Genomic DNA, 57,671 nt, shown 5'->3' with positions numbered 1-57,671 from the left:
GGAAGAAAATAAACCGTTGAAAGCTATCGCATTAGCATTAAAAGAGGCGGACACTGCTATGTATAACGCGAAAAGGAACGGAAAGAGTACTTTTATTTGTGGTATTGAATAAATACATTATACTACCCGAATTTCATCGAGATTACGATGTGTTTGGGTAGTTTCTTTTTTAGGGGGATTATATCGACAGTTTTCTCGGAAATCATCAGTAATAAATTAGTATTTTTGGACAATTTGTAAAAAGTATCGTATTTATTCAAAATAGAACAATTTTACTTTTTTTATAGAAGAAAACGATGAAATCACGTGAGGTTTTCTAATTTTTTACGGCCATGAAATAAGTTCGGCTATGTGATATTTTGTTGTGTTTCCTATACGCTGTAGTCACCGGTAATACTTGATAAGTGCTTATCACATAGGAGTAAACCAATGAATTTTGAAGAAGTATTAACAAGCTATGAGCGTATGATTCACCACTTAATTCACAAGTATCAGATTCGGGATGTGGAAGGAGAATTCTTTCAAGAAGGATTAATTGCGGTATGGGAAGCGTTTAAAAGCTATGATAAAACCAAATCAAAGTTTTCTACCTATGTATACAGTTGTATCGCTCGTCGTTTTATTAACTAGATCCGGAAAGAGAATCGGGAACGTGAAAAGCATCAGAAATGGCTGGATCAAGTGACCATTGAGGATTTGATGATAGAAGACGAACTGGATTTAGATACACGTATGTTGATGGATATTCAGGAAGAACTGTCAGACAAGCAATGGTGTTGGTTTGTAGAGTTTATATTGCGGGATCAATCAGTCCGAACGATTGCCGAGAAGCAAGGTGTCACAGAAAACGCAGTAAAAAATTGGGGGAAACTAGCAAGGAAGAAAATCCGCCATACGTTAGAACAGAAAGAGTATCTCTAGTTGTTTAAATCATATCGATAAAGTAATGTGGATATAGTAGAAATCATTCGAGCTTCCGTTTTGTGAGGCTCGAATGGATTCAAATATTATAATAGAAAGGTTGGCGTAATATTGAGAGAAAAGCCAAATGAGTTACAAATTTACGAAGCACTCCTCTATCGTAAAGCACTCTCATCAGAAGAAAAGAGAAAATATAGTCTATTATAGAAAGGATACGAGGAAGAACTTCAGTTTGACCGCTATGTCGAAAATATCTCCGGTGAATATTTAATCCTCCAAGACCTCTGGTTGCCCCATCGCAATAAACTTTTCCAAATAGATTATGGATTAGTTCTCAACAATACTTTTTTCTTATATGAATTGAAAAATTACAAAGGTGAATTTTTCTATGAAAAAGATAAGTTATATCTCACATCAGGCAAAGAAATTGATGATCCCCTTACACAATTAGCAAGAGCAGACTCACTATTACATCAGTTACTCCAAGAATTAGACCTTCACATCCCATCCAGCCAGCACTTGTTTTCGTTTATCCTGAATTCACACTGTTTGAAGCTCCAAGAAAGTCCAACATTATTCTACCAAGTCAATTAAATCAATACTTTCAACAATTTCCCCTTTTCAACAACTACTAGACTTTTCGTTTGCAGAGCTAAAAAAAGGTCTCCGCTGTCAATCATGTAGACGATTAGAAACAAATATTGATGGTAAGATGTGTGTTTGTGATCGCTGTGGCGAGAAAGAACTATCGCAAAGTGCCATTTTACGTAATATTGAAGAATTACAATTTTTATTTCCTCAATTGAAACTTACAACAGCTGTAGCCCAGTCCTGGCTGGGGATTGAATCTAACAGAAGAATTCAATATGTACTAAACGATTTAGATACACGTATTGTTAATGGATATTCAGGAAGAACTTTCAGACAAATAATGGTGCTGGTTCTTAGAATTTGTATTACGGTACCAAACAGTCTCAACAATTGCCGAGAAACAAGAGGTCACAGAAAACGCAGTGAAAAACTGGGGGAACTAGGACGAAGGAAGTCCTTCATAATGAGCGAGGTAGGTGAAATGTCCTGATGGGCCCCCTTGGCTACTCTTTATGAGTGCTCAGGGGTTTTTAGCCCATTTCACTAGTTTGAAAACGACTAATTGAATTAAATATAACATGTACAATTATAACCCAAAAGATAGAAATATACATTTAACTCCTTTTAGAAATGCCACTTCTTCCATTTTTACAAATATAAAATAATAATCCATCTTTTAATAATAATTCTCCATTCAATAAATTAAGGTTGGCTTATAAGATGGAGATACCCTAAAAGCTGTTAAGACATTAGATTCCCATTTCATTACTTTGTATGCGTTTTCTCTTTTGTGGTGCTACATAAAAATTTATTCGGAAAGATGATCCAATCTAATTAAGGAGCGGAACAAAATGGAAAAGATGAGCAAATATCTTACCCAATTAATGAGGAAAAGAAGAAAAGCATTTCTAACGATGTGTTTATTTATAACTGCTACTGGGATTACTCTATTTCTTTATTTTATTTCTTCAGAAGCTAAAAATAATGAAGTAATTGCAACTGTTAATGATATGTCGATTGTCGAAAAGGAATTTAGATTGCAACTTAACAATTTTAAGCCTGATGTTCAGAACTATTTTAAAAATTCATTTGGAGCAGAAATTACTGATGATTTTTGGGAAGAACAATTTGATAGAGAAAATCCTATGAAATTGCTTAAGGAACAAGCACTAGCAGAGGCTGTTAAAGCTAAGATAGAATTATCACTAGCTCGAGATCATGAATTAATAAATTTTGTTTCATATGATGAGTTATTGGAACACTTGCAAAAAGAAAACGAAAAACGACAGAAAGCTATTTCTAAAGGGGAAGTTGTATATGGATTAGCTTCATTTAGTGAAAATCAATATTATAGGCACGTTATCAAAAATATTCGCCTTAACCTTAAAGAAATATTGAGTAGAAATGAAAGCGACCCCTTATATCCAACAGAAAAAGAGCTTCAGAGTAGTTTTAATCAAAATCTTGATGAATGGTCTGATAAGAAATATGCCTATACCATACATAAAATATCTATACCTTATCATGATTCAGCTAGTATGAAAAATGCAGAGGTGAAAGCAAAAAAAGCCCTGTCTCATTTAGAAAATGGAAAGAGTTTTGAGGAAGTTTCAAGAGAGTATAACGAAGACAATAAAATTTTGTCTCAAACTATGAGTGATGAAACTTCACGGGGTGAAAAGCGTTCCACCGTCAATTTGCGTACAGCAGTAGAGTCATTAGAGGTGGGGGATTTTAGTAATACAATTATACATGAGAATGGAAGCTATAACATTATCAAGTTAGTAAATAAAGAGTCTGGAGATACAGAAGTCTACCAAGAAAACAAAGACTTAATCAGAAACATGGTTGTAGATGAAAAATATGATAAGTATATTCAAGAGTTGACAGATAATGCAGAAATAACCATCAATCAGAGTAATTATGACAAGGTGAACCCAAAATAGGTGGGAAATTGGAACAACTACAGAAAAACATAGACGTGGAGATTTGGTATAACCATATGTTGTATCTAAATCAAAGGAGGTGTGCGATTTTATTAACAACATATGATCATATGTTTATACAATATATTATGGGAGTGATAGAATGAGAAAGCATTTTACTTTTATCTTACCGGTCTTTATACTTTTGATTTTTAGTATGGTAAGTATATTAACTAGTGAATCTTTAGTTCGAGCAAATACTAGCGGTACAGATTACTATGTGGACGCTACAAATGGTATGGATACCAATGACGGTCAATCTCCTGAAACAGCATGGAAAACATTTACTCCTGTTAACAACAAGACTTTCAAACCTGGAGATCGAATTCTGTTAAAGGCAGGAGAAGTCTGGGAGGACCAACAGCTTTGGCCAAAGGGAAGTGGTGCTGAAGGTGATCCAATTATTATCGATATGTATGGGGACGAAAGTTTAGGAAAACCATACATCGCTATCAATGGCAATGTGCCGACGCCAGTTTATTTAGAAGGGAACACATGGAAGAAAGATATGGATTTGGTTGGTAAAACTGGTGCTGTTATCTTGATGAATCAACAATACTGGGAGATTCATAATCTGGAAATTTCGAATGATAATAATTTCGATGAGGATATAGATGTTCCAGGTACAGAAAGACAAGTGGTAAGAGATGGTATTAGCATTTCCATTAATGCAGACCAATTTGAAGATGACGAAGATACTATTATGGATTATTTTAGAATAACAAATAATGAGATTCATGATATTGATGGTGTAACAACATGGCAACGGATCCATTATGGAGGTATTAATTTCCAAGTGTTTGGTGAAAAACCTTACAAAGAATATGCAGATAATGAGAATTATTTTAAAGATGTAAAAATTGAGCATAATAATATCATTAATACAGAACTGCATGCCATTCAATTTGGCTTTAACTGGTTCAATGACCTTGGAAATTGGGAGCAAGATTGGATTAGAGAGAAAGACATATTTAGTAGAGATGTTTACATTGGACACAACTATGCTGAGAACATCGGGCAAGGTGCGATACAACTGGCAAATACGAAAGACATGTTAGTGGAATATAACGAAGTGAATGGTTTTTTAAAAAGGTATGATTCTGTATCAGCCGGGTTATACTCGTGGGCAAGTGAAAACGTGACACAGCAATTTAATGAAGTGTATGATGGTGTATCAGCCTTTTATGATGGAACACCTTTCGATTTCGAGTTTTCCGGGAAAAACATTGTCTATCAATATAATTATACTCACGATAACCCAGCAGGTTGGATGTCTTATATGGGTAGAGCAGAGAATAATATTGCTAGATATAATCTAAGTGTAAATGATAATGGGGTTTTAATTAAAAACCAATTACATGTCAATTGGTCTCCAGCATACTTTGTCAATAATACTTTTGTTTATGATGGAGCAAAGATGGAAATTCATGACGAAGAAATAAAATCACCAATGTATCTTTATAATAATATTTTCTATAATTATAATCAAACTACTCCAACGACATGGGCTAGACGCGTTTCTGATGGAAAACCAGGAATTCATAATATGATTTTCCAAAACAATGCTATTTATGAAGCAAGTGGTTTACGTGGGGAACATGAACCGATTGACCTATATAAAATTACGGATGACCCTCAGTTTGTAGGTGATCCAACTGACTATACCAATGGATTAATTGAAGGAACTCAGAACTATAAACTAAAAGAGACTTCTCCGCTAATTAATGCAGGTAGATACGTAGAACAAGCAGGAACAAAAGATTATTTTGGAAACCCTTTATATAGGGATGGAGGTCTTGATATAGGTATCCATGAGGTGCAAATTGGGGAACTCACTGCACCAGAGGATTATCAAATTTATGACTATCAACCTCAGTTAAGCTATGCTAGAGAAGAGAATCTGTTATTAGATTTGAATGAAGCAAATATTAATGTGTCTCATGAAAATACTAACCAAAATATTAATCATCTAGTTGATGGTGACTTAGATACTCGCTGGCAAACCGCAAATGTTAATCCATCAGAGAAAGATCCAATTAGAATTACATTTGATTTAGGTGAGAAGAAAACGTTTGGTCGTTTTGTTATTAATCAACAAGAGGCAAGAATTGGTGACTACTATTTAGATTACTCTGTCGATGGTGAGAATTGGAGTACATTAAAAAGTGGGACATTGGCAAATATGCGGGATTATACGCTCGACTTTGAAAATGTTGAGGGACGATATTTTAGATTGAATGTTACATCAAGAAGAGCACCATATGATCTTGCATTTAATGATGTATCCTTATATGATCGAACACCAATGGAGCCATCATTGGAGAAAGAGATATTACACTATGATAAGGATGCGCTAGATCGACATATATCCACTTATGTATTCCTTGAACCAAATGGCAATCAATTTGAAGGCATAAGTCATAATGGTGAAACGCTTGCTGAAGGAGAGGATTATACGTTAGATACGGTACGTGTTGATTTTACAAGAGAATATCTTGATTCATTGCCAGTTGGTGAACAGATTTTCAATATAGAGTTTACTGTTGGAGAGAATTTAACGAGCATACCATTTTCTGTCGTAATCTATGATGATCCTGTTACAGTAATTAATGAACTTGAACAAATGATACATTCCTATTCATCTAATCAAATTAAAAATCCGATTGAAAAAAATCTATTAAAACGCCTAAATAATGCTGAAAAGTTCTTAGAAAATGAAAATCAAGAGCAAGCAATGAAACAATTGACGGCTGCACAAACTCACCTGAATAAGCCTTCATTAAGTAAATTTATCACAAATGAAGCTAAAGATCAGATAAATGAGTTACTAACTAATATGTTGAATTCCCCTAAAAAATAATAGATGACCCGAAGCCTCCTATAATAGTCTAGGAGGCTTCTAGTTCATTTCTGGATAGGAGGGATGGTTCACTACGGCGATTCAGTGTTAAAATGAAGAAAATATACACTCTGTTTTCTATTGAATATTAAGTAAGCGCATTCACAAAAGTTGATAGAGTAAAAGAAGGAGCTATGTGTATGAAGTGATGTTAGTTTCCCTCATTATTGAAACACAACCATAACTTAGAAAGGGTTTGGAACTATAGTGGTAAGAAAAGCTATTCTGTTTCTATCAAAAAGAACACGAGTGTTAACGATAAGGCGAAGACTTTTTTTTGCGTTTTTAATCACTTCGATTATTCCAGTATTATTAATAAGCTATTATTCCAAAACGAAATATGAAGGTTCTTTAGAAGTGAAACTTAGCTCTTATTCGAATCAAGTAGTCAATGAAGTAACCAAAAATCTTAATGATAAACTAATGCAGTATGAAACGTTAAGCGAAGACATCATTATCAATGATGAGGTACAAACAGGGTTGAAAAATTTTGATGATATGTCTGATTTGCATAAGTCGAGTTTTTTAGGTGAATTGAGTAATATTGTTGTGTCTGAAATTTATAATTTAAAGGATTTGCAGAATATACATATTCGATTACCTGATGGGAGAACTTTTTATGACTTACGATATGAGAATTATGACGATTCTCAAATAGAACATATTATTAACGAGGCTGAAAAGTCTTCCAAGAATCAATTTTGGACATATATTGATACAAAACGTGGAATGGAAGGGCTTATACTAGGTAGACAGATTAATAATAAGGAAAATTTGAACGAAAACTTAGGTTATTTATTAATTGTTATTGATGAGCCAGTTTTTGCTAAAACAGTGTATGGAAATATTGATTTAGGAAGTGGCAGTCAATTATTTATTGCAGATGACGAAGGATTAGTAGTATCTGATTGGAAAAGCGAGTATGAAAAAGGAACCGATTTCTTAGATCGAAACCTAACTTCAAAGATCACAACGAATAGCCAATCTGATACATTTGAAGCAACATTCGATGGAGAGAAATACCTTGTTACTCGCGCACATATTAGAACACCCAATTGGTACTTTGTAGGCATGATACCTTTTGAATATATTAATTCAGAATCAAGGGAAGTATTTAAAGGACTTTTAATCGCTATTTCAATTACTATTGCTATTTCTGTTTCGATATCATTGTTAATTTTCTTAAGTATTATTAAACCGATGCAGCAATTGGTATTATTTGCACAGAGAGTGAGTATAGGTGACTTTAAAGCAAATTTATCAGACAATTCGAAAGATGAAATGGGAAAGCTTTCCGTTAGTATAAACCGGATGGTATCGCAGTTAAAGAAATTGATTCTAAAAACGGAAGAGGACCAAAAGATAAAACGTAACACTGAATTAAAGATGTTACAGGCGCAAATTAATCCGCATTTTTTATTTAATACCTTAAATTCATTTAAGTGGGTAGCAATGCTAAGTAGAAATAAGACCCTACAAAATGGTTTAGAGGCACTATCGGTATTGCTGAGAAATACGATTATTCATAAAGATAACTTGTTAACTATTAAGGAGGAAGTGGATAACCTTTACCATTACGGGACAATTCAGAAAGTAAGATATGGTGATTCTTTTAGTTTACATATAGATATGGAAAAAGATTTAGAGCAATATTATATCTTAAAATTTATTTTGCAACCAATTGTGGAAAATTCAATTATTCATGGGACGGAAGAAGATATAAATAAGACGGAAATAAACGTTCAAATGAAAATAATCAATGAGAAATTGCACATTGTAGTCAATGATAATGGACAAGGATTTGATATGGGTGCATTAAAACAAGAAAAAGAAGATACAAAAAAGTTATCTGGTATAGGGATCGACAATGTCAATGAAAGGATAAAAATGAATTACGGAACAGAATATGGTCTAACGGTTCACAGTGAAGTGGGAAAAGGCACAACAACTACTATTGTTTTACCTGTTTTACGTCAGAAGGAGAGATAATCCATGTATAAAGCAATTATTGTTGATGATGAAATTATTGTTCGAAATGCAATTAAAACAATGATTCCATGGGATAAGTGTGGTGTAGAATTAGTAGGCACGGCAAGTAATGGAATCAAAGCCCTAGAACTTGTAGATCAAAAAAACCCCGATATCATTATTACAGACATAAAAATGCCAATGATGGATGGCATTGAAATGATCCATCAATTAAAGGAACAAGGGTTTAATGGAGAGATTTTAGTATTAAGTAATTATGATGATCTTGAATTAGTGAAAAAAGCGTTAAAAAGTGGTGTGTATGATTATGTATTGAAATTAACCGTCCAATCAAAAGATTTTGAACGACTATTTTCTGACATCATCCAAAAGTTATATCAAAAAACTAATAAGGAAAATACTATATCAAATCATACCATCTCTAATTTTGAACAACGTCGTGAGGAACTAATTAGTAACTTATATGTAAGTCCACACCATTATGGTCATTTAATGGAGGAGTTAAATAACCTAGAAGTTAAAGAAAACGATCGTTCCTTCTTTTCCATTATTGTTTCACCGGTTAGATTAGAGAGAAATAATAATGTGCAGTTAAAAGAAATCTTAAGAAGTATAAGTAATGAAATTTTCTTAGGTAGTAACTGGAATGTGGTAGTTGAACCTGAACCATCAACATTCTTAGTCACTGTTAGCTTTAATCGTTTATTACACATGGATGACCCTTTCAATCTTTCAGAAAGAATTTCTAATTTACTTTACATGTATTATGACATAAGGGTGATTATTGTTTACTCCCGTGTTTTTACTAATCTAAGGATATTAACGCAAGAAGTGGAAAAAGGGAAAAAAAAGGTTGGACTAGCCTTCTATCAATTTGAAGAAAGCGTATGTTTATCTGGCAATGTGAAAACGGTAGAAAAAACGAAAAAGATTAATGATTTGACAGAGTCTTTTTTTGATGGTAATTGGAAAGAACATTTTCAAAGGGGCGAAAATTATTTAATCCAATGGTTGAAGCGTTTAATAGAGCTAGCAAAAGAAGAACGTTTGGAACCGATTCATTTAAAAAAAATTATTATTCGGATTGTCTGGCATGTAGAAAGAAAGTTGCATGTTGTGGATTGGTTTGACAATCAGGCTGATGAATATAAATTTTTGAAAGAACAAGAAATTTTAGATGCAACTAACGAGCATGAGCTTATAAATTTACTTTCTGAATTCAGTTCAAAAATAAATGGTTTAGCAATTGAACGAACTGATATTGATCGTAAAGAGGTTATTCAAGCGATGAACTATATTAAAGAAAACCTTTCTACCAAATTGACCATTTCAGATATTGCAAGCTATGTTAATTTATCAGAAGCATATGTCTCAAAAGTTTTTAAAGCAGAAACAGGAAAAAGCATTATAGCTTATGTAAACGAACTGCGCATGCAAAAGGCATACCATCTTCTTGAACAAGGAGAATATTTGGTTAAAGAAGTTTCATGGCAGGTAGGTATTGATGACCCATTCTATTTTAATCGACTATTTAAAAAAGAGTTTGGTATTTCTCCTAATCAAGTAAAGAAGGAAAAAGATAAAAGCACATTTAATTAAAGTGTGCTTTTTATTTATTAGGTAGGTAAGCATAAACAGAGATGTATAGCTCGAGCACCCAGAAACTAGGCTACTTCTCGAATCGCCCTCCGATAAGTCATCATCGAGTCACTTAGCTCACCGTGATTCTTTTACTCGATTGATTCAGTCCAGTCCTACGTTTCTAAGCGGACACTCTGTGCTTTCTTATTGGTTAACACTATTTGATGTAAAACCTATATTATTCTGAGAAATTAAACATGATTTTCTAGTTCTTTTTATGTGATTTCACGAACAGCTTTCATAAGCAGACATAATCCATTTTTACCAAGGGATTATTCATTCTATAGATAGGAACTACTTGATAAGATGAAAAAAAGGAGGAATGATTAGTGAAACTTATAAATGAAAGCGAGAACAAAATGATGAGGAAGGTAATAGGGGGATTAGTTTTATTGCTGTTAGGTCTAATTTTGTTTGGCTGCAGTAGCGATGATAGTAGCGGAAGTAGTAAAGACCAAGGAGAAGAAAATGATTCCGAGAGTAATGGAGAATCAGAAGTATTAGATATTGCCGTTTTTGAGGGTGCTTATGGTAGTGACTACTGGACTGCTGTTGCAGATAAATTCATGGAAGAGAATCCCGGAACCCAAATCAATATCGAGTCAAACCCTAAAATTGGTGATTTGATTCGACCTAAAATTGTTTCAGGTAATCCACCTGATTTAATTTACCTTAATGCAGCAGATCCGTCGGGTGTAACACAAGCACTTATTGATGAAAAGGGCATTGAAGAAATTACAGACTTATTTGATAGAACAGTACCTGGTGAAGATGTAACCATAAAAGAAAAACTCATTGATGGTGCATTGGAATCAAAGTTCATGGCTCCATATGGAGATGGCAAAGTGTATCTCGCACCTTATAATTATAATTTAATGGGCTTATGGTATAACAAAGAATTATTTGAAAATGAAAGTATTAGTATTCCGGAAACATGGGATGAATTCTTTGATTATACAGAGGTAGCTACAGAACATGACCGTGCCTTATTTACTTATCAAGGGATTCACCCAGGATACTTAGAAGAAATCTTGGTGCCAGCGATTTATGACCGTGGCGGTCAAGAGGCATTAGATCAGTTTTTAAATTATGATCCTGAATTTTGGAAATCAGACGTTGCCTTAGATGTCTTAAGTATTTTTGAGCAAATCGGTTCTACAGATAATGCACTAATGGAAGGAACTATTGCATTGAATCATACACAGTCCCAGACTTCGTTTATGCAAGGGGATGCAATGTTTATTCCAAATGGTAACTGGTTTGAAACAGAAATGGAAGATGCGCCTACGGAGGATCCTTTTGGATTTGGTTTTATGGGTGTTCCAGCTTTTGAAAGTGGTGATACATTAACTGCTCAAACATCTATTGAACAAATTTATATTCCAAAAGATTCGGACAACAAAGAGCTTGCAAAAGATTTCCTTACTTATCTTTATACAGATGAAAGTGTGCTGTTGAATGGAGAAAAAGCACACGGTGCTATGGCTGTAAAGGGAGCGGTTGAGCTAGTGAAAGATTATATTACCACTTCGTCTTATAATGCTTACAAACAGGTTGAAAAAGGAGAAATATACCCAGTCAGTTCTTCATTTGCTGCACTACCGAGTGGAACTAATATTAATATAAGTGATGAAGTCTATAAGCCTGCTGTTGAAGTATTAAGCGGTGATTCTACCGCTCAAGAATGGGCAGATAGACTGTATAATGTTTATGTGCAAATCCAAGAAGATATGGGAAATGAGTAATATATAAGTAAGGGAAACGGGCTTAAGAAGCCTGTTTCCCTTATGAAATAGTCAATGAATCACATGTTAATGTTAGTGAAACTATAATTTGGGACGTGATGTTTAATGAATAAGAAGAGACGGACTGGGTTTATAGTATTTTGTATTTTACCCACATTACTATTATTCAGTTTGTTTGTAATTTACCCAACGATCCAAGTGTTTTCAAAATCTATGTACAATTGGTCAGGTCTGGGAGATGGAATGACATTTGTCGGTTTTGAAAATTTTATTGATGTTTTAAATGACGAGGTATTTTTAACTTCATTAAAAAATACCTCCTTTCTTATGATTGTTGTTCCATTCATCACCTTATTTTTAGCATTGGTTTTGGCATCGATTTTGTCAAAGGGTAATTTAAAAGAGAAATCCTTGTATAGAATTGTGTTTTTCTTCCCTAGTATTCTATCATTTGTTGTAATAGGGATACTTTGGTCGTTTATATACCACCCTACTATGGGTATTGTCAATTCCATGCTAGAAATTATAGGACTGGAGGATATACAAAAAGCTTGGCTAGGAGATAAAGATACCGTTATGTGGGTAATTGCCCTTACAATGGTTTGGCAGGCAGTCGGTTACTACATGGTCATGTATTTAGCAGGGATGGATAATATTCCTGAAGAATTATATGAAGCTGCAAGTATCGATGGAGCAAGTGCAGTCCAACAATTTTTCAAAATAACGATTCCAATGGTTTGGGAAATTGTTCGAATCACCATAATTTTTAGTATTAATGGAGTGTTAGTTATTAGCTTTATTCTTGTTCAAGTTATGACTTCAGGTGGGCCAAGTGACTCCTCACAAGTAGTATTACATTACATGTATCAACAGGCTTTTAGGAATGCGAATTTCGGATATGCAATGGCGATAGCTGTTTTTGTCTTTGTTATTTCGATTGGCCTCTCCATGTTAAGTAATAAACTGTCCGAGCGAGAGAATTAATCATATTGGAGGAGAAAAGCACAATGAATAAAAAGGTAAAGCTGAGTAGTAAGATTACTAGAATTGTATTGAGGATCATATTGTTATGTTTAACTATCATTATGATCTATCCACTTGTTTGGAATATTATTGCATCCTTAAAGTCTAACGAAGAGATTCTAGAAAGTCCATGGACTCTTCCAATGGAACTGCATTTTGAAAATTTCGTTCGCGCCTTTACAGAGGCAAATATCGGTGGCTATGTGTTCAATTCTATTTTCGTAACCGTATTGTCGCTAATTATTATGCTCATATTAGCCATTCCCGCATCTTATGTTATAGCACGCTTTCATTTTCCTGGCAGAAAGTTTTTGCATAATTTTTTCTTAGCGGGATTATTTATTCAACCTATTCTGATTATGGTTCCACTTTTTTTGCTTGTAAATGACTTGAAGATGACGGATAATATCTTTTCTTTGAGTATCATTTATGCAATTACTAATATTTCATTCTCTATCTATTTACTAATTGGTTTTATGAAAACCATACCTAAGGAGTATGAAGAAGCTGCTAGGATAGATGGATGTGGTTATATATCAACCCTTATCAGGATTATTATACCTTTGGCAAAGCCAGGTATCATAACTGTCTCCATTTTCAACTTTTTTACGTTTTGGAACGAGTACGCACTGGCGCTAGTCTTAATTACAAGTGATGAAAAGAAAACGATTCCGGTTGGACTTGTGAATTTAATGGAGGTGCAGCGCTATGCAACAGATTGGAGTGCACTATTTGCCGGACTTGTTATCGTACTGATTCCTACTGTTGTTATTTACGTCCTTGTACATAGAAAGCTAACAGAAGGTATGATGATGGGTGGTATTAAAGGATAAGGCACAATAACATAATGGAAATAAGGAGGTCGCACATATGGGAAATAACGATTTAGCTTTACCAAGTAAACAACAAGTTACTTGGCAAAATTTTGAGCTTGGTTTTTACGTGCATTTTGGCATGAATACATTTTGTGATCAGGAGTGGGGAGACGGAACAGATTCTCCAAACAAGTTTAATCCAACGGCACTAGACACAAGACAGTGGGTTAGATTAGCGAAAAAGGCAGGATTTCAATATTTAGTTTTGACGGCAAAGCATCATGATGGTTTCTGTTTATGGCAGACAGAAACGACCGAGTATTCAGTGAAGAGTAGCCCTTGGAAACGAGGAAAAGGGGATGTTGTTCAAGAATGTGCAGATTCTTGCGCAGAGTTTGACATTCCATTTGGCATTTATTTATCCCCATGGGATCGCCACGAACCATGTTACAACAATAAAGAAGCATATGATGATTTTTATTGCCAACAGTTAACAGAGTTACTCACTAACTATGGCCCAATAGTTGAGGTGTGGTTTGATGGAGCAGGTTCTGAAAATCGAGAATATGATTGGGAACGAATTATTGGAATTGTAAAAAAGTATCAGCCAGATGCAATGATTTTTAATATGGGGCAACCAACTATCCGTTGGGTTGGTAATGAAGATGGAGTTGCTCCATATCCTTGTTGGAATACTAGAGAAACAGATTCGAAGATTAGCATGTTCACAGATCAAGAGGCTAGTTGGTTGTCAGGAACACCGAAGTGGCTACCAGCTGAGTGTGATGTCCCTTTAAGAGGTGAACATTGGTTTTGGCATCCAAACGACGAGCATAATATACGGTCCATTGAGAATCTACTGGATATTTATTATCGTTCTGTCGGTCATGGTGCAAATCTATTGTTAAATGTAACCCCAGATATGAGAGGACTTATACCAGAAGCCGATTCGAAAAGCTTGCTAAAGTTTGCAAAAATAATTCAGGACCGTTTTACTAATCCTATTGCCCAGACAGAGGGAGAGACATCTGAACTTATTTTGAACTTAGTAGACGAAAAAGAAGTAGACACTGTTATTTTAAAAGAGGATATAGAGCATGGTGAAAGAGTGAGGCAATACATTATTGAAAGTTGGAAAGATAACAAATGGGAACAGATTTGTGAAGGTACTGCAATTGGTCATAAACGAATACAACAAATAGAACCTGTAAAAACAAAAATGTTACGTCTTAGAGTGGTAGAATATAACTATGAACCGAAGATTATTGAATTTTCCTGTTTTAACACTAAATCATCATAATTTTAAATAGCTGAGGTGTCTTTATGGCGAAATTAGAAACTAGAAATAATCAATTTATTTTAAATGGGGAGCCTATTCAGATATTGTCTGGAGCTATACATTATTTTAGGGTTGTTCCCGAATATTGGGAAGATCGTTTACTCAAGTTGAGAGCATGTGGTTTTAATACGGTAGAGACTTATGTACCATGGAACCTTCATGAACCAGAAGAAGGTCAATTCAATTTTGAAGGGTTGGCAAACTTAACAAGCTTTCTTGAGATTGCAAATGAATTAGGTTTATACGCAATTGTAAGACCCAGTCCCTATATATGTGCAGAATGGGAATTTGGTGGATTACCATATTGGTTGCTAAATGATGATAATATGCGTTTGCGTTGTACACATGAACCTTATTTAAAGAAAGTCAGTAATTATTATGATGTACTACTTCCAATGTTAAAGACATATCTGTGCACGAACGGCGGGCCGATTATTGCAATGCAAATTGAAAATGAGTATGGAAGTTACGGAAACGATAAAAATTATATGCAAGAAAACAAGACTATGCTTGAGGAACATGATATTGATGTTTTGTTATTTACATCAGATGGTCCAGAGGATTCGATGCTTCAAGGTGGCATGCTTCAAGGAGTGTTGGAAACAGTCAATTTTGGTTCTAATGCCCAGGGTGCTTTTAATCAATTGAAAAAATACCAGCCCAACAGTCCATTAATGTGTATGGAGTTTTGGAATGGTTGGTTTGATCATTGGTTTGAGGAACACCACGAAAGGAATCCTAAAGAAGTAGCTAATGAATTAGAAACTATGTTAAAGCTAGGTGCATCGGTCAATTTTTACATGTTCCATGGTGGTACGAATTTTGGTTTCTATAATGGTGCAAATCACATTCATAACTATGAGCCAACTGTTACGAGTTATGATTATGATGCTCCATTAAATGAATATGGAGAACCAACAGAAAAGTACTTCCTCATTAGAGATGTAATTCAGAACCACTTCGGAAAGGTAACGCATAAAGTACCTGAACAAATGGAGAGGAAAACATTTGGGTCCGTGAAAATGAAACAACGTACGAATTTACTAGAATCACTAGATAAATTAAGTGAGCGTATTCATTCATACGATATAAAAAATATGGAAAAAATGGGACAGGATTATGGTTTTATTTTATATGAAACTAACATTTCAGGTCCAAGAGATAAAGGACGATTATACTTTCAGGATGTCCACGATCGAGCTTTAGTTTTTGTGGATGAAAGGTATATGGGTACTGTTGAGCGATGGAGTGACAATAATCATGTTGAATTATCTATTCCCGAAAATGGAGTGAAACTTTCCATTTTGATTGAAAATATGGGGAGGATCAACTACGGACCTTTACTAAAGGATAGAAAAGGCATAACAGAAGGTGTTCGATTCGAGAATCAATTTTTATATGATTGGTTTATTTATCCGCTTAAATTGAATGATGTATCACAACTGGATTTTATTGAAATAGGACAAAGTGAAGCATCTCAAGAGAATACGCCAGCCTTCTATCAAGGACATATTATGATCGAGGAACCCGCTGATACAATGGTTCATCTTAATGGATGGACAAAAGGCGTAATATTTGTAAATGGGTTTAATTTAGGCCGCTACTGGGAAGTTGGACCTCAGAGATCATTATATCTCCCGGGACCCTTATTAAAAAAAGGTTTGAATCAGTTTATAATCTTTGAGCAGCATGGAACGAAAAATACAGAAATATGGTTAAAAAAAGATAGTTGAGAGGAAAGATTATATATACCAATCACAATTGTTGACAAAATTTGAGGATACACATAAGCGACAAACTTATTATGTAGAATTAGATATCATTGAAAAGTTGGGAAAAGGAAAGGAGTAAAAAACTCAAATCGTTAATAAGGCTTTAAGAGAATATTTAGAAAGATTAGATTAAAAACAAAAACATTTATGTAAACGTTTGCCCATGAACAGTATCTCTAACCGGTCTAAATTGTTTTGGTATATAAATTGTAAGAATGGGTAGTTGTTACCGTTTACATTACCGTTTAATCTGGAATAGAAACCTCTAACCAATCTAATAAACAGAGAGGAGGAACTACTTTCATTAACAATAGCTCCAAAACCATATATCGATAGAAGCTGCTGCCAATAGTGTCAATTTAAATAATGGAGGTATAATATGAGGCGATTTATCCATTTCATGCTATGTTTTGTTATCTGTTTTTCCATTCTGCCTTTGTTTAGTCCGATTGTCAATGCCGCTGCCGAAGAGATCACAGCATCCGAACAACAGGTTCCGGCATTTCCTGGTGCGGAAGGGTTCGGTAAATATACCACCGGCGGACGCGGCGGCGAGGTTTATATCGTAACGAATGTAAATGATTCCGGTCCCGGATCTCTGCGGGATGCCGTGAGCGAGAGCAATCGCATTGTCGTATTTGAGGTGTCGGGCAATATTTTGTTGGATTCTCCCCTTTATATTCAAGGAGACAATATTACGATTGCTGGACAGACCGCACCGGGTGATGGTATCACCGTAACCAATCACTCCACCTATATCGAAGGGAACAACATCGTCATCCGTTATATGCGTTTTCGTATGGGTGACCGCACGGAGTCGACAGCAGACGCATTTTCCGCACGCAATCGCAGTGACTTGATCGTAGACCACAGCTCCCTGTCTTGGGGGGTGGACGAGATCGCATCGGTTTACGATATGCGGAATGTCACGATTCAGAATTCCATCATCGCTGAAGCGCTACATATGACGGATCATGACAAAGGTCGCCATGGCTTCGGTGGGATATGGGGAAGCCATTCGTCTTATCTTAATAATATTATTGCACATAATTCCAGCCGTAACCCTCGTTTCAAAGGTACATTGGACAATGACAAGGGGTATGATTTCCGCAACAATGTTATTTACAACTGGAACTACTATACAGGTTACGGCGGAAACGAAGCCGATGTGAACGTTGTGAATAACTATTACAAATATGGTCCGGATACGATAATGGATAAGCGCGCGCAAATGGTTGAGCTTCCGGAAGGCAACAGCAACTGGTACATTGACGGAAACTTCGTATATGGTTTCCCTGAAGTGACAGAGGATAACATGCTAGGTATCGTGGAACATCCGACGGCCAATGTTTTGAACGAACCAGTGGATGTACCGGAAGCTACAACCCGTACCGCATTGAAAGCGTTTGATTATGTATTGCAAAATGCCGGTGCCACGCTGCCGAGACGCGATTCGATTGATGCACGCATCGTGGACTCTATTCGCAACGGCACAGGCCGACAGATCAACTCGATCGATGAAGTAGGAGGCTGGGCGGATTTCCGTAGTGCAGAAGCGCCTGCAGACTCGAATCGCGACGGGATACCGGATGAATGGGCGGAGCAGCAGGGAGTCGATCCGATGGACGATACTTGGGCGAACGAAGTCACTGAGGAGGGCTACACCAATCTGGAAGTATATTTGAATTCCATCGTTTCCGATGGGCATCACAACCCGGAGATTGCCATCACCTCTCCTTCCATCAATGATATTTATGAGGCCGGGGAAACGGTAACCATCAACGCAGAAGCCAGTGTGGAGAACGCCGAGATTGATAAGGTTGTGTTTTATAACGGAACGGAAGTGCTGGGCGAGGTTGCTTCCGCCCCCTATGAGTGGAATTGGAGCGATGTGCCCGAAGGTACGCACTTTGTATTCGCCAAAGCATATAGCAGCGAGGGCAGACAAACAGACTCCCAGGTCATTCCGATTTATGCCAATATCACGAATGATATTGCTCCATGGTCATCCGCAGACATCGGGGAAACGGGAATCCCTGGTCATTCCGCGATTGTAGACGGTACCTATGTGGTCAAAGGCGACGGGGACGTGACGGCTGATCAGGATTCCCACCACTATATGTATCAGAAGGTAAGCGGAGATATTGAAATCACAGCGCAAATCCTAAGCGATACGAAAGTTGCCCCTCACAATCGCGAGGGTGTAATGATTCGCGAGTCGCTGGATGTCGGTTCACCGCTGGCCATGAGCGGGATCTCGGTGCGCGGTGAGGATCGTGTCGGAGTATTTTACCATAGGGAGGAAGAAGGCAGCGCCGTCGATGAAACCGATCCGATTGTGGGTCCGACCACTCCTTACTGGGTGCGTTTGACGAAAATCGGCGACGTAGTTACGGGATATATTTCTGAAGACGGGACGCAATGGCAGCTCGTCTCCTCTATGAAGTTCCCGGATGTGGACGAAGTGTATGTAGGTCTTGCTGTTGATGCAGCGAACGAAGAAAATCTGATTTCGAATTTGAACCGGGTAGCCTTCGACAACGTCACTATTGAGCAGCTTCCGCCGGTTCCGCTCTATCCGAAAGAGTTTAGCATGGCCCGAGGCGAAGAAGCATTGTATCTGGAATGGTCGGAAGCAGAAAGGGCGACGGAATATCTCGTGCAGCGAAGCACCGTCAAGAACGGTCCTTATGAAACGATCGCAACCGTTGCGGATGCCGTTTACTACACCGATACAAACCTGGAAGAGGGCGTGAATTATTTTTACGTCATCCGAGCGGCGAATGAATACGGGGACAGTTCTCTGACTTCAGAGGAAAGAAACGGCGCGTTGTTAAGTGACGAGCCTCTATATACAAGACTATTGGATGCCGACTTCGAAGACCAGGCTGTGGGAACACGGCCGCCGGATGGTTTCAAAGGCCGTCCCGACACAGACAACAATTATGCTGCTGTAGTAGACGTTCCGACGAGCTCCTCCGGCAATTCATCGGAACAGGCCGTCATGCTTTACGATGAAAGCAGCTCGCATACTTATCTCACCCGCAACTTCGAACCGCAAACCGGAAAGATGGTAGTGGAAACCGAATATATGCAGGAAAAGATGAGCACCTTCGGCAGAGCCATCCGCGTCATGGACGGCGGCAGAAATAATGTGGAGATATTCACCGGCAATGGAAGAGGATGTGAATATGAATATTGCTGGTATTTCCGTTATCAGGGGGATGCCGAGCTTATTCCGGAGAACAACCGGTTCTCGCTCAATGAGTGGTACCACGTCCGCATCGAGATTGATGTGCCGGCGCAAGAATTCTCCCTTTATATTAACGGCGAGCATTCGGGCACTCTTCCCTTTCAGGGCTCAGCATCGCAATTGAATCAGTTTGAGTCTCACACTTGGGGCACTTCCGAACAATATCTGGATGATATTCAAATCAGCTCCGCTTCCCTGGAGGCACCGCAAGCCGTTCAAGCGGTGAAGGAGAAAAAATCGACGGTGGCCATTCGCTGGGATGCAGTTGAAAATGCGGAACACTATAATGTTTATCGCCGATGGAATGGAGACCGATACCATTTAATTGCTTCGGAAGTATCATCGCTTGAACTCACTGATGAAGTGGAAGGGGATGGAGCGTACATCTATGCCGTGGCAGCCTACAACTCCGGAAGCGGGGAGGGAAGCTATTCCGATCCGGTTGAAGTGACCGTGGACGAAAGAGCCCCGACGATCACGATTACCAATGAATCGGATCACCCCGGCAACGAGTTCGACGACATGGCGTCGGCAGGAGAATATACGATCACCGGCTCCCTCGATGAGGCAGGAACCGTTTGGATTGAAGGGCAGGAATGGACAGTGGAAGAGGATCAGACTTTCTCCGCTGTGATATCGCTTCGGCACGGCAGAAATCGGATTGAAATTAACGCAGCCGACCTTGCCGGCAATGAAGCCGAGTCGGTCGTCTGGGAAGTGGTTGCCGTTAGTGACAATGCTCCCGCTGAAGGGTAAGGCTGGGTTATAATCATTCTTTATCTGATTTTAAATGGGGTCCCCCGAATCGAGCATTCGCTTCCTTTTGGGGGATCTTTCTTTGTCTTCTGCCATCGCCGTACCCGTGGATTACAAGTGAAGCAGAACGAACACTTTTTTATACCGCTTGTACGAGAGCGATGCATGAGTTGGTAATGTTAACAGATAGAAAACACAGCCCATTTATATTAGAAGGACCGAAAGATAAATATGTGGTGATAACTGGTTAAGGTTTGGAAATCCGTTCAACATAGTGTTGAACGGATTTCTTGTGTCTCTGAAAGTTAAATAATAATAGTCAAAAAAATAAGCACCGTGCCAGCTGTGATTTACTTACTGGTAAAGGTGCTTTTAATTTTCAGTATTAGATGCATTAGTCTTTTTTGACCTGGTAATGTCGCTGGTAAAAACATAACAGGAGTGGTAACCACAGAAGAGAGCTATTTTCACGAATAAAATATTAATAGAGTCATATGTTATCTAGTACCTAGCATATGGCAAAATATATTGGGTTATATTTTTGTGATAATTTGACAGTGTTGATAAAAAGTTAATAGGAGGAATACCTGATGAATTTAGAGAGTGGATTTACTAAAGTAATACAGTTTTTTACAGAATGGATTACTAGATTGTTTTCCGCCAATCTTATGTGGCTGCTTTTCAATCTACCTGTGATCTTGCTTAGTGTTAATGTAACATTTGCAGATAATAGACAAGAAATTACTAGTATCATTGTGTTATTGCTTATGATAGCACCTTTTATTACGTTTCCTGCTACTATTGCTTTATTTGCTGTAGTAAGAAGATGGGCAATGGATGATATAACCATTCCTGTGTTCAAATCTTATATAGCATATTTTAAGGAACACTATAAAGCTAGTATAGTCGCTGGATTTATCATCGAAATTTTTTGGATTATATACGCAGTTGATTACTACTATTTCACTTCGAATATTAGCGCTTCATTATCTCTATTTTTTATCATTCTCGGAGTAGTATTTCTAATGATCACACTCTTTTTTATTTGCTCGCTTGTTCATTATGATTTAAAAATAATAAATTTGATCAAAAATGCAATTATTATGATCATAACAAATCCTTTTTTAACTGTATCTATAGGGGTCTTTAATCTATCTATTATATATATAAGCTTTTTATATGCACCGTACTTACTCCTGTTTTTCTTAGGGTCCTCCATTGCTTTTGTCACTTTCAGTGGTTTTTATAAAATTTTTAGAAAAGTGGAATTAATGAAAAATCGATAAATATAATGGAAATATAACCTTAAAAAACTTTAAGGAATTTCAAAATAACATGGGGCTAACAAATATCGTTTGCTGTGTTCTTTTGGAAATCGATTTCCAAATAACAAACTAAAACATCACAGAAGAGCTTACTTCTCATTTTTATTTGTAGGTATTGAATTATTTTACTATTTCCCTTATTTATCAAGGATTGGTGGGATTATACTTGCTTATGTTTTTTTCAGAATGAAGAGGTAAGCTTTTCTATACCTAGAAATATAAGAGCTTTTGGAAATCGTTTTAGTAAATAAAAAAGGAGCGGATATAAGATGAGTGAATTTAATCGAGAAGAAGTATTGGAGTTGTACAAAGATTTACGTGTAACAGATGTACGTGATGGGATGGACTGGGTAGGTTTACACGGTTATGGAACGGTTGATCATAGCATTCGACCGTTATTCCGGACAAAAGTGGTAGGTATTGCAAGAACAGCACGCTATTTACCTTTTGAAGGACCCGTTCCTAATCTAACAGGAGATGCTTATACGAAGTGGGTGAAATGGTATTACGGTGAAGTTTGTACAGATGAATGGGCGAAGGACATCGAAGAAGGGGACTTTATTGTCATGGATGTCGCGGGTGTAGATGTAGGGATATTAGGCTCGAATAATACCTTAGATCATCTGCATAAAGGAGTGAGAGGATACCTAACCAATGGTGGCGGTATTCGCGACACCGATGAAGTGATCATGCAGAAGATCCCGGTATGGTCAAAGTTTGTCTCACAAGGAATGGACCAAACGAGAATCCGCTATTATGAGAAAGATATTCCAGTTGCTATCGGAGGAGTAGCGATCTATCCAAATGATGTTGTGGTAGCGGATGGTGATGGCGTAGTAGTGGTACCGAGTAAGTACGCTAAAGAAGTAGCGAAATATGCACACCAAGAGTTAACAGGTGATAAAGCAGGACGCCGAAAATTATATGAAAAATTGGGTTGGGAGTTGGATGATACCGTTAAGTAATCTAGTCTAAATTGTTAGGTGAACAAGTAGACAAAAGAGGTGAGGGAAGGTTGGAGAATTTAGGGTTTAGAATCTTAAAAAGGAATGCAAAAGTTGGTCCAGAAGTGATCAAGAGGTTCGAAAACGTTGTGACACCACATGTGAGCGATAATATGAACAGGATGTTTTCTGGTGGGTCAGACCTGAAGCCTTTTTATAAGAGTGGAAAGCTCCTAGGGGCTGCACTAACAGTAAAAACAAGGCCGGGAGATAATTTAATGGTTCACAAAGCTATCGACATAGCAGAACCCGGTGATGTTTTAGTGATCGATGCTGGTGGTGATACAACAAATGCGATTGTTGGCGAAATCATGTTGGAATTATCGAAAAAAAAAGAGATTAAAGGTTTTGTTATCAATGGAGCCATTCGGGATTCAGCAGCCTTTTTGAATGGTGATTTCCCGGTTTATGCCAAAGGTGTAACACATAGAGGACCATACAAAGATGGACCTGGAGAAATAAACGTCCCTCTATCCATAGATGGTATGGTGATCAATCCGGGAGATTTGATCTTAGGTGATGAGGATGGGGTTGTTTCCATTCCGCAAGAACTAACAGAAGACGTACTCAAACTAGTTAAAACCCAAGAAAAAAAAGAATTAGAAACATTTCAAGCTATAGAAAATGACCTTGTAGATAGAAGTTGGGTAGATGCAGCTTTAAAAAATAAAGGGTGTGAATGGAGATGACCTCCCTAAATAAATATAGCTACAAAAGGTTGCAAGATTTTTGTGCGACTGTATTTGTCCATGCAGGAGTGATGAAGAAACAAGCGGATATTGTAGCAGCCTCTCTAGTTCAAGCTGATCTACGTGGTGTAGATTCACACGGAGTAGTTAGAACAGCTATTTATTTAAAAAGAGTAGAACAAAATATGATCAATCCTTCTGCAAATATCCGTATCGAAAAGGAAAATGATTCTACAGCTTTATTAGATGGAGGCAATCATTTTGGAGCTGTCGTAGGAGATCAGGCACTAAAACTAGCAATGGAAAAGGCAAAAACTAATGGTGTTGGAGTAGTAGGAGTAAAAAACTCAAATCATTTTGGAACAGGAGCATATTACGCTTTACAAGCCTTAAAGGAAGATTTAGTAACTATTATTATGTCAAATGCATCACAAACAATGCCACCAACGGGAGGTGTTCGACCTTTCATAGGGACGAATCCTTTAGCTGTGGGAATTCCATGTGGTGCATATGAGCCCTTTATATTAGACATGGCTACAAGTGTTGTGGCAAGAGGGAAAATTATTGTTGCGGCACAAAAAGGTGAAAGAATTCCAATTGGATGGGCAGTTGATAAAAACGGAAAGCCAACAACAAATGCAGAGGAAGCGCTAGAAGGTTCTGTATTACCATTAGGTGGGCCAAAAGGATACGGTATTTCCATGTTTATCGACATATTATCAGGCGTCCTTACGGGTGCTGGCTTCGGTAAATATGTCCATAATATGTATGAAAATTGGGAGAAACCACAAAATGTTGGTCATTTTTTTATAACGATTGATATTAATCAATTTATGAATATTGCGGAGTTTAAGCAAAGAATGGACTTATATATTAGTGAAATTAAAGCAGAACCAATGGCAGAAGATGTCGATGAGATTTTAATTCCAGGTGAAATCGAAAGAAGAATCTCTGAACAAAGGAAAAAGAATGGAATCATTTTACCGTTAAAAGTAGAAAAGGAATTGACAGAAATAGGAATAAAGTATGGCGTATCTTTAAGTGATGCATTAATAACGAATCATACAGAAAGTGAAGGTGTCTAGTCATGCTCGTTAGGGATGAATTTCGATATGAAATGCCAACGAAAATTGAGTTCGGTTCTGGTTATATTCAAAATCTAGCAAAATATGTGGAAGAGATTAATGGAACAAAAGTACTTATAGTAGGTGATCCAGGTGTTTTAAAAGCAGGAATTATCGAAAAAATCGAGAGCCCGATAAAAAAAGCAAATATACCTTATCACATATTTAGTGATATTGGCACAGAGGCAACGATAGAGTCTGTTGATAAAGCCTTTCATCAAGCTAGAGAAAATCAATGTGATGCCGTGATTGGTGTTGGTGGTGGAAGCTCACTTGATATTGCCAAATCAGTTGGAATTTTACTTGGAAATGGTGGAGACATTCGAGATTATGTTGGTTTAGACAAAGTTCCTTCTCAAGGTAAGCCAGTTATAGCGATTCCAACAACAGCAGGAACTGGTAGTGAAATTACGAGATTCTCCGTTTTGTCAGATAAAAAGGCAAAAGCAAAATTAAGTGTTGGTAGTATGTTTAATTGTCCCACCATCGCACTAGTTGATCCAGAATTAACTCTTACATTACCCCCTCATATTACAGCTGCAACAGGTATGGATGCCTTAACTCATGCGTTAGAATCTTTTGTGAATAAAGAAACGCAACCTATATCTGAAGCATTATCAGTAGAATCAATGAAACTAATATCCAGAAGTTTAAGGCTAGCTGTTGTGCAAGGTGAGAATTTGACGGCTAGAAAAGATATGTTATTGGCAAGTACTATGGCGGCTATGGCATTCAATACAACGCGACTAGGTTTAGCGCACTCTTTAGCAATTCCGCTTGGTGCGAAATTTAATATTCCACATGGGGTAGTGAATGCAATATTGTTGCCAGAAGTCATGCAATTCAACTTGGTTGGTAATACTCAAAAATTCATTGAAATTGCAAAGATATTCGGAGAGAAAGTAGATGGACTCTCCGATTTGGAAGCTGCTCGAAAAGCCGTAGATGCTATCAGGAGATTAAAGGAAGACATCGGTATAAAGCAAAACCTATCTGATTTTAATGTAACAGAAGAAGATCTTGAAGAAGTAGCTGAAGAAGCTATGTTATCGGGAAATACTCCTATCAACCCTGTCAAACCAACTATAGAAGACTTTAAGAATATTTGTAGATCTGTCATGGATGAAGTAAGGAGTGAAAAGTGTAATGAATAATGGAGAAAAAATGTTACATTTTCTCGAAAATCACCAAGCTAAAACTTACGGAAACTATATTAATGGCAATTGGATAAACAGTGTAAGCGGCGAAACCTATACCATATATAATGCTGCCAATAATAGGCAACCTTTAGCTCAATTTCCTAAATCAACTCCAGAAGACGTTAATCAAGCTGTATCAGCGGCAAAAGATGCATTTGAAACATGGTCTGTATTACCAGGCCCGGAACGAGGTGCTATTTTATATAAAGTAGCAGACCTGTTAGAAGAAAATCTTCAAGAACTCGCTTTTATTGTTTCTGCAGAGCAAGGAAAAGTATTAAATGAATCGATGGGTGAAGTATTACGTGCTGCCAAGGAAACACGCTTTTGTGCTGGAGAAGCATTTAGAATGGAAGGAAAAACACTTCCTGCAGAAAGACAAAATGTCTGGAATTCCACTGTCAGAAAACCTGTTGGTGTTATCGCCGAGATCGCCCCTTGGAATTTTCCGATGGTTACGCCAATAAGAAAGATAGCACCTGCATTAGCGTATGGATGCACAGTCGTTTACAAGCCTGCAACAGCCACTCCGTGGACTTCAGCTAGAATTATGGAGTTACTTACGGAAGCAGGTGTACCAGATGGTGTAGTGAATTTAATTGTTGGCAGTGGATCAACTGTTGGCGATTCACTAGTTACTCATCCAGATGTGAAGGGGATTAGTTTTACTGGTTCTACGGATTTAGGGCAGCAAATTAATCAATTTGCCTCGAAGAAATTTGCAAAAACACAATTAGAATTAGGTGGAAAAAACCCTGCTGTTGTACTGGACTATTCCAACGTAAATCACGTAGCCCAACAAATTATCAGTGCTGCTTGTACTTGTAGTGGGCAACGTTGCACGTCGATCAGTAGAGTGATTGTATTAAGAGACAAAAAAGATGAGCTTGTTAAAGCGTTAATCAATGAATTAGAAAAAATAAAAATCGGTCCAGCCTGGAACGACAATGCTAATATGGGGCCACTAGTTAATAAAGGGCATTTGGATAGTGTCCAAAACTATATTGCAATTGGTGTCCAAGAAGGGGCGAATCTAATTTATGGTGGCGATCTTTTAGAGGATGAGCAATATAGTCAAGGTGCATATATGAAGCCGGCGTTGTTAGATAACGTAAAAGCCTCCATGAGAATAGCAAAAGAGGAGATATTTGGTCCTGTCATTACCATTACAGAGGTAGACAGTGTAGAAGAAGCACTATCTGTTGCAAATGATGTGGATTACGGGTTGGCGGCATCTGTATTCACCAATGATCTTTCCTTTGCACATCAATGTGCTGAAAAAATTGAATCAGGAATGGTGCATATCAATCATGGAACAGCAAGTGCAGCACACTTACCGTTTGGAGGTACAAAAAGTTCAGGGTTCGGTGCCTTCTCTATTGGGAGTTCAAATATGGATTTTTTTACAGAATTAAAAACAGTATATATTGAGTATTAAGAATAATGCCATAGGGGAGCTCTACATGAAACCGAAAATTTATATTACGAGAAAAATGGAAAATAGCGTCATTGAAAGGTTAGAGAAGTACTGTGACATTTCAATGTGGGATAAAGAAGATATACCTGTTCCAAGAGATGTATTGATCGAAGAAGTGAGTAAGGCTGAAGGTCTTTATTGTTTACTCACTGAAACAATTGATCAAGAAATAATAGCCTCAGCACCTCATTTAAAAGTGATTAGTAATATGGCTGTTGGTTTTAACAATATAGACATTGAAGAGGCTAAGAAACATAACATTATTGTCACCAACACCCCAGAAATACTGACTGAAACGACTGCTGATTTAACATTTGCTTTGTTAATGGCCACTGCACGCCGTCTTGTCGAAGCGGTTGATTATGTAGAAAACAATAAATGGGTAACTTGGTCACCCATGCAATTAACAGGAAGAGATGTTTTTGGAGCAACGCTTGGGATTATTGGAATGGGCCGAATTGGATCTGCATTAGCTAGACGTGCAAAAGGGTTTAATATGAAAATCCTCTACCATAATCGCAGTCGGTCTCTGGAACACGAAAGAGAATTAGGTGTTCAGTATGTAGAATTTGAAGAATTACTGAAAACTTCAGATTTTATATGTGTGATGGTTCCGTACAGTGAAGAAACAAAAAACCTAATTGCAGAAAGACAATTTCAATTAATGAAAGATACCTGCATTTTAGTTAATACGTCAAGAGGTGGAATTGTAAACGAAGATGCTCTCTATTATGCTTTAACCAATCACCAAATATGGGCAGCCGGTCTTGATGTTTTTGAAGAAGAGCCGATTGACAAATCAAATCGATTTGTTTCGTTACCTAATGTTATCACTCTACCACATATAGGGAGTGCAAGTATTGCAACACGTTTAAAAATGGAGGAAGTCGCAGCGGAAAATCTTTTAAGAGTACTACAGAATAAGCCCCCTATGTATAGAGTGATCTAAGATATTTCTGTTTGTTTGTGTAACGATTTCCAAAAACGGTTTGGAAGACAAAGTTGTAACTGATAAGTTCTCTTTTACAACTGGTGATGGGTAGAAAAGTTCTTAAGTACCTAGTTGAGTTTTGGAAATCGTTTTATCACGGTGTTAACCGTCCGTAGACCCCCATTTGAAGTTTTAAGCATTTTCAATGACGGAAGCTAACACCCGGATAAGTTTCAATATTTATCAATGGGCGTCAAGTCCCCCCATTGATGGAAGTCTCACTTTAGTAAATAAAAAAGGAGCGGATATAAGATGAGTGAATTTAATCGAGAAGAAATATTGGAGCTGTACAAAGATTTACGTGTGACAGATGTACGTGATGGGATGGACTGGGTAGGTTTACATGGTTATGGAACGGTTGACCATAGTATCCGACCGTTATTCCGGACGAAAGTAGTAGGTATTGCAAGGACAGCACGGTATTTGCCTTTTGAAGGCCCCGTTCCCAATCTAACAGGAGATGCCTATACGAAGTGGGTGAAATGGTATTACGGTGAAGTTTGTACTGATGAATGGGCGAACGACATCGAAGAAGGAGATTTTATTGTCATGGATGTCGCAGGTGTAGATGTAGGGATATTAGGATCGAATAATACGTTAGATCATCTGCATAAAGGAGTGAGAGGATACCTAACTAATGGTGGCGGTATTCGTGACACTGACGAAGTAATCATGCAGAAGATTCCGGTATGGTCAAAGTTTGTCTCGCAAGGAATGGACCAAACGAGAATCCGCTATTATGAAAAAGATATTCCAGTTGCTATCGGAGGAGTAGCGATCTATCCAAATGATGTGGTGGTAGCGGATGGTGATGGCGTAGTAGTGGTACCGAGTAAGTACGCTAAAGAAGTCGCGAAATATGCACACCAAGAACTAACAGGTGATAAAGCAGGCCGAAGAAAATTATATGAAAAATTGGGTTGGGAATTAGACGATACCGTTCAGTGATAGTTTAATAGTTTAAATTGTTTGGAGGTATTAATGATGAAAAAAGTAGGATTTGTTGGATTAGGAGCTATGGGATTACCGATGGCTGAGAACATATTAAAGCAAGGATTTGAGTTACATGTTGCGCAACATCGGAATCCGGAGCCTATAAGGGCTCTTGAAAGTCAAGGTGCGCAGGTTCACTCCAGTGTAGAAGGAGTAATACGAAACAGTGAAGTGGTTATTTCGATTCTACCAACAGACAAAGAAATGAATGATGTACTACTTTCAGATGATGTCATAGATTCATTCCAAAAGAATGCTATTTTAATAGAAATGACCTCTGGATCACCTGATGCCATCAAAAAGCTTCATGCGGTCTATCAAGAACACGGAATACGAGTATTAGATGCACCTGTTAGTGGTGGCACAGTTGGTGCAGAAAATGGTGCGCTAACGGTGATGGCCGGAGGTGAAACATTGACATTAAATGAAGTAGAAGATGTCATAGATGCAATGGCAAAGAACGTGTATTTAGTAGGAGAAGTTGGTGCGGGTAATGCGATTAAAGCAATTAATCAAATGCTTGCAAGTATTCATATGATTGCCACTTCCGAAGCTGTTAGTTTAGCAAGAGAACTAGAAGTTGATTCTGCCATGTTGAAAGAAGTAATTGGCAATAGCTCTGGAGCTTCGTGGATGTTGATGAATAAACTGGATTCCATTGTAAATAAACAATTTGAGCCTGGTTTTAAGCTGAACTTAATGAAAAAGGACGTACAGATAGCTGTAGATGAAGGTAGAACATCCGTATTACCGTTAGCATCTCTAGCATTACAATTGTATAAATCAGCCCAAAAAGAAAATGGTGAATTAGACTTTGCCGCAATTAGTAAGAGCATTATAAGATAATTCGTATCCTTCCAAGCATGTTTAGTTCATCACGGTGCTAATCGTCCGTAAAATCCCCACTTCAAGGTTCGAGTAATTCAAAGAAGCTAATTGGGGGATAACGGACGCTAACACCCTGATAAGTCTCACTTTATAAAGGAGGTGATGGGAAAGCCTACCATTATTTTGATTTGTAAGTGTTGTACTGTTAATGGCTATTAATAAAAAGGGGAGATAAAACAATGAAGAGAAGTTTATTGTTGTTATCAGTGATAGCGTTTGCTCTTATATTGCTGTTTGGTTGTTCTAGTAATGAGGATGCGGGAGAAACGAATGAAGGTGAATCTAGTGACAATAGCTCTGAAAATGCAAGTGAAAATGATTCTGGTGAGCAAGTCGAGATAAGTTTTTCTTGGTGGGGAGATACTGGACGTCATGAAAAATATAATGAAATCATTGATTTATTCGAAGCAGAGTATCCAAATATTAAAGTAGATCGACAATTTGGAGGCTGGGAAGATTACTGGGATCGATTAACTACACAGGTTTCAGGTGGAAATGCTCCAGATGTTGTTAGTATGCATCAATTTTATGTATCCGATTATGCTCGGCGAGGGGCGTTGCATGTTTTGAATGATATGGTGGAAAGCGGGGAACTAGATTTATCTGATTTTCCTGAAGCAGCGCTGAATAGTGGTAAAGTTGGAGAAGACATTGTCATGGTAGCTAAAGGTATTACCATGCCAGGATTTGTTTATAACACAGCAGTATTTGATGAACTAGGTGTCGATTATCCTGAATCTGATTGGACTTGGGATGACTTTGTGGATAAAGCATATGAAATTAAAGAAGCAATCGGTGAGGATGGTTGGGCTGTAGAAGATGGAAGTGGTGGACAGTTACAACCATTATTTAGATACTTCGCACGTCAAAGTGGTCAAGACCTTTTTACCGAAGATGGCAAATTAGGGTTTGATGAACAAGTATTAACAGATTGGTGGACGATGTGGGATGAAATGAGGCAAGATGGTGTAATTCCAGATGCGGCTACTAGTAATGAGTACGAAGGTTTACCATTGGAGGCGAATATGTTCGCAACCAAAAAAGTAGCTTTACTTGGATTACCAGCAAACCAGATGTATTTATATGAAGAACAAATGGGAGAAGGGCAAATTAACATTGTGCGCCATCCTCATATTGAAGGTGGTCCTAATGGTGAATATATCGAAGGTGCTTATCTAAGTATTACGGAAGCTTCACCTCATAAAGAAGCAGCAGCAAAATTCATTGAGTTTTTTGTAAGTAATGAAGAAGCAGTTAAAATATTCAAAACAGAACAAGGACCTCCAGCGGGTAAAGAGGCATCTAACTTAGTTATGGAAGAACTAACGCCACCTGAGCAAAGGGCAGTGGAACATATTCAAAAGACTGTAGAATTATCAGAACCTGCACCTTATGCTCCAGAAGGTGTAAATGAAGTAGAAACGCTTTTTGCTGATAATGCCGAAGCCATTGCATTTGGGCAAAAGTCGGTAGAGCAAGCTGTAACAGACTTCATGAATGGAGCAAAAAGCATACTAGGGGAATAACTCCAGTCGAAACGGAATCAAGTTTAATAGATAAAAATCAGATTCAATTAAGACATGGAGTCAATACATTTCAACAGGCTTAATTGAATCTGATTCCTTTAAGTAAATAATATTCTATTATAATTTTGGAATAAGGAGTATCCACTATGGAAAAATTTAAATTATTTTGGAAAGATAATGGGATAGGTTATCTGTTCTTAACTCCTTGGATGATAGGTATATTAACCTTAACTGCCATTCCAATGGGAGCATCTCTTTATTTTTCATTCACTAGTTACGATATGTTTAATGCTCCAACTTGGGTGGGGTTTGATAATTACATGTCGCTCTTCTCAGATTCAAAGTGGCTGCAAAGTGTAAAAGTAACAGTCATTTATGTGTTTTTCGGTGTCCCTTTACAGTTGGCATTTGCCTTATTTATAGCGGTTCTATTAAATAAAGGAATTGGTGGATTGAGAGTGTATCGAGCGGTTTACTATGTCCCATCCTTATTTGGTGGAAGTGTGGCTATTGCGATACTTTGGAGGCAAATTTTTGGAGGTAATGGTTTAGTTAATAATATTTTAGGCAAAATCGGTTTGGAAGGATTAAACTGGATATCCACTCCGAGCACAGCACTTTACACATTGATTATATTAATGGTTTGGCAATTTGGGGCTTCAATGGTGATATTCCTTGCAGGGCTTAAACAAGTACCTATAGAGCTTTATGAGTCTGCCAAGATTGACGGTGCAGGACCAATGAAGCAATTCTTTAAGATAACCCTGCCTTTGATCACTCCTGTCGTCTTTTTTAACTTAGTGATGGGGATGATTGGAGCATTTCAAGCATTTACGCCAGCATATATTGTTAGCGGTGGAACCGGTGGCCCATTAAACTCAACATTATTTTATACTTTATATCTTTACCAGAAAGGGTTTACTCAGTTTGCGATGGGATATGCATCTGCTATGGCTTGGGTGTTATTAATAGTGATTTCCATTGCAACTGCAATAGTTTTTGCTACATCTAAAAAGTGGGTATATTATCAAGGATAGAGGTGATGAGAAATGGAAATTAGTGCAAAAGATGCACTAAATACCAATAATCAGTCCAAGCAAAAAAGGAAAATGAGTAAAATAGTCATTCATTGTTTTGTTATCATATTGGGGATGGTGATGCTGTACCCTTTGCTTTGGATGGTAAGCAGTTCTTTTAAGCATCCCTCTGAGATTTTCAGCTCGGTATCTTTTCTTCCTGCAGAATGGACACTCGATAATTACACACAAGGTTGGGCAGGAGTATCTGGATACACATTTGGATTATTTTTTGGTAATACATTATTAATTGTTGTTTTAGCGATTATTGGTAATGTAGTGGCTTGTTCTATGGCAGCCTATGCTTTTGCGAAATTACAATTTAAATTTAAGCCGTTATTATTTGCGTTAATGCTCGTAACTCTAATGCTACCTTTCCATGTTACTGTCATCCCTCAGTATATTATGTTTAATTATTTAGATTGGATCAATACCTATTATCCACTTATATTACCAAAATTCTTTGCAGTGGAAGGTTTCTTTGTTTTTCTCATGGTTCAATTTATGCGAGGAATTCCAAGTGAGCTAGTTCAAGCAGCAGAGATAGATGGTTGCGGTAAGATTAAGACTTATTGGTACTTAATTCTACCATTATCGATTCCAGCTTTAGTAACCACCATGATCTTTACGTTTATCTGGACATGGAATGATTTCTTTGGACAATTGCTATATATTAGCGATATAAAATTGTATACTGTAGCACTTGGACTTAGAATGTTCCTAGATTCCGCTGGTGAGAGTGCTTGGGGACCGATGTTTGCCATGTCCACCTTATCGTTAATTCCTTTGTTTGGAGTGTTTATATTTTTTCAAAAGTATTTAATCGAAGGGATTACTACCGGAGGTCTAAAAGGATAATTTAAAGAATAAACATTATGGTATTATATAGAAAAAAGTAATAGAATTTATAAATTTTGGGAAATGGTGATAGCTATGAAAGTAACAATAGCTGATGTTGCAGAACAAGCTGGAGTATCCAAAACTACTGTTTCTAGGATTTTAAACGGTAATTATGGTCATAACACTCCTGAAACAATTAAAACTGTGTTAAAAGTTGTGGAAGAATTAGAGTATCGCCCCAATGCATTAGCGAAAGGCTTAAAATCAATGAAAACGAATGTGATTGGTATCGTTTTATCTAATTTTCGAAATGAATTTTGGTTTAATGTTTTAGAGGGGGTTGAAGATACTTGTAAAGATGAAGGATACAACTTGATGATATGCAACTCAGATGGTGATCCAGAACTTGAAGAGCAATATATCAAAGAGTTTCAGATGAGACAAGTAGATGGCATCGTAATCAACCCAACTGTTAGAAACCAAGCATTGTATGAAAAATTAGTTACTGATAAATATCCTATGGTTGTCATTAATCGAAAAATAGATGGCCTCCATGCCAATAATGTAGTAGTTGATAATATAAAAGGTGGTTATATAGCAGTAAATCATTTGCTAGAAAACGGCCGTCAACATATATTAGCAATTACCTATAAGAATGAAAATATTAGCACCTGGCAAGAAAGAATTAAAGGTTATAAAGAGGCTCTTTTCTCTAATGGTTTAACGGAAGATTCTTTATATATATTAGAGATTGAAAATTTAAGAAGAGCAAACAAACAAATTAAGAAATATTTGTTAGAGAATCCAGTTATAGATGGGGTCTTTTCTACTAACAATATGTTAACCCTTGAATTAATAGAGGCTTTAAAAAAACTGGATAAAAAAGTACCCGCTGAGATAGGGATTGTAGGATATGATGATACGATTTGGGCAAAGCATATTAATCCTCCATTAACTACTATTAAGCAACCTTCATATGATATTGGTAAAGAATCAGCCAGACTTCTCATTAAAGAGATAAAATCAAAAGAATTACCGACTGTTAAAAATATTATCTTTCAACCTGAGCTTGTAGTAAGAGAATCATCCAAAGAAATAGAATAATAAGTTTACTTTTAGGTGGTGACGATAAGGTGAAGATTGTTATCGGAAGTGATCATTGTGGTTTTTATCTAAAAAAACAGATGATTCCCTTTTTAGAAGGTCTAGGCTGTGAAATGGTTGATATGGGATGTTACACAGAGGAGAAAGTGGATTTTCCTGATATAGTCAAAAGTATAGGAGAAAAAATAGTTACAAAAGAATGTGAACGAGGTATTGTTTTTTGTGGTACTGGGATTGGAGCAGCTATAGCTGGTAATAAGATAAAAGGAATTCGAGCGGCTGTTTGTCACGATACTTATTCTGCACATCAATCCGTTGAACACGATAATGTAAATATGATGTGTGTTGGAGGGAAGATAGTATCAGAATGGTTAGCAGAAGATCTAATCCAATCATTTATAAAGGCAAAATTTAGTACTGATGAAGATTTTAGAAGAAGGGTAGCAAAATTGGATGAAATGGAATCCTATTAAGGAGCCTTCATCACGGTGCTAACCGTCTGTAAGACCTCCACTGATCATAGTCTCACTTTATCGTATACTCTATTAGTACTCCATTTTATTTAAAGCGACGAATAACTGAAGAATGAAACAGACCTCAAGCCATAGTAATTGAGACTATTGTGATGGCTGGGGTTTTATTTTTTTTGATGATCAATAACGTTGCATATCGTGCCATCATAATGATTAGTCATTTTGAATTTTTGATTATATGGTAAAGGTTTCCGACAACGTTTTAAGTGTTCCTCCAATCACCAGAAACCCTATTTCATTTTGTTAGAAATTAAGTGACAGAAGTATTTATGCTTATTTGTCTATCGAACATTTCCATTTCTAATAATCTAATAAATTCTTCGTTAACTTTTTGTTCTTTAGCAGCATAATATAGTTCGACTAAATTTTCGTTTGTAAGAAGATTCATACTCATGTTAAGTCCCCCTGTGTTAATTCATATTCTGTAAATTGAAAGATAAAGTATTAAACTACTTTTTAATTAGATTGCACCCAACTCAAAACCAAATTCGTATTTGAAGTGTCGAAACTATAATATAAAAGTACTAAAAAAGTTTTATTTGTTTAAAATATACTCGATTTTTTGTAGAAATAAACATACTAAAAGTAGAAATTTCAATTTATATTAAAATATTAAAAAAAATGTTAAAAAAATAAAACTAACTAAATGATTATCCCTTTAATATTTAGGTATGGGATAAAATAAATCAAGGGAATGAGGTGAAATATACTTGGGAAATTTAGATTAATCTAGATGGGTGGGAGAGATAGTGATAAAGGTACAGTTGTTATCAGTTATTTAAGCAAATGCTCTAATACATTTTTTATGGTTAGTACATATAGGTATTAATATTTTGACATTATATGACTAATTATCATAAAATTATACATACCTACTGTTTTATTGTATTAAATTACGCTTTATAGATTTAAAAAGAAAGAATAGAATTTAATGTATACGTTAACTTATCAAACGCAGGATGAGAACGTGCTGAAGTAGAATAGCCTATTGAAGAAGGTGTATTGTTTTGAATAGTTTAGAGAGATACATTCCACACATAATCGATGCAAGAGACAAACTTTTCTCCCACGCAGAAGAAGCAGCAAAAAGCAATACTTCTGTATTTGGTCGAAACATGAAATATGTGCTATTTTTGTCCGTTTCTGATGGTAATACACAAGCTTTGGTTTCAACAGGTATTGGAAATTCTATAGAAACATCATGGAGGAATGCAGAAAAAAAGTCTTTATCATATATCAGTAAAAATAGAATAAGACCAAAGTGGATCAAAATAGATCTAGCAATAAATATGTGTGCCCTCTCAAAACAAGCATTCTTCAAAGAATATAACAACACGAAGCAAAATTACTTTCGCAAAGGAGTATCTTTTGATAGACAATTCTTCTTTGCCTTCTTAGAACAAGAATTCCTCGCAAATGCATTTATAAAAAACGGTTCATTTTCCATGAAAAATATTAATTATTATCTAAATACTTATAGAGATTTAAAATATCCAATTCTTGAATCAAGTATCGAGGAGATCATCTTGTTTGATACAATAAGTTATTTTTGTGATAAACACAATGTTTATCCATTACATTCAGGTGGATCGGATAATGGCAGACGGATAGTAGAGGAAGTAGACAAGGCAATGGTTTATCAAATGATAGATAGTGCTTCCGAATTCTTAGCAAAACAAGTTAAAGCTACTGGAGAATTTAACTACGGGTATTCTGGTGATGTTTACCGAAGTATTAGTTTGGGTAATATGTTACTCCATGCTGGTACCTTATATTCAATGATAGAAGCTTTTTCTTTAACTAGAAATCCAACGCTCGAAATTTCCATTAAACGAGCATTAAATTATCTAATCAATCAAACTATCGTTACTAGAAAACACCCTGAATACGGTAAAGTGTCATATGTCATTGAGAAAAATGAGGATGAAATTAAACTGGGAACACTTGGTGTAGCAATTCTTGCAATCACGAAGTACACAGAAATATTCCATGATGATTCTTATCTGCAAATAGCTAACTCATTAGGAAACGGTATTCTTACTATGCAACATCGTAATGGGCGTTTTACACATGTGTTGAATGCCAAGGATTTAAGAATAAAAGAAATACATAGAATGGTAGATTATGATGGTCAGGCCATTTTTTCATTACTACGACTATATGGTTGGGAGAATGATGATAAATGGTTGGAAGCAGCATCTCTATCTGTTAATTATTTTATTAAAAATACATATTGGAAGAATAGTGACCATTGGTTCAGCTATTGTGCTAATGAATTAACCAAGTATCAATTAGAAGATACATTTTTTGAGTTTGGATTAAAAAATGCAACATATAAATTAGATGTTATTTTTAACAGTGAGACAGTCCGTCCAGCATTTTTAGAGTTACTAATGGCAACGGATCAAATGATTCAACGGATTAGAGAAGTAGGGAAGGAATATTTATTAGATAAATATCCAGTAGAATCCATTTTGAAAACAATAAATAAGCGGGCAGAGTATCAATTAAATGGGTATTTCTTTCCAGAAGTAGCTATGTATATGAAAAATCCAAGCAAAATAAATGGTAGCTTTTTTATACGACATCACTCCTTCCGTACGAGAATTGATGATGTAGAGCATTATCTTTTAGGTTACCACTATTATTATCAAAAAGTTTCTCAAATAGAACGATTTAAGTAGCTTCACATTTGTATTTCATCTTACATCAAATAGAAGGGACTGCTTAAATGAAAAGTGATATTTCTAATTTGGGGTATTCACCAGAAAGTAATAACGTGAAACATGAGTATTTATTATCAGATAATAGGAATGATAGTTTTGAGACAGAAGCTGAATTTTTATGGTTATTTAGAAATGGAGATATGCGTTCATTAGAACTTCTAAAAAATGATCGGGAGAGCTTTGTTCATACATTAGCAACATCCAAAAGCAGAAGTCTGAAAAATAATTTAATTGTTTTAGTAACAAATTTAACTAGTTCAGCAATAGAGGTAGGCTGTAATCCTAAAGAAATGTTCCTGTTAAGGGAAAATACTGTAAAAGAGTTGGAAAGTCGAACAACACCTATCGATAAAGAAATATTTTTTGAATTAGTGACAAAGGTGTTATTGGTCTATATAAGGAAAATAAAGCAGAATAAAGTCAAAGGATTGAGTAAAACATCCTTGGAAATTGTTCATTATGTACAAGAACATTTAGCTCAAAACATTACATTGGAGGATTTGGCAGAATATTGTGGTCGACATCCAAACTATTTATCAGCTTTGTTTAAACGCGAAACAAACAAAAATATTAAAAGCTATATTTTAGAAGAACGTATAAAAAAAGCGAAACATCTTATCAAACATTCAGATTTGTTATTTGTTGAAATTGCTCATTTATGTGGGTTTGAAAGCCAAAGTTATTTTACTGTACAATTTAAAAAAATGGTTGGGTCTACACCAAAAGAATACCGAAATAAGTATATACCTGAAACATCTTAAGAGAAAAGAAGTAACCATTCGTCTCACAAGTGAATGGTTACTTTTATGAGTTACTTTTTATTACTTTAAGAAACTCTGTTAATTTTACTCTTTCTTCAGGTGTTAATTGTTTACTCAACTCAATAAGTTGAGCCAAATCATCGGGAATTTCTTTACTTTGTTCAACTTGAGAAAAAAAGGTTGCCATGTCTGTACCAAGTGCGTTTAAAATTTTGGACATCATATTAACATCAGGAATGGCACGATTATTTTCAAATCGACTGATATACGATTGAGAGATGTCAACTCGGTTTGCAACTTCCTGACTAGTCAAATTTAATGATTTTCTTAATGATTTTAATTGTTCTCCTATATTCAATTCATCCATAGTTAATCCCTTCTTTTACTTTGTAAAAAAATGAAGAAAAAAGCAAATTATTACAAATGATCATAAAATATCTTTACTGTTCTGAATCCGTTACCATCCCTTAATTTATATTCCGGTTTACTTATATAATATGGAAATACGAAAGAGTGTTAGCTGGAACTGTTATAAAACACCTATACTAAAGGTCTTTTATCCTATATTATATATGCGGATAGATCTTTTGACTAGTACTTCGGATGATTTAGGTAGGTATTATAGCTTATAAAATGTAACGGATTGTTATATCCATGGACTGGATCGTATAAAATGGAGACGGAATTTACACCTTTGGACTGGGTTTTGTTTGTGACTTTTATTATAACAAATGGAGTAAGTCTTTTCTTTTTCAATTCTGTTACATACAACATTATTATTTGTAACATTTAATTCTTTATTCCCACCGTATTGAAAAATTCTTAACTGTTATTTGGAAATGGATTTATTGTATAAAAATCTGTGTTTTTTTAAAAGCTATGATTGTTCCTAAATTTTAAGAAAAGGAATGATAATGATGGGCGTAATGAACAGGTTATTAGCGGCAGGTGCAGCTGGTGCAGCCATTTATGGTATTACTAAAGGAGTTCAAAACGGAACTTTTCAGCGATTGCCTGAAACCGTAAATAATGCATTAAACAACAATGGGAGAATGCAACAATTTATGCAGCCGATACAAAACATGGTTAACCAAAACCAAAATCAAAATATGGTGCAACCAACTAATACAGTACAAAATGCTGTACAGACAATAGCTCAAGAAGACAACAACAACTCTGTTATGTATGAACAGTAATTCTTATTAGTGGTATTACCCCTTATGGAAACAATTCTATAAGGGGTTTTTAGTATTGTGTTTTTTTAATGGTTCTAATAACTAGCATTATTTTATGAATTAATCTATTATGTTCTATAAACATACTTTAGGAAGTGTTTCATAATGAACAAAACGGAAGCGATTTCACAAGATGGTCAAGTTTCATTTCGTACTCTTCTTTATTTTTTTATTCCATTAGGTGTATCAGCAAGCTTAGTGACCATTTCGCACGTTATTATAAACAGTACGCTGGCCCGTGCTCCTGAACCAGCTATTGTCATTGCAAGTTACTCTGTAGCAATGAGTTTGTTTGGTTTATTGGAACGTTGCGCAGTAATATTACGGCAAACTTGTTCCACATTAGTACGAGATAAGATCTCCTATAAATTAATGAAAAATGCTACATTTTATGTATTGTCAGCTATTTTTTTACTTAGTCTAATCCTAGCATATTCTCCTTTAGGTAAAGGGTTTTTTTCGGTATTGCTTGGTGTCAGTGATCGAATGCTCGAACCAACGATAGATGCCTATCGCGTACTGATGTTCGTGACGATTTTTTCAGGAATTCGTTGTTTATATCAAGGTGTGATAATATCTAATTTAAAAACGAAATGGCTGACAATTGGAATGGCCATACGGCTCATCGTTATGGCTTTTTTAGCCTGGCTCTTACTTAAGAACGATTGGGTGAACCACGGGTATATAGGTGCCTATATCTTTTTATCTGGGATGGCCATTGAAGCACTTGTCAGTGTGCTGGAAGGAAGACTGATTGTAAGGAAATTACCACAAAGAAAGGAAAAACATAGGGTTGTTCAGCAATCACAGATCTTTCGTTTTTATAGTCCTTTAATGGTGGCATCCTTAATTGCTGTTAGTGTCACACCAACGATAAACGCGGTTCTTGGTTGGAGTACGAAAGCAGAAATTGCGATTGCTTCTTATGCTGTTGCTTTATCTGTTGTACATTTGTTAAATAGTATTGCTTCTTATATTCATCAAATTGTTATCAATTTTTATCACCAAGACCAACGATCTGTTATCCGCTTTACTGTTCTCATGAGCTTGATACCTAGCTTAATGTTAATGCTTATTGCTTATTCTCCTGTCGGTGTATGGATTTTTCAACATATTATCGGAGTTTCAGGAGAGTTACTTGATCATAGTATTCTAGCATTACGCTTTTTTGTACTTTTCACGCTCTGTTTTCCATGGATTGATTTTGCCAATGGAATACTCATGATTAGAAATAAAACAAAGGTCATGTCATTTTCACAAACTGGTAATGTGGTAGCGGCAGTGACGGCATTGTTTATCCTTATTTTCGTTTTCCCAAGTGGAGGCGGGTCGATTGGAGCGTTGGCGCAATCCATTGGCTTTTTTGCAGAACTGATCATTTTGTTAATTTTTTTAAATGCTACTTCGAAAAAACCGAAGCGGTTCAAATTTTCAAAAGTGGTGCCTAGAAGGAAAAAGGCGTATACAAATCAGTAATATAACGATTTTTACCAAGGTTACTGCATGTATCCATGACAACGCAAAGGAGTAAAAAGCCTAATTTCGTATCTTTAGTGAGAAATTAGGCTTCAAGTAAGAGGTGACGATTTGAATCAGGCAGCCAATAATTTTCTGAAAAACATTAAACAATTAAGTATGGAAGGGAAATACCAGGGTGCAGCTCAAGAAATAGCAGATGGAATAAATCCGAAGTCCTTTCCGAAGGTTGATGATCTTCGAATATCAGGTGTAGTTGTTTCCGGGACACCTAAGGAATTGGGGAGATTTCAAAATATGGATTTTATACGCTCGTCAACAATTGGAGCAACTATAGATCTTTACTAACGATATAATGTATGGTTAAGTCAAACATAGATCTTTAATAATTGACTAGTTTTTTTATTACAATCTAAGATTCAAGTGTTCAAAAAGGCGATCATCAACTGATCGCCTTTTTCCATGGCTTAAAAAGTTGGAATATTATGTTAAAATGATATTGGAATATTAGGCGTGATTAGGTAATTGAAAATGACGATTGAGCCAATAGGAGGTCAAGCTATGGACAGTCAACGAGTAGATAAACTTAAGACAATGATTGAAGAATTTGGAAGTAGTGTTGATGAACAAGTTGCCAGGAAACTTGAATTAGAAAAGTGTAATCGTATCATTCAAAAGTTGGGTACCTTTTCATCCGATTGTAAAGAATGTTCTCAAAGCTTCGTTGATTTGGAGAACCATATTAAAGAACTAATAAATAAAAGAGAACAACTTGTAGAAAATGATTTTAAACATCATAAACAAAAAATAAATCATATCAGTTCGCATCTTATGAAACAGCACAAAATAGTGACAAGTGGGTATTATTTGAGTATATTTATGTCCATTGGCACAGGGGTAGGTGCGGTTTTTGGATTACTTATATTTGATAATATTGGACTGGGATTACCGCTTGGAGTTGGAATTGGTGTAGCAATAGGAGCAAGCTTAGATGCAGATGCAAAGAAAAAGGGGCTGATCTTGTAAATTACGGCCTGATATGGCGTACCACTAGAAGACACACACTAAATGATGGAAGCTATAAGAGAGTATAGTTAAAAATAAAGGAGACGATTTAATGTCACTATTTTTTGTGTTTCTAGGAGTTATTATATTAGTCTTTATATTGTCTGTATGTTTGAGTCCAATAATAGAAAATAAAACTGGTACAGAAATCACGTTACTTGCAATACTTTTAGTTTTAATTGGATTTTACCTGAATTATTTTGATTATATACCAGATTTAATTGGATTTTGTTTAGTGTTATTTGGATTGATAATTGGCGTTTCAAGTTTTCTATTTAAAAGAAATTAATATGATGAATAAATAAGTAAAGGTAATCAATTTGATATTAACCTTTTTTACTAATGAAGTTAGTTCCGAAACTTAAATAATCGAGGAGGGAAAGATTTAAATGTTAGAATGAAATAAACTTTACCAAATCAAAAAAGGCTGACAGAAAACCTGCCAACCTCTCTGACATCACAGCCCTAACAAATGCGGGAGAAATAAACTTATTTCTGGTATGTAGGTCACAACCATCAATAATACAAACATGGCAACGTAGAAGGGCATTAATGGTTTGATCAAGTTTTCGACTTTTTCTTTTCCAACCATGGATCCGACAAATAACCCAGTTCCAACAGGTGGCGTAATAGTACCGACACACAAGTTTAAAATAAAGAATATGCCAAAGTGTACTGGATCGATTCCAATGCCTTCAGCGATAGGCAAGAAAATGGGTGTAAATATTAGAATCGCTGGGGCAATATCCATGAACATTCCTATAATCAATAGGAAAATGTTTATTAATAATAAGATAATTAAAGGATTAGATGATAAACCTAGAATGAATTGGCTCAATGCATCTGGAATACCGGTAAAGGCCATCGCAAATGACATCAAGGAAGATGCTGCGATAAGCAACATGACAATACCAGACATTTCAACCGCTTTGATTAATACTTCCGGTAATTGCTTAATGGTAAGCGTTCGATAATACACAAGTGCTAGAAATAAAGCATAAACCACACATACCGCAGATGCTTCAATTGCAGTGAATACCCCCGTTAAAATTCCACCAATAATGATGAAGATTAAGAGAATACTAGGAACTGCATCTAAAATGATTTTCTTTTTGTTGATGTTTGCGATTTCAGACTTTTGCATAATTGGGTAATTTCGTTTTCTAGCAATAATAAATGCAACGGTCATAATTGTTATCGCCCATAGAATGCCAATTAAGTACCCACCGACAAACAAGGCTGCGATGGATGTTCCGCCACTAATCAAAGAAAAGATAATAAACGCTGTACTTGGTGGGATCACCATACCTGATGGAGCAGAAGCGATATTGACAGCTGCTGCAAATCTCCTATCATAGCCTTCTTCTTTCTGTAATGGGACCATAACCCCGCCAATTGCGGTCGAAGCTGCAATGGCAGAACTTGAAATCGAACCAAATAAGGCGTTTCCTACTACATTTGTATGTGCTAGAGATCCAGGTACTCTACCGACTAATAATTTCGCAAATTCTACTAATTTATGAGCGATCCCACCGTTATTCATAATAATGCCTGATAGAATAAAGAAGGGGACGGCAATTAATGAAAAGCTATTGAGACTTGCCACCATTTTCTGTCCAGCAGTAAAGACGGCAATATCCAGTGGTAGCATCAAAAGAACAGTTGCTAATGATGCCACGGCGATACATATTACAATCGGAATTCCGACTGCAAGTAATATAGCGAAAACAAGAACTAACATGATACTAGCTTCTGCAACCATATGAATGTCACCTACTTCTTAAGAATTTTCTTGTGCATGTAATGACTTTGAACTGAGTAGATCCAATACGTTAAGCAAACAATATAAAAAGATGACTACTCCTGCAACAGGAAGGGATAAATAAACATAACCCATCGGTAAGTTGAGTGATGGTGAAATTTGTGCCATTGTCAGTGATACTGCCTTGGCACCTCCCATGACCATAATGGTAGCAAGGAGGGCAAAGCTCGCTTGTACAATCACTTCAAATCCTCTTTTTTTCTGTTCACTTTTGATTCGGTTACTTAGAAAGGTTATAGCGATATGACTTTTCTTGCCGACAACGTAGGCACCTGCTAATAATGAGAACCAGATTAAACTGAATCGAAGAAATTCACCTGTTAATGAGCTTGGATTATTTAATATATATCGACTGATCACTTGCCAACTTGTCACAATAACCATGACCATTAAAAGTGAACAAGTAATGATTTCCATTGAACGGTCAATATATTTACGAAAAGTTTTGTTCATATCCTTACTCCTCTCTATTATTTCTTTCATCTTGAATCTTATTGTAAAGATCACCTAATTCATCATCTTGTTTAAATTTTTCATGAATAGGCTGTACTTTCTCTAAAAATGCCTTTTTATTTACATCTTCGTTGAATTTAACACCGTATTCTTCAACAGCCTCTTTTTTTTCTGCTTCTACTGCTTCTTTCCAAACTTCTTTTTCATATTCAGTAGATTCTTTCGCTGCTTCTTGTACAGCTTGTCGTTGGTCTTCACTTAGTTGTTTTAACGTATCATTATTCATAACGACGATATCCGGTACTCGTGTATGTTCATCATAAGAATAATAGGAAGCTACATCACCATGTCCAGCTGTTACAAGGGCAAATTCATTATTTTCTGCACCATCAATAATTCCTTGTTGTAAGGATGTATATACTTCATCACTTCCAAGTGGTACTGCTGTTCCACCTAATAATTCGATCATTTGGATAGCGGTTTCACTTTCCATTACACGAATCTTCTTCCCTTTAATATCTTCTGGTGTTTGTACAGGTCCGTCTGTTAAATAGAAACTTCGTTGTCCAGAGTTATAATAGGTGAGACCAACAAATCCTAAATCTTTGGTAGATTGATAGATTGGCTGCATGATTTCCTCATTGTCCATCACACGGAAAAAATGATCAATATTATCAAAGAGATAAGGGATACCGAAAATGGAATAATTATTGGAGAAACTTTCGAGTGCTGAACCGCTTACTTTTGTAATATCAATTGCACCTGTTTGTGTTAATTCAATTAGTTCACGTTCACCACCGATTTGTCCATCAGGGAAATATTTCACACTTACTTGTCCATTTGTCTTTTCTTCTACTAATTCTCCGAACTTTGCCATGGCATCTTTCACTGGCTGAGCATTACTGGCATAAGCAAATCGTAAGATAACACGTTCATCTGCATGTGTCTGTTGATTGCATCCGGTTACAAAAATAATGATACAGACACTTATCAGAGACCATAAAATTGTTCTTTTCATCGTTTTACCCCCAAGAGTCTAGTTTCTTTGTTGTTAAAGCCCTTACATTTCGTGGTAAATATACATAATTCGACTCCGATTATACTAACGAATAAAAAGAAAGTCAAAAAATAATGTTTATATGTTTTTGTTTTGGTTGGTTTATTTGTGTTTTGTGCTAAATGCAATGCTTTTAATGGCTTATTAAGTAAAATATAAAAAATACCAACGTGTAACAAAAAGTATTGACAAAACATAGTTTAATGCTTAGACTAAAAAACAAGTTATGTGAAAACGTTTTTAAACAAAAATGATGAACGTTCATCATTTTTAAATAATATTGCAGATGAAGGAAATTGGTGAGAGAAATGAAGGTAACGGCAAAGACTATTGCAGAACAACTAAATATGTCAACAGCTACCGTTGATAGAGTTTTACATAATAGAGGTGGTGTTAGTCCAAAAACAGTAAAGAAAGTATTGGAGAAAGCGAAAGAACTTAATTATAGGCCAAATAAGTCGGCAAGTTTTTTGGCGAAAAAGAAATCGATTCAAGTGGCTTGTGTTTTTCCTGAGTATCCAAAATACTTTTGGGAGGAAATAGAAGAAGGTATTATCACAACACTAGAAGATATTAAAGACTATGGGTTTCATGTAGACATTTTAAAAACACCTCATACTATTGATAAACAAATGGAAGTTGTTGATAACATTATAAAGTCTCAAAAATATGACGGTCTTGTTATTTGCCCGAGAGATGGTGTCCCGCTTGCTAGTATCATTGAATCAGGAATTAAAAATGATTTTCCGATTTTTACATTTAACAATGATTCACCATCAAGTAAGCGAATTTCGTATGTTGGTGCAGACTATTATGATGCAGGAAGATTAGCTGGCGAATTATCTGTTAAGCTGACCGGACCATCCAAAAAATTCGCGATTATTACTGATGAAGCTGACACCTTTCAGATGAAACAAAAACGACGAGGCTTCGAAGCTTTTGCTCTTGAAAACAAACAAGTTGACTTTGTCAAAATGCTCAAATTGGATAATCAACATATGGATGAATCATTACAAAAATTAAAAGAAAACATAATGGATGTGGATGGAATCTATGTTGCATGTGGTGCTTTAGCAGAAGTTGCAACAATTTTAAAAGATATTGAGACAAATAGACCTGTTCTGATCGGTCATGATATGAGTGAAACAATATATCATCAATTACAGAATGATATTGTGACAGCTACCATTTGTCAGGATCCTTTGTATCAGGGAAGTTTAGCAATACGATTAGCATTTAATTATTTGATGTTGGAGAAATATCCTGATAAGGAAGATAACATTGTGAAGCTTGAAATTGTCACAAAAGGTAATGCCAAATATTATTTGAAATAATATTTGGTTGCTTAATGTGAGGTGCGTACATCATTTATTGGAACGAATTCTCCTTAAGAAATCGTTAATTTTTCATCACAAAAATGATGAACGTGCATCATATTGAAAGGAGGGATGTTAATGGCAAATTCGTGAAAATCGTAATGTCTTTGTTGGAAGCGCAATCAATTAAAAGGGGTGTAAATAATGAAGAATAAAATAATTGTTGCTTTAACGATGTTTTTGTTAATTGTGTTAACAGCATGTGGAAATGGCGAAGAGAATACGCAGCAGGAAGAGACTAGTGAAAAACAAGAAATCTTATTATGGCATTATTATACTGGATCTGAAGAAGCGTTAAACGAAATTTTAGCAGATTATAATGAGTCGCAAGATGAAGTAGAGGTAAAAGCTGAATATGTACCATTTGATGAAATGAATAGACAATTATCTGTGGGAACAGCAGGTGATACGTTGCCTGACATTGTAATTGCGGATACAGTCAACAATGCTTCCATGGCATCGATGGGGATTTTAGCTGATATCACAGATAATGTAGAAGAATGGGGAAAAGCGGATCAATTTTTAGAAGGACCCTACAATTCTACTTTCTACAAAGGGAAACAATATGGGCTTCCTCTCACAACAAACTCTTTAGGTTTATTCTACAATAAAAAGATGTTAGCAGATGCTGGAATTGAAGAGCCTCCAACGACATGGGAGGAATTAGAAAAGACGGCAGATGCTTTAACTACCGACGAGGTTAAAGGATTTGGTTTATCTGCTGTTAGATCGGAAGAAGCAACCTTTCAATTCTATCCTTTCATCTATTCGGCAGGAGGCTCCTACAAAGAATTGGATTCTCCAGAAGCGGCAGAAGCCTTTAATTTCTTAAAGAACATGTTTGATCAAGGCTATATGAGCCAGGACATTCTAACGGCAACCCAGGATGACCTGACACGTATGTTTATCGAAGAAAAATTAGCAATGATGATCAATGGTCCATGGATGATTGACCAACTCACAGAAAATGAAAATCTGGATTTTGGTATTACATATATACCAAAAGATAAAGAATTTGCTTCTGTTACCGGTGGGGATAATATCTCGATTACAGAGTCCGGCAATAAAGAAGCGGCTTGGGATTTTATATCATGGCTGTTTGAGCCTGAACAAAATGAGCGGTTTGCAAAAGAAACGGGATATTATCCAACCAGATCAGACGTCTTAAATGAGGCAGACTATTGGAAGAATGAAGAGCTTGTGAAGGAATTTATTCCAATTATGGAAGTGGCTGAACCTCGTGGTCCTTCACCTAAATGGCCAAGTGTCTCAGAGGAAATTCAGCTAGCAATTCAAAAAATCTTAACCGATGAACAGCCGGTAGAGGACGCGCTAAGTGAAGCAGCTGATAATATAGCTGAAATTGAAGCATCAGAGTGATAAACAGGAGGCAGTTAGATTAACTGCCTTCTAAACATAAGAAACAGGAGTGGTGAGAAGTGATGGACAGTGTATTTACAGTAGAAGGAAATCGACTTATACGAGAATTTGATGGTGAGAAATTATGGGTTGAACCATGGGGACAAGATAGTTTAAGAGTCCGATCTACCTATTTAGCTTCTATGACAGAAGAAGATTGGGCGTTATTGCCACAGTCAGATACAAAAACAAATATTACAGTAGAAGACGATCGGGCCATAATAGAAAACGGCAAAATTCGTGCAGTGATTTCTGCTGGAGGGGCCGGTAAAACGACCTTTTATAATCAAAAAGGTGAGATTTTGCTACAAGAATATGTACGGAATCGTAAAAATTTAAAAGAATTTACAAGTGCATTGAAAATAGATGCCAGAGAATTTAAAGCTAATCTTGGTGGGGATTTTCAGCTAACACAAAGATTTGAATCAGATCCAAATGAAAAACTCTATGGCATGGGGCAATATCAGCAACCATTTTTAGATTTAAAAAACTGTACATTAGAGTTGGCGCACCGTAATTCACAAGCAAGTGTACCTTTTGCCCTTTCCAGTTTAGGGTATGGTTTCCTCTGGAATAATCCTGCAATTGGTCAGGTTATCTTTGGCAAAAATGTCACGGAATGGGTGGCTAATTCCACTAAACAACTTGATTTTTGGATTACTGCAGGCGACTCACCCGCAGAAATTGAGGAAGCTTATGCAAGAGCAACCGGTACCGTTCCAATGATGCCTGACTATGGTCTCGGCTTCTGGCAATGTAAACTCCGTTATCAAACACAAGAGGAGTTATTGGAAGTTGCTCGTGAGTATAAAAGAAGAAATTTACCGATTGATGTGATTGTCATCGATTATTTCCACTGGCCGACACAAGGTGATTGGAAGTTTGATGCCGATTATTGGCCAGATCCGGAAGAAATGGTCCGAGAGTTAAAGGAAATGGGTATTGAGTTAATGGTTTCGATCTGGCCAACGGTTGATAAAAAAAGTGAAAACTATCAGGAAATGTTGCAGAAAGGTTATTTGACGAGAACGGAGAAAGGTATTCGGATTACTCATGATTTCTTAGGAAACACTGTTTATTTTGATACCACTCATCCTGGTGCTAGAGATTTTGTTTGGGAAAAGGCAAAGAAAAATTATTATGACAAAGGGATTAAGATATTTTGGTTAGATGAGGCAGAACCGGAGTATAACGTGTATGACTTTGAGAATTATCGTTACCATATTGGTCCTAATGCACAGGTTGGCAACATCTATCCGATGATGTTTTCAAAAGCATTTTATGATGGAATGGCAGAGGAAGGGCAAGAAAATATCGTAAATCTTGTACGTTGTGCTTGGGCAGGTAGTCAGCGTTACGGTGCTTTAGTGTGGTCAGGCGATATTGATTCCAGTTTTGAATCATTAAGGAACCAATTTAACACGGGATTAAATATGGGGTTAGCTGGCATCCCGTGGTGGACTACTGACATTGGTGGATTTCAGGGGGCGTATACAGAGGATCCTGATTTTAGAGAATGTATGATTAGATGGTTTCAATATGGTGCATTTTGTCCAGTATTCCGACTCCATGGAGATAGGGAACCTCATTCTGAGCCTCTCGGATCAAGTGGTGGTGGTCTGTGCCCAAGTGGTGCAGATAATGAAGTGTGGAGTTATGGAGAGGAAGCCTACCACATTTTTAAGAAATATATGTTAATGAGAGAACGGCTTAGACCTTATATCAAAGAATTGATGAAAGAGGCACATGAAAAAGGAACACCAGTGATGAGACCACTATTTTACGATTTTTATAATGATCGCCAAGCCTGGAACATAGAAGATGCATATATGTTTGGGCCAGACTTACTTGTGGCACCGGTTCTTCATGAAGGACAGCGAACTAGAAGTGTTTATTTACCAAATGGTGCATCCTGGACAAATGCACACACAGGTGAAGTATTCGATGGGGGTCAACATATAGAATGTGATGCATCGCTTGATACGATTCCATTATTTTTGAAAGATGATGCTACATTACCTATACAAAAATAAGTCATGATGAAAATGATTTAGGAGAAAGGAATGAGGTGCTCCAAGTGTGGAAGAAACTTAGTAAGCAAGCGGGAGGCTATTTGTTTGTGCTTCCTGCTGTGATATTTATGTTGCTATTGATTGGCTATCCGTTACTTTATAATATTATTCTTAGCTTTCAAAATGTTGATTTAAGTAACTTAGCTTCAGGTGACAGACAATTTGTAGGTTTTGACAACTATCGAACGGTTGCAGAAGAAAAAGTGTTTGGAATATCGATTAAAAATACATTGATCTACACGGTAGGTAGTGTATTTTTTCAAGTAATTATAGGTTTTTGTCTTGCATCTTTTTTTAGTATGAAATTTAAAATAGCTGGTTTTCTCAGAGGTATTATGATGATAAGCTGGCTAATTCCGATGACGGTTACGGCTCTCTTGTTTAAATTTATGATGGGCTCCAGCGAAGGGATACTGAATCAGATGTTACTTACATTTCAATTTATCGACGAACCAATTGGCTGGTTATCTAGTCCTGATATAGCATTGTGGAGTGTGATCATAGCTAATATCTGGGTCGGTATTCCATTTAACATGTTATTATTATCAACTGGATTAAGTAGTCTACCACAGGATGTATATGAAAGTGCCAGCTTGGATGGAGCGAATTGGTGGCAGAAGCTTGTTCATATTACATTACCATTATTAAAGCCAGTAATCATGGTTGTATTAATGCTAGGCTTTATTTATACATTTAAGGTTTTTGATGTTGTCTATGTAATGACTGGAGGAGGTCCAATTAATTCAACAGAGGTACTCTCGACATTGGCCTTTAGATATTCTTTTAGTGATTTTGATTTTAGTTTAGGTGCAGCCGTCGCTAATGTATTATTTATGATATTATTCGTGATTAGTTTAGTTTATTTGCGGATGATCAAGAAAGATGAGGCGATTTAAATGAGTGAAAGGAAAAATTGGATATTTAGTATTATAGGTATTTTAATTGTTGCCTTGTTTCTCTTTCCAGTGTACTGGATGGTCATTACTGCTTTTAAAACACAAACTGAAATATTTCAGTCGCCACCAACATTATTCCCACAAAACTTTCAAATCGATAGTTTTATAGCGATTATGCAAGGGAATGTTGGACAATATTTTCTTAATAGTGTCATTATTGCGAGTCTGGCAACCTTAGTTGTTCTGTTATTAGCAGTTCCCTCAGCGTACGGTTTGGCAAGATTTAAAATTAAGGGAGTTTCATCCATGATGCTTATTTTTCTTGTCACTCAAATGTTACCTGCAACGGTTGTATTAACTCCATTATTCATCGTGTTTAATAATTTAGGATTATTGAATACGTACGTCGCACCCGTACTGGCAACTGCTACACTTGGAGTACCTTTTTCTGTCTTACTGTTGAGAACCTTCTTTATCGGTATACCAAAAGAGTTAGAAGAAGCAGCTAATATCGATGGTTGTAGTCGTTTAAGAGCATTCCTGCAAGTAATAATCCCGATCTCACTACCAAGTATAATGGTATGTGGAGCAATTTCTTTCTTTTTCGCTTGGGGAGATTTAATTTTTAGTATTACGTTTAATAGGGATCAAGAATTATGGCCACTTACAGCAGGTATTTTTAATGCGGTCGGGCGGTATGGGATCGAATGGAATAACTTAATGGCATTTGCCACTATTTCCGTCACGCCAGTAATTATTATCTTTGTTCTGCTGCAGAAACATTTAGTGGAAGGATTAGTGAGCGGATCTGTTAAATAGGTTAAGAAAGGTAATGACCATGATGGTTATTACCTTTCTTTTATTCCTTCGAATACGGTTATGCAATGATACTTTGGTGAGTCTACATAATTTTTCTTTTTCACGATAGCTAAGCATTATCTTTGAATCTACCTCTTCTTTTTGATATCGTTTTCACGAATAGTGTATTAAAGGGAGGAGTTTTTTTATGGCTTTCACGTTGGGATTAGGACAAAAGGCACCAGATTTTAAGCTTCCTGCTACAGATGGTAAGACGTATCGCTTATCGGATTTTGATGATGCAAATGTTTTGGTGGTTTTCTTTACGTGCAATCATTGCCCGTTTGTTGTTGGATCGAATGAAGTGACACGGGCGACAGCTGAAAAATTTGCGGATCAAGGTGTAAAGTTTGTTGGGATCAATTCTAATAGTGTAAATACAAAACCGGACGATTCATTTGAAGTAATGGTGGAACAAATGAAAGAGCAGAAATATCCGTGGGTGTATTTACATGATGAGTCACAAGATGTGGCCAAGGCATATGGTGCTTTGCGTACACCACACTTTTACGTATTCGATCAAAATCGTGAGTTAGTTTATACTGGTCGTGGCCTTGACAATCCACGTGAGTCTGAAAAAGCAACAGTAAATGATTTGGAAAATGCGCTTTCTGAACATTTGGCTGGTAAGGAAATTACAACACCATTAACTAATCCGCTCGGTTGTAACGTGAAATGGCATGGTCAAGATGAACATTGGATGCCTGCAGAAGCGTGTGATCTAGTATAGAATAGCAGTCATTAGTTAGTGTCTAGTAGATTAATGGATATTTAAAATGATAAGTGCTATAGCCCACATTCTAAATACTATGTGGGCTATAATTATAATCTTTTTCAAAACAAATAAAACCTCATTTGTTTGTTTTGTTTTTATTTGTATTGACTTTTTTGTATTTTTGTACTATTTTAGTCGTAACATTTCCATTTTTATAGCGAGATAAAAAACTTTTTGTAAACGGATTCATAAATAATTTCTAAAATGGAGGAATGATTCATGAAGAAGCAAAAAGTGACAACAGGGTGGAAGGCTACTGTTGCGATAGCGATGGCAAATTATATTGAGGCTGGTGCGATTATCGCAGCTGCCAGTAGCCTTACACTTTGGCAAACCTATTTGGGAATTGACAGTGTTGGTGTTGGCTTGTTGAGTGCTTTAAGTGCAAATGCGCTTGGTGCAGCTATTGGTGCATTATTAGGAGGCTATATTACAGACAAATTTGGTAGGAAAATTGTATTTAACTATGATTTGCTTGTATATATGTTCGGTATATTACTCATTATGCTTTCAGTCAGTTTCCCAATGTTATTGATCGGTACTATTATTACAGGTGTAGCAGTTGGTGTAGCTGTACCGGTGTCTTGGACATATATCGCAGAAGAAGCACCATCTAAACAAAGAGCAGCACGCGTAGGAGCAGCGCAATTAGCTTGGTCGATTGGTCCAATGATTACCTTTTTCTTAGCGGTTCTCGCAGAACCATTAGGGTTATTGGGCTCACGTCTTATCTTCTTCCACTTATTTATTGTGGCTTTCATTACTTGGTATTTAAGACGTGGATTACCAGAGTCTAAGATTTGGTCTGATGATAATGAAAAGAAAAAACTAGAAAGCAAAGATCAAAAGTTATTACAGAGTTCGTTGAAAGATTTATTTTCGCTAAAAGTTAATCGACAAGCTATTTTTCTATTAATTGGAATCTACTTGTTCTGGAACTTAACGGCTGGAGCAATGGGATATTTCATGCCATATATTTATGAAAATGTAGGCGGTTTAACGAATGGACAAGCTAACTTGATGCAAGCCTTTTTATGGATGTTTACAGTGTTGACTACATTCTTTGGTTTCATGAAAATGGCTGATAAGATGAGTCAACGATTCTTATTTGGCTTAGGTGCTGCTATGGGTATTGTAGCATGGTTGATTTTAACTTTTGTACCAATGAATTGGGTTTCTTTAATCCTATTCGTAGTATTATGGGGATCAGCAGCAGGTATTGGAGCACAAGCCTTTTATGCATTGTGGACGAGTGAACTATTTATTACGCGTTATCGCGCCACAGCACAAGGGTTTATGTACTTTATTGTGCGAAGTGGAATTGCCATTTGGTCCTTCGTTTTACCAATCATTATGGATACACTTAGCTTTACGGTTGCGGGAATTGTTATGATCGGTTTCTTAGTGATCCATATGGTAATTGGTGTTGCTCTAACACCAAAAACCCGTGGTAAAACATTAGAGCAAATTGAAGAAGAACGTTATGGAAATCGGTCAAATCGGATATCTTCGGTTTCCAATCATTAAGTAGTAAGTTAATTCACCTTTTCTTGCTTTAAGAGGAAAGGTGGATTTTTTTATAAGACAAGAAAATTTTCGCGGATGTCTAGCTCGGAAACTAGACGACTTAACTTCATCATGTAAAAAAGGAGGTGAAAGATAAATTCATCAAGAGTGAACAAAGATTTGTAGAATAAACTAGGATAAACGACAAAACCAATAAGGAAGAGTGAAGATTTGTAGAATAAACTAGGATAAACGACAAAACCAATAAGGAAGAGCGAAGATTTGTAGAATAAACTAGGATAAACGACAAAACCAATAAGAAAGAGCGAAGATTTGTTGAATAAATTAGGATAAACGACAAAACCAATAAGGGAAAACAATAACTTTATCTATCAAAGGAAGTATAATATTCATTTCAAATTAGGGGGAAGGGCTTTCCTGTTTTTCTTATAAGACAAGAAAGTATAAAATTTGCGCGAATGTCTAGCTCCGGCGCCCAAAAACTAGGCGACTTCACGAATCTCCCTACGATAAGTCATCATCTCGCTCTAGTCGCTACGTTTCTAAACGGGCGCTCTGCGCTTTTCTTATTGCATCTGCTGGATTTTAAGGAAAATTAATATTTTTAACAATCTAAAATTATCAGTAATGTTTAGAAAAGTGGTAAACTACAAATAAATCAAGGGAGGGATTTGATGGCTGAAAGGACATTAGTAATCAACTTGAACTTAGAAGAAAATCTGTTAAGTGAAATCAAACAAGAAGTACCTGACTGGAATGTTATCGCCAATAAAAATACTGATGAGATCGAGGATGAACTTGCCGAGGCGGAAGTAGTACTTCATTGGAAAAGGGCCGCTGCGCCAACTTTGCTTGAGAAAAACAATCACTTAAAGTGGATACAAACTTGGAGTGCAGGAGTTAATGGCCTTCCTCTTGAGACGTTACAACATAAAAACGTGACTTTAACAAGTGCAAACGGTGTACACGCTTATCCGATTTCCGAAACGATTTTTGCCCATATGCTTGGATTAACCCGGAAAATTCATACATATGTGCGCCAGCAACAGGAAAAAACGTGGCACAATGCAGGACTAAAATTAGAAATTCATGAAAAAACGATAGGTATTATAGGTGTTGGTGCCATTGGTCAAGAAACAGCCAAAATCGCAAAAGCCTTTGGTATGAAAACTTTAGGTGTACGTCATTCTGGGAAACCGACAGAACATATTGATGAAATGTATACTCCTGATCAATTGGCTGATATTTTACCTCAATGCGACTATGTTGTGATCACGCTTCCTTTGACAGAAGAAACAACTGGCATGTTTGGAGCAGAAGAGTTCCGTCAAATGAAAAATAGTGCTTTTCTCATTAACATTGGAAGAGGACCGATTGTTAACGAAGATGAGCTCATTAAAGCTTTGGAAAATCAGGAAATTGCCGGTGCTGGACTCGATGTGTTTGCTACGGAACCCTTGCCGGCTGACAGTCCATTATGGAACATGGATAATGTCATTGTAACCCCGCACACAGCAGGAGCAACAGAACACTATACCGAGCGTGTTATTCGAGATATTTTCATTCCTAATTTAAGACATTATCTAAAGGCTGGTGCCCCAAATGTGAATGTTGTAGATTATGAGAAAGGATATTAAAATTATTCTGATGGTAGAGTAGAATAGCAAGTGTATTATTCAGACGGGGAGTGGCGGTATGGATTGGAAAAAATGGTTGTTCTTCTCATTGCCACTTTTTTTATTGCTAATTTGCGTTATTGTTTTGATTAATTTACATAAATTTTTAGTGTTAGAACAAAAGCCGAAAAAAGCAGACGCTATTTTAGTATTAAGTGGAGGAGAAGGGAATAGAGAGGCAGAAGCAGCAAAGCTTTATCATGAAGGATGGAGCGATACCATTATAGTCACCGGTGCACTTGTTGGTTGGGAAACCTACACATCGGAAATTATGACAGAGCATTTGATTGAATTGGATGTGCCTTCAGACGCTATTTATTCCTTTAAAGACGTGACTAGTACCAGAGAGGAAGCAGAACTTTCCATACCACTGTTGCGCCAGCTAAACGTCGACACCCTGATGCTTGTGACAAATAAATATCATTCCGCACGGGCAAAATGGATCTTTCAAAAAACACTACAAGGTGAAAATATAGAAGTCATCTCTGTCCCGGTCCGTGATGACGTCTTTGACGAGGATTGGTGGAAAGATCATGAAACAAGAAAGCACGGTGCGAGCGAAGTATTAAAATTCGTTTGGGAACTTTTCCGGCTATAACAGTTAAAAAGGGAAGCAGCACACTAAACGCTACTTCCCCTTCAAATATTGTTCCATTTGCTCATCAGCTCTGCCAGCTACTACTAGACAGCAGTATAACACAAACGTTATGAACGAGAACAAACCGCCAACTATCCACCACCACATATCGCATGACCCTCTCTTCAGATGTCTATACCCCGTACCATTTTTCACAAAAAAACAAGTCGATATACGTTATTAATGTGCATATTGTTTTTATCATCAGTGTGTCCTGCGTTATAATATGTTTCGATTATCGAAATAAAGGAGTCCTGCATGTGAGTCAATTGCAAATGAAAAAAGAGAAAATTTGGACGAAGGATTTTGCCCTGATTTGTATGGCAAATTTTTTTATATTTT

48 protein-coding genes (1 of these 48 only partly in view) are annotated in these 57,671 nt (G+C 36.5%); 43 read left to right on the top strand and 5 right to left on the bottom strand.

What is annotated here, in order from left to right:
* The first annotated feature begins 429 nt into the window (after positions 1-429).
* From ACTWP4_RS02375 to ACTWP4_RS02245, 27 genes are all read left to right on the top strand, one after another.
* Positions 430-630, top strand: coding sequence for a sigma-70 family RNA polymerase sigma factor (locus ACTWP4_RS02375; protein WP_443127150.1), 201 nt, complete (start codon positions 430-432; stop codon positions 628-630).
* A 69-nt stretch (positions 631-699) separates the two neighbouring features.
* A complete protein-coding gene (locus ACTWP4_RS02370) occupies positions 700-921 on the top strand; it encodes a hypothetical protein (protein WP_443127149.1) in 222 nt (73 codons plus the stop codon).
* 252 nt (positions 922-1,173) lie between these two features.
* Complete coding sequence (locus ACTWP4_RS02365; RefSeq protein WP_443127360.1) at positions 1,174-1,515, top strand: nuclease-related domain-containing protein; 342 nt, start codon at positions 1,174-1,176, stop codon at positions 1,513-1,515.
* Positions 1,516-2,363: 848 nt separating this feature from the next.
* Positions 2,364-3,458 (top strand): peptidylprolyl isomerase, encoded by a 1,095-nt coding sequence (locus ACTWP4_RS02360; RefSeq protein WP_443127148.1) that lies wholly within the window; start codon positions 2,364-2,366, stop codon positions 3,456-3,458.
* A gap of 142 nt (positions 3,459-3,600) precedes the next feature.
* A complete protein-coding gene (locus tag ACTWP4_RS02355) occupies positions 3,601-6,357 on the top strand; it encodes a discoidin domain-containing protein (RefSeq protein WP_443127147.1) in 2,757 nt (918 codons plus the stop codon).
* A 246-nt stretch (positions 6,358-6,603) separates the two neighbouring features.
* Positions 6,604-8,385 carry a cache domain-containing sensor histidine kinase gene (locus ACTWP4_RS02350; protein WP_443127146.1) on the top strand — a complete coding sequence of 594 codons (1,782 nt, stop codon included), beginning with the start codon at positions 6,604-6,606 and terminating at the stop codon, positions 8,383-8,385.
* Positions 8,386-8,388: 3 nt separating this feature from the next.
* Positions 8,389-9,984: a response regulator transcription factor gene (locus ACTWP4_RS02345; protein WP_443127145.1), complete on the top strand. Its 1,596-nt coding sequence runs from the start codon at positions 8,389-8,391 to the stop codon at positions 9,982-9,984.
* Between the two features lie 371 nt (positions 9,985-10,355).
* Positions 10,356-11,771 (top strand): carbohydrate ABC transporter substrate-binding protein, encoded by a 1,416-nt coding sequence (locus ACTWP4_RS02340; protein WP_443127144.1) that lies wholly within the window; start codon positions 10,356-10,358, stop codon positions 11,769-11,771.
* A gap of 105 nt (positions 11,772-11,876) precedes the next feature.
* Positions 11,877-12,755: a carbohydrate ABC transporter permease gene (locus ACTWP4_RS02335; RefSeq protein WP_443127143.1), complete on the top strand. Its 879-nt coding sequence runs from the start codon at positions 11,877-11,879 to the stop codon at positions 12,753-12,755.
* 23 nt (positions 12,756-12,778) lie between these two features.
* Positions 12,779-13,627: a carbohydrate ABC transporter permease gene (locus tag ACTWP4_RS02330; RefSeq protein WP_443127142.1), complete on the top strand. Its 849-nt coding sequence runs from the start codon at positions 12,779-12,781 to the stop codon at positions 13,625-13,627.
* 37 nt (positions 13,628-13,664) lie between these two features.
* Positions 13,665-14,909, top strand: coding sequence for an alpha-L-fucosidase (locus ACTWP4_RS02325; protein WP_443127141.1), 1,245 nt, complete (start codon positions 13,665-13,667; stop codon positions 14,907-14,909).
* A 23-nt stretch (positions 14,910-14,932) separates the two neighbouring features.
* The gene (locus tag ACTWP4_RS02320) at positions 14,933-16,681 is read left to right on the top strand and encodes a glycoside hydrolase family 35 protein (protein WP_443127140.1); all 1,749 of its coding nucleotides are present in this window, start codon (positions 14,933-14,935) and stop codon (positions 16,679-16,681) included.
* Between the two features lie 418 nt (positions 16,682-17,099).
* Positions 17,100-20,729: an Ig-like domain-containing protein gene (locus ACTWP4_RS02315; RefSeq protein WP_443127139.1), complete on the top strand. Its 3,630-nt coding sequence runs from the start codon at positions 17,100-17,102 to the stop codon at positions 20,727-20,729.
* A 590-nt stretch (positions 20,730-21,319) separates the two neighbouring features.
* Positions 21,320-22,015: a YesL family protein gene (locus ACTWP4_RS02310; RefSeq protein ID WP_443127138.1), complete on the top strand. Its 696-nt coding sequence runs from the start codon at positions 21,320-21,322 to the stop codon at positions 22,013-22,015.
* A gap of 308 nt (positions 22,016-22,323) precedes the next feature.
* On the top strand, positions 22,324-23,019 hold the full coding sequence (locus tag ACTWP4_RS02305; protein WP_443127137.1) for an RraA family protein: 696 nt from the start codon (positions 22,324-22,326) through the stop codon (positions 23,017-23,019).
* A 50-nt stretch (positions 23,020-23,069) separates the two neighbouring features.
* Positions 23,070-23,747, top strand: a complete 678-nt coding sequence (locus ACTWP4_RS02300) for an RraA family protein (RefSeq protein WP_443127136.1) — start codon at positions 23,070-23,072, stop codon at positions 23,745-23,747.
* The gene (locus ACTWP4_RS02295; RefSeq protein WP_443127135.1) at positions 23,738-24,832 is read left to right on the top strand and encodes an Ldh family oxidoreductase; all 1,095 of its coding nucleotides are present in this window, start codon (positions 23,738-23,740) and stop codon (positions 24,830-24,832) included. Before ACTWP4_RS02300 ends, ACTWP4_RS02295 begins: the two co-directional genes overlap by 10 nt.
* Before the next feature lie 2 nt (positions 24,833-24,834).
* A complete protein-coding gene (locus ACTWP4_RS02290; protein ID WP_443127134.1) occupies positions 24,835-26,025 on the top strand; it encodes an iron-containing alcohol dehydrogenase in 1,191 nt (396 codons plus the stop codon).
* Entirely contained in the window at positions 26,018-27,508 is a 1,491-nt protein-coding gene (locus ACTWP4_RS02285; RefSeq protein WP_443127133.1) for an aldehyde dehydrogenase family protein, read from the top strand. Before ACTWP4_RS02290 ends, ACTWP4_RS02285 begins: the two co-directional genes overlap by 8 nt.
* Positions 27,509-27,533: 25 nt before the next feature.
* Positions 27,534-28,496 (top strand): 2-hydroxyacid dehydrogenase, encoded by a 963-nt coding sequence (locus ACTWP4_RS02280; RefSeq protein ID WP_443127132.1) that lies wholly within the window; start codon positions 27,534-27,536, stop codon positions 28,494-28,496.
* A 294-nt stretch (positions 28,497-28,790) separates the two neighbouring features.
* Positions 28,791-29,486: an RraA family protein gene (locus ACTWP4_RS02275; RefSeq protein WP_443127131.1), complete on the top strand. Its 696-nt coding sequence runs from the start codon at positions 28,791-28,793 to the stop codon at positions 29,484-29,486.
* 36 nt (positions 29,487-29,522) lie between these two features.
* Positions 29,523-30,377 (top strand): NAD(P)-dependent oxidoreductase, encoded by an 855-nt coding sequence (locus ACTWP4_RS02270; RefSeq protein WP_443127130.1) that lies wholly within the window; start codon positions 29,523-29,525, stop codon positions 30,375-30,377.
* 221 nt (positions 30,378-30,598) lie between these two features.
* The gene (locus tag ACTWP4_RS02265; RefSeq protein ID WP_443127129.1) at positions 30,599-31,945 is read left to right on the top strand and encodes an ABC transporter substrate-binding protein; all 1,347 of its coding nucleotides are present in this window, start codon (positions 30,599-30,601) and stop codon (positions 31,943-31,945) included.
* Positions 31,946-32,091: 146 nt separating this feature from the next.
* A complete protein-coding gene (locus ACTWP4_RS02260; protein WP_443127128.1) occupies positions 32,092-32,982 on the top strand; it encodes a carbohydrate ABC transporter permease in 891 nt (296 codons plus the stop codon).
* Between the two features lie 12 nt (positions 32,983-32,994).
* On the top strand, positions 32,995-33,879 hold the full coding sequence (locus ACTWP4_RS02255) for a carbohydrate ABC transporter permease (protein WP_443127127.1): 885 nt from the start codon (positions 32,995-32,997) through the stop codon (positions 33,877-33,879).
* A gap of 63 nt (positions 33,880-33,942) precedes the next feature.
* The gene (locus tag ACTWP4_RS02250; RefSeq protein WP_443127126.1) at positions 33,943-34,965 is read left to right on the top strand and encodes a LacI family DNA-binding transcriptional regulator; all 1,023 of its coding nucleotides are present in this window, start codon (positions 33,943-33,945) and stop codon (positions 34,963-34,965) included.
* Between the two features lie 29 nt (positions 34,966-34,994).
* Positions 34,995-35,438 (top strand): RpiB/LacA/LacB family sugar-phosphate isomerase, encoded by a 444-nt coding sequence (locus ACTWP4_RS02245; RefSeq protein WP_443127125.1) that lies wholly within the window; start codon positions 34,995-34,997, stop codon positions 35,436-35,438.
* A 310-nt stretch (positions 35,439-35,748) separates the two neighbouring features.
* On the opposite strand, the gene sda is transcribed toward ACTWP4_RS02245, so the two are convergent.
* Positions 35,749-35,892, bottom strand: coding sequence for a sporulation histidine kinase inhibitor Sda (gene sda, locus ACTWP4_RS02240; protein ID WP_443127124.1), 144 nt, complete (start codon positions 35,890-35,892; stop codon positions 35,749-35,751).
* A gap of 613 nt (positions 35,893-36,505) precedes the next feature.
* Between sda and ACTWP4_RS02235 the strand changes: the two genes are divergently transcribed.
* Both ACTWP4_RS02235 and ACTWP4_RS02230 read left to right on the top strand, forming a co-directional pair.
* The gene (locus tag ACTWP4_RS02235) at positions 36,506-38,182 is read left to right on the top strand and encodes a hypothetical protein (RefSeq protein ID WP_443127123.1); all 1,677 of its coding nucleotides are present in this window, start codon (positions 36,506-36,508) and stop codon (positions 38,180-38,182) included.
* 47 nt (positions 38,183-38,229) lie between these two features.
* The gene (locus ACTWP4_RS02230; RefSeq protein WP_443127122.1) at positions 38,230-38,985 is read left to right on the top strand and encodes a helix-turn-helix domain-containing protein; all 756 of its coding nucleotides are present in this window, start codon (positions 38,230-38,232) and stop codon (positions 38,983-38,985) included.
* A 43-nt stretch (positions 38,986-39,028) separates the two neighbouring features.
* Here ACTWP4_RS02230 and ACTWP4_RS02225 read toward each other — a convergent pair whose 3' ends face one another.
* Positions 39,029-39,352, bottom strand: coding sequence for a helix-turn-helix domain-containing protein (locus tag ACTWP4_RS02225; RefSeq protein ID WP_443127121.1), 324 nt, complete (start codon positions 39,350-39,352; stop codon positions 39,029-39,031).
* Between the two features lie 559 nt (positions 39,353-39,911).
* Between ACTWP4_RS02225 and ACTWP4_RS02220 the strand changes: the two genes are divergently transcribed.
* The 4 genes from ACTWP4_RS02220 to ACTWP4_RS02205 all read left to right on the top strand — a co-directional run bounded on the left by ACTWP4_RS02220 (position 39,912) and on the right by ACTWP4_RS02205 (position 42,722).
* Positions 39,912-40,181 carry a hypothetical protein gene (locus ACTWP4_RS02220; RefSeq protein ID WP_443127120.1) on the top strand — a complete coding sequence of 90 codons (270 nt, stop codon included), beginning with the start codon at positions 39,912-39,914 and terminating at the stop codon, positions 40,179-40,181.
* 144 nt (positions 40,182-40,325) lie between these two features.
* Positions 40,326-41,696: a multi antimicrobial extrusion protein MatE gene (locus ACTWP4_RS02215; protein WP_443127119.1), complete on the top strand. Its 1,371-nt coding sequence runs from the start codon at positions 40,326-40,328 to the stop codon at positions 41,694-41,696.
* A gap of 111 nt (positions 41,697-41,807) precedes the next feature.
* Positions 41,808-42,044: an anti sigma factor C-terminal domain-containing protein gene (locus ACTWP4_RS02210; protein WP_443127118.1), complete on the top strand. Its 237-nt coding sequence runs from the start codon at positions 41,808-41,810 to the stop codon at positions 42,042-42,044.
* Positions 42,045-42,257: 213 nt separating this feature from the next.
* On the top strand, positions 42,258-42,722 hold the full coding sequence (locus ACTWP4_RS02205) for a hypothetical protein (RefSeq protein ID WP_443127117.1): 465 nt from the start codon (positions 42,258-42,260) through the stop codon (positions 42,720-42,722).
* 496 nt (positions 42,723-43,218) lie between these two features.
* On the opposite strand, the gene ACTWP4_RS02200 is transcribed toward ACTWP4_RS02205, so the two are convergent.
* The 3 genes from ACTWP4_RS02200 to ACTWP4_RS02190 are packed head-to-tail and all read right to left on the bottom strand — an operon-like array spanning position 43,219 to position 46,054.
* Positions 43,219-44,523 carry a TRAP transporter large permease gene (locus tag ACTWP4_RS02200; protein WP_443127116.1) on the bottom strand — a complete coding sequence of 435 codons (1,305 nt, stop codon included), beginning with the start codon at positions 44,521-44,523 and terminating at the stop codon, positions 43,219-43,221.
* Between the two features lie 18 nt (positions 44,524-44,541).
* Positions 44,542-45,036: a TRAP transporter small permease gene (locus ACTWP4_RS02195; protein WP_443127115.1), complete on the bottom strand. Its 495-nt coding sequence runs from the start codon at positions 45,034-45,036 to the stop codon at positions 44,542-44,544.
* A 4-nt stretch (positions 45,037-45,040) separates the two neighbouring features.
* Entirely contained in the window at positions 45,041-46,054 is a 1,014-nt protein-coding gene (locus ACTWP4_RS02190; RefSeq protein ID WP_443127114.1) for a TRAP transporter substrate-binding protein, read from the bottom strand.
* Between the two features lie 347 nt (positions 46,055-46,401).
* Here ACTWP4_RS02190 and ACTWP4_RS02185 point away from each other — a divergent pair, with 347 nt between their 5' ends.
* The 10 genes from ACTWP4_RS02185 to ACTWP4_RS02140 form a co-directional block, all read left to right on the top strand.
* Entirely contained in the window at positions 46,402-47,427 is a 1,026-nt protein-coding gene (locus tag ACTWP4_RS02185; protein ID WP_443127359.1) for a substrate-binding domain-containing protein, read from the top strand.
* A 186-nt stretch (positions 47,428-47,613) separates the two neighbouring features.
* Positions 47,614-48,849 (top strand): ABC transporter substrate-binding protein, encoded by a 1,236-nt coding sequence (locus tag ACTWP4_RS02180; RefSeq protein ID WP_443127113.1) that lies wholly within the window; start codon positions 47,614-47,616, stop codon positions 48,847-48,849.
* 62 nt (positions 48,850-48,911) lie between these two features.
* A complete protein-coding gene (locus ACTWP4_RS02175; RefSeq protein WP_443127358.1) occupies positions 48,912-50,921 on the top strand; it encodes a glycoside hydrolase family 31 protein in 2,010 nt (669 codons plus the stop codon).
* A gap of 44 nt (positions 50,922-50,965) precedes the next feature.
* Entirely contained in the window at positions 50,966-51,856 is an 891-nt protein-coding gene (locus ACTWP4_RS02170) for a carbohydrate ABC transporter permease (protein WP_443127112.1), read from the top strand.
* Positions 51,857-52,675, top strand: coding sequence for a carbohydrate ABC transporter permease (locus tag ACTWP4_RS02165; protein ID WP_443127111.1), 819 nt, complete (start codon positions 51,857-51,859; stop codon positions 52,673-52,675).
* Positions 52,676-52,862: 187 nt separating this feature from the next.
* A complete protein-coding gene (locus tag ACTWP4_RS02160) occupies positions 52,863-53,444 on the top strand; it encodes a thioredoxin family protein (protein WP_443127110.1) in 582 nt (193 codons plus the stop codon).
* 264 nt (positions 53,445-53,708) lie between these two features.
* Positions 53,709-55,016, top strand: a complete 1,308-nt coding sequence (locus ACTWP4_RS02155; RefSeq protein ID WP_443127109.1) for an MFS transporter — start codon at positions 53,709-53,711, stop codon at positions 55,014-55,016.
* 674 nt (positions 55,017-55,690) lie between these two features.
* Positions 55,691-56,653 carry a D-2-hydroxyacid dehydrogenase gene (locus ACTWP4_RS02150; protein ID WP_443127108.1) on the top strand — a complete coding sequence of 321 codons (963 nt, stop codon included), beginning with the start codon at positions 55,691-55,693 and terminating at the stop codon, positions 56,651-56,653.
* Between the two features lie 58 nt (positions 56,654-56,711).
* Entirely contained in the window at positions 56,712-57,290 is a 579-nt protein-coding gene (locus ACTWP4_RS02145; protein WP_443127107.1) for a YdcF family protein, read from the top strand.
* A 314-nt stretch (positions 57,291-57,604) separates the two neighbouring features.
* Positions 57,605-57,671 carry the beginning of an MFS transporter gene (locus ACTWP4_RS02140; RefSeq protein ID WP_443127357.1) on the top strand. The gene runs 1,106 nt beyond the window's last position, so only the first 67 of its 1,173 coding nucleotides appear in the window; the start codon lies at positions 57,605-57,607; the stop codon falls past the right edge of the window.

The organism is Gracilibacillus sp. D59 (assembly GCF_052246695.1).
Taxonomy (GTDB): domain Bacteria; phylum Bacillota; class Bacilli; order Bacillales; family Amphibacillaceae; genus Gracilibacillus.
This window is presented reverse-complemented; position numbering and strand designations above follow the sequence as displayed.

What these genes read in the sequence shown, in the direction of transcription:
- ACTWP4_RS02375 (WP_443127150.1), top strand. Translation starts at nt 430, where the DNA reads ATGAATTTTGAAGAAGTATTAACAAGCTATGAGCGTATGATTCACCAC.
- ACTWP4_RS02370 (WP_443127149.1), top strand. Translation starts at nt 700, where the DNA reads ATGATAGAAGACGAACTGGATTTAGATACACGTATGTTGATGGATATT.
- ACTWP4_RS02360 (WP_443127148.1), top strand. Translation starts at nt 2,364, where the DNA reads ATGGAAAAGATGAGCAAATATCTTACCCAATTAATGAGGAAAAGAAGA.
- ACTWP4_RS02355 (WP_443127147.1), top strand. Translation starts at nt 3,601, where the DNA reads ATGAGAAAGCATTTTACTTTTATCTTACCGGTCTTTATACTTTTGATT.
- ACTWP4_RS02345 (WP_443127145.1), top strand. Translation starts at nt 8,389, where the DNA reads ATGTATAAAGCAATTATTGTTGATGATGAAATTATTGTTCGAAATGCA.
- ACTWP4_RS02335 (WP_443127143.1), top strand. Translation starts at nt 11,877, where the DNA reads ATGAATAAGAAGAGACGGACTGGGTTTATAGTATTTTGTATTTTACCC.
- ACTWP4_RS02330 (WP_443127142.1), top strand. Translation starts at nt 12,779, where the DNA reads ATGAATAAAAAGGTAAAGCTGAGTAGTAAGATTACTAGAATTGTATTG.
- ACTWP4_RS02325 (WP_443127141.1), top strand. Translation starts at nt 13,665, where the DNA reads ATGGGAAATAACGATTTAGCTTTACCAAGTAAACAACAAGTTACTTGG.
- ACTWP4_RS02320 (WP_443127140.1), top strand. Translation starts at nt 14,933, where the DNA reads ATGGCGAAATTAGAAACTAGAAATAATCAATTTATTTTAAATGGGGAG.
- ACTWP4_RS02315 (WP_443127139.1), top strand. Translation starts at nt 17,100, where the DNA reads ATGAGGCGATTTATCCATTTCATGCTATGTTTTGTTATCTGTTTTTCC.
- ACTWP4_RS02310 (WP_443127138.1), top strand. Translation starts at nt 21,320, where the DNA reads ATGAATTTAGAGAGTGGATTTACTAAAGTAATACAGTTTTTTACAGAA.
- ACTWP4_RS02305 (WP_443127137.1), top strand. Translation starts at nt 22,324, where the DNA reads ATGAGTGAATTTAATCGAGAAGAAGTATTGGAGTTGTACAAAGATTTA.
- ACTWP4_RS02295 (WP_443127135.1), top strand. Translation starts at nt 23,738, where the DNA reads ATGGAGATGACCTCCCTAAATAAATATAGCTACAAAAGGTTGCAAGAT.
- ACTWP4_RS02290 (WP_443127134.1), top strand. Translation starts at nt 24,835, where the DNA reads ATGCTCGTTAGGGATGAATTTCGATATGAAATGCCAACGAAAATTGAG.
- ACTWP4_RS02285 (WP_443127133.1), top strand. Translation starts at nt 26,018, where the DNA reads ATGAATAATGGAGAAAAAATGTTACATTTTCTCGAAAATCACCAAGCT.
- ACTWP4_RS02280 (WP_443127132.1), top strand. Translation starts at nt 27,534, where the DNA reads ATGAAACCGAAAATTTATATTACGAGAAAAATGGAAAATAGCGTCATT.
- ACTWP4_RS02275 (WP_443127131.1), top strand. Translation starts at nt 28,791, where the DNA reads ATGAGTGAATTTAATCGAGAAGAAATATTGGAGCTGTACAAAGATTTA.
- ACTWP4_RS02270 (WP_443127130.1), top strand. Translation starts at nt 29,523, where the DNA reads ATGAAAAAAGTAGGATTTGTTGGATTAGGAGCTATGGGATTACCGATG.
- ACTWP4_RS02265 (WP_443127129.1), top strand. Translation starts at nt 30,599, where the DNA reads ATGAAGAGAAGTTTATTGTTGTTATCAGTGATAGCGTTTGCTCTTATA.
- ACTWP4_RS02260 (WP_443127128.1), top strand. Translation starts at nt 32,092, where the DNA reads ATGGAAAAATTTAAATTATTTTGGAAAGATAATGGGATAGGTTATCTG.
- ACTWP4_RS02255 (WP_443127127.1), top strand. Translation starts at nt 32,995, where the DNA reads ATGGAAATTAGTGCAAAAGATGCACTAAATACCAATAATCAGTCCAAG.
- ACTWP4_RS02250 (WP_443127126.1), top strand. Translation starts at nt 33,943, where the DNA reads ATGGTGATAGCTATGAAAGTAACAATAGCTGATGTTGCAGAACAAGCT.
- sda (WP_443127124.1), bottom strand. Translation starts at nt 35,892, where the DNA reads ATGAGTATGAATCTTCTTACAAACGAAAATTTAGTCGAACTATATTAT.
- ACTWP4_RS02230 (WP_443127122.1), top strand. Translation starts at nt 38,230, where the DNA reads ATGAAAAGTGATATTTCTAATTTGGGGTATTCACCAGAAAGTAATAAC.
- ACTWP4_RS02225 (WP_443127121.1), bottom strand. Translation starts at nt 39,352, where the DNA reads ATGGATGAATTGAATATAGGAGAACAATTAAAATCATTAAGAAAATCA.
- ACTWP4_RS02220 (WP_443127120.1), top strand. Translation starts at nt 39,912, where the DNA reads ATGAACAGGTTATTAGCGGCAGGTGCAGCTGGTGCAGCCATTTATGGT.
- ACTWP4_RS02215 (WP_443127119.1), top strand. Translation starts at nt 40,326, where the DNA reads ATGAACAAAACGGAAGCGATTTCACAAGATGGTCAAGTTTCATTTCGT.
- ACTWP4_RS02205 (WP_443127117.1), top strand. Translation starts at nt 42,258, where the DNA reads ATGGACAGTCAACGAGTAGATAAACTTAAGACAATGATTGAAGAATTT.
- ACTWP4_RS02200 (WP_443127116.1), bottom strand. Translation starts at nt 44,523, where the DNA reads ATGGTTGCAGAAGCTAGTATCATGTTAGTTCTTGTTTTCGCTATATTA.
- ACTWP4_RS02195 (WP_443127115.1), bottom strand. Translation starts at nt 45,036, where the DNA reads ATGAACAAAACTTTTCGTAAATATATTGACCGTTCAATGGAAATCATT.
- ACTWP4_RS02190 (WP_443127114.1), bottom strand. Translation starts at nt 46,054, where the DNA reads ATGAAAAGAACAATTTTATGGTCTCTGATAAGTGTCTGTATCATTATT.
- ACTWP4_RS02185 (WP_443127359.1), top strand. Translation starts at nt 46,402, where the DNA reads ATGAAGGTAACGGCAAAGACTATTGCAGAACAACTAAATATGTCAACA.
- ACTWP4_RS02180 (WP_443127113.1), top strand. Translation starts at nt 47,614, where the DNA reads ATGAAGAATAAAATAATTGTTGCTTTAACGATGTTTTTGTTAATTGTG.
- ACTWP4_RS02175 (WP_443127358.1), top strand. Translation starts at nt 48,912, where the DNA reads ATGGACAGTGTATTTACAGTAGAAGGAAATCGACTTATACGAGAATTT.
- ACTWP4_RS02165 (WP_443127111.1), top strand. Translation starts at nt 51,857, where the DNA reads ATGAGTGAAAGGAAAAATTGGATATTTAGTATTATAGGTATTTTAATT.
- ACTWP4_RS02160 (WP_443127110.1), top strand. Translation starts at nt 52,863, where the DNA reads ATGGCTTTCACGTTGGGATTAGGACAAAAGGCACCAGATTTTAAGCTT.
- ACTWP4_RS02155 (WP_443127109.1), top strand. Translation starts at nt 53,709, where the DNA reads ATGAAGAAGCAAAAAGTGACAACAGGGTGGAAGGCTACTGTTGCGATA.
- ACTWP4_RS02150 (WP_443127108.1), top strand. Translation starts at nt 55,691, where the DNA reads ATGGCTGAAAGGACATTAGTAATCAACTTGAACTTAGAAGAAAATCTG.
- ACTWP4_RS02145 (WP_443127107.1), top strand. Translation starts at nt 56,712, where the DNA reads ATGGATTGGAAAAAATGGTTGTTCTTCTCATTGCCACTTTTTTTATTG.